Source organism: Natrinema salifodinae (assembly GCF_900110455.1).
GTDB lineage: Archaea > Halobacteriota > Halobacteria > Halobacteriales > Natrialbaceae > Natrinema > Natrinema salifodinae.
In genome coordinates, this window is sequence record NZ_FOIS01000002.1 from 279,930 (window position 1) to 336,697 (window position 56,768).

Here is a 56,768-nt window from a genome sequence, read left to right on the forward strand (position 1 = left end):
GTCAACCACGCCGCCGACGTTACCTTCTTGGCCACCCAAGAGCGCATGGCGAACGTCGGCTACTTCCTGACGATGGTGTTGTTCCTGGTCACCGGCACCTTCCACGGTGTCAACGGCGTCTACAACGCCCTGCTCAACCAGGGACTCGAGGGCACCCAGAAGAAGGTCGTGCTGGCGGTGCTGGTCATCGCCGGCCTCGCACTCATCGCACAGGGAACCTACGTCGCACTCACCATGAACGGGATGATCTGATATGAGCACGCAACAAGCCGAACCCGAGAGCCAGGAAGCACCGAAAGACCCGGAGATGCGAGGCGCGGAGTCGCCGGTCGACGAAAAGGAAAAAGAAGGCGGCATGATCGACCAGACGGCCGCCGACGAGTCGGAACTCGAGGGGGAGACGGTTCACATCAAAGTGTTCCGCTACGACCCCGAAGTCGAGGGCAAGCAGGAACCCCGCTTCGACGACTTCCACGTCCCCTTCGAGAAGGGGATGACCGTCCTCGACGCGGTCATGTACGCCCGCGACGAGTACGACTCCTCGCTGACCTTCCGTCACTCCTGTCGTCAGGCCGTCTGTGGCTCCGACGCCTTCTTCGTCAACGGCAAGCAGCGACTGGGCTGTAAGACCCAGATCGCCGACTTAGAGCAGCCGGTCCGCATCGAGCCGCTGCCCCACCAGGAGGTCGTCAAGGACCTGGTCGTCGATATGGACCACTTCTACGACCAGATGCACACGGTCGAGCCGTACTTCCAGGACGAGGACACGCCCGCCGCGGACGACCTAGAAGAGCAGCGCCAGAGCCCCGAGAACCGCGAGAAGATCAAGATGTCCTCGCGGTGTATCTGGTGTGGCGCCTGCATGTCCTCGTGTAACATCGCGGCCGGGGACAACGAGTACCTCGGCCCGGCGGCCATCAACAAGGCCTACAAGTTCGCGATGGACGACCGCGAGGGCGAGGAGATCAAGGAGCACCGACTCCGCATCTTGGAGCAGGAACACGGCGTCTGGCGGTGCCAGACCCAGTTCTCTTGTACCGAGGTGTGCCCGAAGGACATTCCGCTGACCGAGCACATTCAGGAGCTCAAGCGGGAAGCAGTCAAGAAGAACCTGAAGTTCTGGTAAGTATCCATGTACGAACACGACGTCATCGTGGTCGGCGCCGGCGGCGCCGGCCTCCGGGCCGCAATCGCAGCGCACGAGGCGGGCGCCGACACGGCGATCGTCTCGAAGCTCCACCCAGTCCGCAGCCACACCGGCGCGGCCGAGGGCGGCATCAACGCCGCCCTCCAGGAAGGCGACGACTGGGAGCTCCACGCCTACGACACCATGAAGGGGTCGGACTACCTCGGCGACGCGCCGGCGGTCGAGACCCTCGCCAAGAACGCCCCCGAGGAGACGATGAACCTCGAACACTGGGGGATGCCGTTCTCTCGCGAGGAGGACGGCCGCGTCTCCCAGCGGCCGTTCGGCGGCCTCTCGTACCCGCGGACCACCTACGCGGGCGCCGAGACGGGCCACCACCTGCTGCACACGATGTACGAGCAGGTCGTCAAGCGCGGCATCCAGGTCTACGACGAGTGGTACGTCATGGACCTGGCGACGACCGACGAATCCGACCCCAAGGACCGCGAGTGCCATGGAATCGTCGCCTACGACGTCCAGTCCGGCAAGGTTGAAGGCTTCAAGGCGAACAACGGCGTCGTCCTCGCGACCGGCGGCCCCGGCCAGGCCTTCGACCACACGACCAACGCCGTCTCCTGTACCGGCGACGGGCACGCGATGGCATATCGTGCAGGCGCGCCGCTGGAGGACATGGAGTTTATCCAGTTCCATCCGACCTCCCTCCCCTCGACCGGCGTCCTCATCTCTGAGGGCGTCCGCGGCGAGGGCGGCATCCTCTACAACAGCGAGGGCGAGCGGTTCATGTTCGAGCACGGCTACGCGAACAACTCCGGCGAGCTCGCCTCCCGCGACGTCGTCGCCCGTGCCGAACTGACCGAGGTTCAGGAAGGACGCGGCGTCGACGACGAGTACGTCCACCTCGACATGCGCCACTTAGGCGAGGAGCGCATCATGGACCGCCTCGAGAACATCCTCCACCTCGCCGAGGACTTCGAGGGCGTCGACGGCCTGGTCGAACCGATGCCGGTCAAGCCCGGTCAGCACTACGCCATGGGCGGCATCGAGGTCGACGAGGACGGACAGACCTGCGTCAGCGGCCTCTACGCGGCTGGTGAGTGCGCTTGCGTCTCCGTCCACGGCGGCAACCGTCTCGGCGGGAACGCGCTGCCCGAACTGATCGTCTTCGGCAAGCGCGCCGGTCGCCACGCCGCCGGCGAGGACCTCGGCGAGCCCGAGATCCGGACCGGCTACGGCGACGACGTCGAGGACGAGACCGAAACCGAGCTTCCGGTCCAGCCTGGCGAAGCCGGACTGGACACGACCGGCGGGGTCGCGGCGGACGGCGGCGTCACCGCCGACGCCGAGGGCCTCCTCGAGCGCGCCGTCGAACAGCAACGCGAGCGCGTCGACACGCTGATGGACCGGGACAGCGGCGTCCAGCACGCCGAGATCCGCCAGAAGCTCCAGAACGCGATGACCGACTACGTGAACGTCTTCCGGACGGAAGACGGCGTCAAGAAGGCCCTGGAGATCATCCGCGAGTGTCGCGAGGAGTACCAGAACGTCTACGTCGACGATCCGTCGCGGACGTTCAACACCGACCTCCAACAAACCATCGAGACGCGTAACCTGATCGACGTCGCCGAGTCGATCGCGCTCGGCGCGCTCGTCCGCGACGAGTTCCGCGGCGCCCACTGGCGTCAGGAACATCAGGAACGCAAGGACGAGGAGTGGCTCAAGCACACGCTGATCTCCTGGAACAACGGTGATCCGGATATCTTCTACCGTCCGGTCATCCTCGAGGGCGAGAACAAGACCTACGAGCCGAAAGAGCGCAGTTACTAACGCCGTTCGTCGGTTTTTTCGGCAGTATCGATACCGTTCACCACCGAACGAGTGGCGACGGTTTCGTATAGCACATCTATTCGGAGTTGCCAATCATCGGCCTTCTGAGCTATGAACACGGGCCACCAATCGCCGTCCACGTCGCAGCGATGATTTTTGTCCCCGGTATCTTTCAAGCGGAGCCCGGACAAGCAGTCAGCGATCGCGATACTACAGCCCGAGCGCGTCGAAGAGATCGATGCTGACGCCGGCGTACCCGATTACCTTGTAGCCGATGTAGATCCCGATAATCCCCATGATACCGGGGAGTTCGGGCGGCGCGGGAATCGGAATATTGAGAAACCGGAACAGAGCGCCAGTCAGCAACCCGGTCAACAACGCGAGAACGGTGATTGGCGTCGACATTCGTCCGGTAGCATTCTCGAGCGGGGTCACAAAAGCGACACGCATGGGGTAGCGCCGCCTCGTCGATCCGCTCCCCAACAGCCCTTGAGACAGTCACGACGATCGACTATATCGGAAAATCGGTTGCTCACCGGCGCGAGTGGCGACCACGTTTTGATTTCGACGATCGACGCGGTCGCCTTCGACACCTGAAACGCCCGCTTCGTCCCGTGGTTTTCGACGATTGTTGTAGCTGAGATTTATTATCGTCGAAATATTGTAGATCGAGTATGACCGCATCTGCGACGACGGATCTCGACGTGTCGATGCCGACCGATCTCGACTCCGCGCGAGCGAAGTTGGTCTACCTCTATCTCGCCGCCGGCGGCGGTGCGACCGCCGACGATCTCTGCGCCGACCTGGCGATCAAGAAGGGAACGGTCCTCTCGATTACCGGCACGCTCCGTGATCGCGGCCTCCTGAAGCGCCGTGACGGGCGGTACGAACTCGCGTAACGCTTGCAGTGTGCGAAACTGCGGGCTCTTACCCGTCAACGAGCGTATTTTCGGTCCGAGTCTCGCGTCCGTCGACGGCCGCGGCGTTCCGCGGCGAAGTCACCGGCACGACAGTCCACACACGAGCCGGCGATCGATCAGAGTTCGATCCGCTCGACCAGCTGTTCGCGGGTTTCGTTGGTGTTGACCGCGACGATTCGGATCTCGTCTTCGAGCCCGGAGCCCTCGAGCTTCGCTTTCAGTAAGTTATCGACCTGGTAGACGCCGGCGGCGTTCGTCATAGCGATTTCGACCAAGACGGGGCTGCTGTCGCCCTGCTGGAGCGAGACGCGACTGATCGCCTGGCTCGAGAGCGTGTTGATGCCGCGACCGCCGTGCTCGTAGGGGATCCGCGAGCGCCCGCTCTCCATGTCGAGGGCGTCGGCGACGCGGATGACGCCGGCTTCGGTCGTCAGCGGCGTCTCGGACCGGTGGTGACAGAGGATCGCGTGGAGAATCTCGCCTTTCATCCGGACGGATTCGGCGACGTCGTAGAACTCGGGGAGGATCCGATCGAGGATGTCGGCGGCCAGCGGGATCGAGTAGTAGGCGTGTTGATCGCGGTGGACGACGTGGCCGACGTCGTGCAGGGTCGCGGCGAGCGCGATGATAACCGATTCGTCCGCCTCGTCCAAGCCCTGTTGGCGCGCGCCGTTGAAGTCGACGTTGCCGGCCTTCAGCAGGTCGTAGAGACACAGCGCCCGGTTGCGGACGATTTCGATGTGTTTCGAGCCGTGATCGTTGTACCGCATCCGATCGACCGCGTTGATGTTCTGGGCCTCGAGATAGGTGGTGATCTCCTCGTCCTCATCGATAAAGGCAAGAACGCGGTTCAGTTTCTCGTCGGGAAAGCTATGTTCCTCGTCGGGAGAGTAGACGCGGCGGGTCTCCTCTTCGGCGGCAGAATCGCTCATACTGGAACGTCGATGGCGGACTAAAAAAGCCCTGTGGCGACGGGGTTGGTCAGTCGGACGACGATCCGAGCGGTGGTCGACGCCGACTGCGATTGCGCGTCCGATCGCGATTCAAGCGAGTTCTTCGACGGCGGCCTCGACCTCGTCGTACTCGGGTTCGACGCCCGGGTCGTCGCTGACCCACGAGTAGGCGATCTCGCCGTCGCCGTCGACGACGAACACCGACCGCTTGGCGACGCCGTAGACGCCCAGATCGTCGAAGTCCATCTCGATGTCGTAGTCCTCGATGAGTTCCTTGTTGAGGTCGCTGATGAGACCGAACTCGAGGTCGTTCTGCGCGCGGAACTCGTTGAGCGTGAACGGCGAGTCGCGGCTGACGCCGTAGACCGTGGCGTCGAGGTCGTCGAAGGCGGCCAGGCGATCCTGGAACGTGCACATCTCTTCCGTACAGACGCTGGTGAACGCGCCCGGGAAGAAGGCGAGGACGACCGGCGCCTCGTCGTCGAGGCGTTCCGAGAGGGTGAACTCCTCGATGTCGCCGTTTGCGAGCGGTGCGGTGAAGTCGGGTGCGGCGTCTCCGGTAGCTGCCATCGTCGAAGCCTTACGTGCAAGCCGGAAAGACAGTTTCGTTCGCGGACGGAATTGGCGTGCGACTCCTCGCGAGCACTGCGTCCCCGAGTATTCCCCGAGTTCTCGGACGAATTACGTCGACCGGACGGTGAAATACCCCGGAATTTCGTGACGAATTTCGTTCTCAAACGGACTGTCGCGGCCGCTTGGTTACCTAAGTGGTCCAAAAAGGTTATAATTGCCAGCGGGTAAGCCACGCATAGAGATGGCAATCGAAACCGCACCGCTGTTCATCCCCGGCGGCATGGGGCCACCGGAGCTCGCGATTATCCTCATCATCGCGATTTTGCTCTTCGGAGCCAATAAGATCCCGAAGCTGGCTCGCTCGACCGGCGAGGCGATGGGTGAATTCCAGAAGGGGCGCGAAAAGGTCGAATCGGAACTCGAAGAGATGCGCGAATCCGGCGACTACGAGGGCGAAGAGGAGTTCAGTGAGGACGAGGACTTCGTCGACACGGAACCCGTCACCAATGAGGAGGACACGACCGCCGAAGCCGGCGCCGAAACCGAGACGGAAACCAACTGACATTCTTTTACGCCGGGGCGTGTGGCCTAGCGGATAGGGCAGGAGGTTCCTAACCTTCTGATCGCGGGTTCGAATCCCGCCACGCCCGCTCGCGACGAACGGACGTGAGGAGCGAGCGGGCCCGGAGATTCGAAGTAGAGAAGACGCGCACAGCGGAGCGAGCACGTCTTCGCGTGGTTCGAATCCCGCCACGCCCATGTGGGAGATCCTAACCGACGTGCGACATCAACCCCCTACTTGACCGTCGACACGCCGCACCAACATGTTGGGGAAATACGTACGATAGTGAGACACGTCGGCTGAACCATGAACGGTAGAGACGGTCTCCCAGTTGACACTGGACGTGAATCGTTCGTTCACGAACTGACGGTGCTACCGCGGGAACTCCAGCGCAGAAATCCGATTCTGTTCTGGACTGCGACAGGACATGCCGTCCTGTTACTGGGTTTTCTCGTCGGTCTCGCAGCGGATCCGAGAATCGTTAGTGGGGATCCTGTGTGGCTTAAGCCAGCGAAGTTCGCCGCCTCGATCGGACTGTTTACCGGAGTACTCGCGTGGCTTACGCCTCACTTATCGGTTTCGAGGAAGTTCCGTCGGCTGATTTCGTGGGGGATTGCGATCGCTGCTGTCATCGAGATCACGGCGATCGCCGGGCAAGCCGCTCGTGGCACTAGATCGCATTTCAACTACTCGACAACCTTCGACACGGCCGTCTATCTGACGATGGGCCTGGTGATCATTACGATGACGCTATTAGTTGCGTGGCTGTTCATTCGCGCGGCCCGAAACGGGTTCGACGTGCACCCGGCGTTCGCACTCGGAATCACGCTCGGTGGTGGATTATTCGTCACCGGCGCATTCGAAGGCGGGGTGATGATCGCGCTGAATACGAATACCGTCGGCACCGGATACACGCTACCGGTGGTGGGCTGGACGCTTGTCGGCGACTTCCGGGTGGCACACTTCGTCGGTCTTCACGCGTTGCAGGTGCTTCCGTTGGCTGGCTACCTGGCGGCGATCGCCGAGCAGCGGGGCCAAATCACCGATCCGAAACGGCTCGTTCGGCTCGTCGGGTGCATCTATGGAGGGACCTTGTTCGTGGCGTTCTTCCTCGCAATTGCGCCATTGGTCGCGTGATAGCGGGACACCCCCTGATTCAGCACCAATAGTCGGTTCCGAGAATAAATCCAGCGGACTGATGGCAGATACCGTCGGTGTGACGTTGCTATTGCAGGGCACTCGTATTCAGCGGTAGAACCGTACTGTGGGGATAACTCCGCCGAGAGTGCGGTAGTTATTGTGTCCCGAGGCGTTCAAGAAGGGATCGTGATAGCGAGGCCTCCGAATGATTAGCGCGAAGTTGCGGATACAACTCCCAGAAGGCCTCTGGGTCTCCCAGATTTCCAGAACGTTCCCTCGGGCGACGTTCAGACTCCTGTCAGGGTACCGGGTTGAGGACACGGCGCTGGAGCTCGGTGAAACGATCACCGATCAGCCGAAAGACGTTGTCACGGAGATATACGATCACCCCTCGATAGAAACCTACGAACTGCTGGAATCGGACGAGCGGCGCGCGCTCGTGAAATACGAGACGACGGATACTGCCCTGTACGACTTCGTTGAGACGTTATCGGTAACCATCGAGTTCCCGATTATCGTGCGTGACGGCTGGTACGAATTTGACCTGACGGGTACACGTGAAGAACTTGATCGACTCCAAGAGTTGCTGGACGCCTCACCGCTATCCTACGAACTCCTCTCACTCGTTCGGTCGCAGGAAGCGGACAACCTATTGACCGACCGCCAGCGGGAAGTCCTCGAAACGGCGGTTCGAGCGGGATATTTCGAGATTCCTCGGGAATGTACACTCTCGGAACTGGCCGACTCGCTCGAGATCGACAAATCGACAGCGAGCACCATCCTTCGTCGAGGTGAAGCACGGCTCATCAAGTCGTTCGTCAGCGGTCCCGACTGACCAGGTGACGTACGGCCCACCGCTTGGAACGTGTCGACTTGGCAGCGGTAAACCGATCGCTCTATCTCATACGGTAGTTGCATCATCCATATCGGGGACCGAACCTACGTGTGCAGGCAAAACGAGCGAGGGCCGACCCGGATCGACCCGGATCGACCCGGCTCGCGAACCGCGGTATCGCGTTATCGAGCCGTCCAGCCGCCGTCCGCCGCGAGCACCGACCCGGTCACGTAGCTGGCAGCCTCGCTCGCCAGGAAGACGACGGGACCGGCGATTTCCTCGGGATCGGCGAACCGTTCTAACGGCGTGCGGTCGATGATCGACTGACGGAGCCGGTCGTTGGTCTCGAGGTCTTCGGTCAGCTCCGTCGAGACGTAGCCGGGCGCGACGGCGTTGACCCGGACCTCGGGCGCCCAGTCCAGAGACATGCTCTTGGTGAGTCCGACCAGGCCGTGCTTCGAGGCGACGTAGGGGTGTTGGCGCGGCAAGCCGACCAGGCCGCCGACGCTCGCGACGTTGACGACGGCGCCGCCGTCGCTCTCGCGGAGGTGGCCCGCCGCGGTCCGTGTGACCTCGTACGCGCCGTTCAGGTTGACGTCGAGCACGCGGTCGAGGCTCTCGGTGTCAACATCTTCCGGCCGGCCGAGCGCGTCGTCGGGGTTGAATCCGGCGTTGTTGACGACGACGTCGACGCCGCCGAACTCGTCGGCGGCGCGGTCGATGACGTCGCTGACGGCGTCGGCGTTCGTCACGTCCGCGGGGACGGCGAGGGCATCGCCGCCCGCGTCTTCGACTGTTTCGGCGACGGCGTCGATTTCGTCCGTCGAGCGGGCGCTCGGGACGACCGCGGCGCCGGCGGCCGCCAGTTCGACGGCGATCGCGCGGCCGATCCCGCGGCCGCCGCCGGTGACCACTGCGACTCGGCCGTCAAGGTCGAACAGGTCGCTCATCGGTCCCCCGTTTCGACGTCGATCACGTCAAGCTTTTCGCGCAGTCCCTGCTTGTCGAACTTTCCGGTCGCCGTCTTCGGAATCCGCTCGACGACTCTAATCTCGTCGGGGAGCCACCAATCGGGCTGGTCGAGCGTCTTCTGCAGGTGATCCCGCAACTCCGCCTCGCCGGGATCGCCGTCCTCGGCGGTGACGACGGTCGCGAGGGGACGCTCCTGCCACTTCTCGTGGGGAACGGCGATCACGGCTGCCTCGACGACCTCGTCGTGGGCCATCAGGGCGTTCTCGAGCGCGATCGAGGAGATCCACTCGCCGCCGCTCTTAATGACGTCCTTCGCGCGGTCGACGATCTCGACGTAGCCGTCCTCGTCGACGGTGACGATGTCGCCGGTCTTGAGCCACTCCCCCTTGAAGTCCTCCTCGTTGGCCTCCGGCCGATTGTAGTACTCCGTGGCGACCGAGGGGCCGCGGACCCATAGCTCGCCGGCGGCGTCGCCGTCCCAGGGCACTTCTTCACCGGAATCGTCGACGACGCGCATCTCGAGTCCCGGCGAGAGCAGCCCCTGTTTCCGGCGCTTCTCGTACCTGCGGCTCCGGTCTCGGTCGGTCATCCGGGCCTTCGGTCGGGAGACCGAACCGATACTCATCGTCTCGGTCATCCCCCAGGCATGCTCGACGGTGACGTCGAACTCGTCCTCGTAGCGGCGCATCATCTTTTCGGGCGCGGCGCTGCCACCGACGACGATACGCTCGAGGCTCGAGAGGTCGCCGCCGTGCTCGTCGACGTGTTCGAGCAGGTCGATCCAGACCGTTGGGACGCCGGCGGTGAGGGTGACGTCCTCCCGCTCGATCAGTTCGAGCAGATCGGCCGCGTCCGGCGCGGGACCGGGATAGACCTGGGTCGCGCCGGCCATCGTCGCCGCGTAGGGGAACTCCCAGGAGTTGACGTGGAACATCGGTACGACCGGCATGACCACGTCGCGTTCGCTGATATCGAGGCCGGCAGGGGTCATCACCATCATCGCGTGAGCGTAGATCATCTTGTGGGTGTACTCGACGCCCTTCGGCCGGCCGGTGGTCCCCGACGTGTAGCACATCCCGGCGGGGTAGTCCTCCTCGAGTTCGGGTAGGTCGTCCTCCGCTATCGGATCGTACTCGGCGACGAGGGCCTCGTACGCCACCGCGTCGACCTCGGTCTCGGGGACCGTCTCGTCCATCACGACGACCTCCTCGACGGGCAGATCCGCCCATAGCCGCTCGATCGTCTCGAACGGCGCGCCGGGGTCGACGAACAGCACGTCGTCGTCGGCATCCTCAACGATGTAGACCACGTCGTTATCGCCCAGTTGGACGTTGATCGTGTGCAACTGCGCGCCCGACAGCGGCGCGGCGTAGTACGTCTCAAGGTGCCGATGGTGGTTCCAGCCGAAGGTCCCGATCCGATCGCCAGGCCCGAAGCCGCGGTCGGCCAGTGCGGCGATCAGCGACCGAACTCGCTCACCGAACTCGGCGTACGAGGAATCGACGATCCCGTCGTGCGTCCGCGAGACCAGGCGCGTCTCCGGGAAAAGGTTCGTCGGCCGCCAGAAGAACGGCCGGATCGTCAGGCCCGTCATCTCAGGCCACCTCCTCGGGAGAGACGGCGAGGTACTGTTCGAGCAAGTCCTCCCGCTCTCGGATTTCCTCGATCGATCCCTCGAACACGATCGATCCCGTGTCGATGACGTAGCCCCGCGTCGCCAGGTCGAACGCGAAGGTGACGTTCTGCTCGGAGAGCAGGACGGTCACGTCCTGCTCGACGACGTCCTGGAGCATGGTCCGGAGGTCGTCGACGATGACGGGTGCCAGCCCTTCGGTCGGTTCGTCCAGCAACAGCAGCGACGGTCGCTGGACGAGCGCGCGGGCGACGGCGAGCATCTGTTGCTCGCCGCCGCTGAGGTTCTGCGCGTTGCTCCGCCGCAAGCCGTCGAGTACGGGAAACAGCTCGTACATCTCCTCGACCGGTCGCGGATCGGCCGCGAGTTTGTGCGCGAGGACGATGTTTTCGTGGACGGTCAGCGTCGGGAATACCCGGCGATCCTCCGGAACCAGGTTGATCCCGCGCTCGTTGATCTCGTTCGGGGCCTTCCCGACGATGTCCTCGCCGCGGTAAGTGATCTCGCCCCGTCTCGGGGGTGTCACGCCCATAATCGAGCGCATGGTCGTCGTCTTGCCGGCGCCGTTGCGGCCCAGCAGGGCGACGACCTCTCCCTCCGCGAGCGTCAGCGAGACGTCGTGGAGGACGTGGCTGTTCCCGTAGTAGGTGTCGATGCCGTCGATGTCGAGTACGGTCATACGGTCTCACTTCCGAGGTAGGCTTCGGTGACTCGTTCGTCGCGCAGTACCGTCTGGGGGTCGCCGTCGGCCAGCACCGCGCCCTCCGCGAGCACAACGATCCGATCGGAGATTCCGGTGACGACGTCCATGTCGTGCTCCGTGACGACGAACGTCGCGTCGATGTCCTCGTTCAGCTGCCGGATGAGCGAGACGATCTCTTCCGTCTCGGTCGGGTTCATCCCCGCGGTCGGCTCGTCCAGCAAGAACACCGTCGGTTCGATCGCCAGCGCGAGCGCGATCTCGACGTTGCGCTTCTCGCCGTGGCTCAGCTCGTCGCAGGGCGTCTCGGCGATGGCCGTCAGGTTGGTGAGTTCGAGTAGTTCGTCGATGGCCGCGTTGAGTTCCTCGTCCGCTTCCGGGCGCGACCGCATGTCGAACGTTCGTCCCTCGTGGATAATCCGGGCGACCTGCAGGTTTTCGCGGACGGTCAACCTCTCGAATATATTCGTTATCTGGTAGGATCGCGAGAGGCCGCTGCGCGCGACCTTGTGGGGCGGCGCGTCGGTGATCTCTCGCAGTTCATCGTCCCTGCGGAGCCAGATCTCGCCGCCGGTCGGCTCCAGCACGCCCGTCAGCAGGTTGTAGAACGTGGTCTTGCCGGCCCCGTTGGGACCGATGATGCTGGTGATCTGCTCGTCGTCGAACGCGAGCGAGACGCCGCCGACGGCGACCAGGTCTCCGAACTGCTTGCGCAGGTCCTCGGTGCGGAGGACGGTCGTCATCGGTCGACACCCCCGTCGTCGGACCCGCCGGTCGGGGCGAGCCCGTTCGCGGCGGCGGTGACTTTCTCACCGATCGACTCGCGGACGAACGCCGCGGCGGCGCTCGCCCCGCCGCGGTCGTAGGCCGCCCGCACGTCTCGCAGCCACGCGCCCAGCATGACCAGGCCGCCGGCGGCCCCCCGTTTGAAGTAGAGAACAACGACGATGAGCATGATCCCGAAGAACAGCTCCCAGTACGCCTCGAGCGCCGGGAAGCGGCTGATCAGCCAGCGGACGTAGTGGTAGACGAACGCGCCGACGATCGGCCCGCCGAAGTAAGTCGCGCCGCCGATGACGGTCGCGACGACCGGCGTCGCGCTCATCGTCCAGTGGGCTTCGTTCGGGGTGGCGACGCTCGCGAAGCCGGCGATCAACACGCCGGCGACGCCGACGAACAGCGCCGAGACGACGAAGGTCATCCAACGGTGGACGGTGACGTTGACGCCCAGCGCCGTCGCGCGGTCCGGGCTTTCGCGGATCGCCTTGCAGACGGTGCCGAACGGCGAGTTGACGATCCGCCAGATGGCGTAGATAGACGCCACGACGACCGCCGCCGTCAGGTAGTAGTACGTCCGCCGCTCGCCCAGCCTGAACTCCGCCCCGCCGAGCTCGACGGTTCCGAGCAGGATGAAGATCCCGTCGGTCCCGTCGGTGAGCCCGTACGGGTCCTGGATCAGCAGCGAGTAGAACAGCATCCCGAACGCGAGAGTGATCAGCGCGAAGTAGATCTCCTCGAGTCGGACGCTGAGGTAGCCGACGGGAACGGCGAGGACGAGCGCCAGGAGGAGGCCGGCGAGCCCGCCGACGACGAACGTGGCCAGCGGTGCCAGGCCGCTGCCGACGGCGTCGCCGATCGCCGCCTGGTAGTCCCGCATCACGATCGCGAGCCCGTACGCGCCCGCGCCGAAGAACATCGCGTGACCGAACGATAGCAACCCGGTGTAGCCGTACAGCAGGTTGAACGCGACGGCGAACAGCGCGATGATCAGGAACTCAGTGAACAGGTACACCTGGAACCGCGGTGCAAACGAGACCAGCACCAGCACCACCAGACTCACCAGGACGAACCGCTCTCTGGTCCAGCCGTCGGCCGCCTGACGGCCGAACGCGCCGATCCGATCGACGAGTCCGTCGCGCTGCGTGCTCATTCGCCGATCCCCCCGAACAGCCCCTCCGGTTTGACCAGTAACACGACGACCATCGCGAGGAACGGCACGGCGATGCTGCCGGCCTCGACGAACTGGGTGGCGACGCTCTGCATCAGTCCGACGAACATCGCTCCGACGAACGCGCCGGACAGCGAGCCGAGCCCGCCGATGACGACGATGATGAACGCGTCGATGATGACCGACTCGCCCAAGCTGGGACCGATCGACTGCATCGGGGCCGCGAGGGCGCCGCCCAGCCCGGCAAGGACGCTCCCCGCGAAGAACACCGCGGTGTACAGCCGCGGGACGTCGACGCCGAGCATCGACGCCATCTCCCGATCGGACGAGGTCCCCCGGACGAGCGAACCGAAGTAGGTCTTCCTGATGAACAGCCACAGACTGATCATGACGACGACCGCCGCGACGATGACGAACAGCCGATAGGCGGTGAACCGACTGCCCGCGATCGACACGGAGAAATTGAGGAGCTCCGGGACGGGCGTCGGATAGGGCTGGGAGCCCCAGACGGACCGAACGGCCTCGTGAATTACGAGGACGAACCCGAACGTGACGATCAGCTGATCGAGTTCGCTCTCCGGCCGCTCGTACAGCGGGCGGATCGTCGCCATCTCGATCGCCGCACCCACGACTCCGACCGCGAGCGCGCCGACAACGACGGAGAGCCAGAAATTACCGACCAGGTTCGTCGAGAGGGTCAGGGCGAAGTACGCGCCGAGCATGTAGAACGCGCCGTGGGCGAAGTTGAGTACGCCGAGCACGCCGAAGATCAGGCTCAGCCCGACCGCGATCAGGAACAGCCGGCTCCCGAGGCTCAGTCCGATGACGACGTCCCCGAACCCGACGAATTGAAACACGTTTATCAGATTCATGATGGTGATAGTGACGGTCAGGCTCAGATCCCGGCAGGGAGGTCGGATCCCTCCAGCGCGCCCCGGACATCCTCGGGCGCGGCGTCGAACCGGTCGACCGGTTCGAGTACGTTGCTCTCCCACTCGTCGGAGTAACTGACCTCGCCCCAGATGGACGCGACCGTCGCCTGGTTGGTCTCCTCGTTGAACGCGTACTCGCCGACCGGGCCCGAGTGGTCCATCCCGGTGAACTCGTCGACGAGGTCATCGGCGTCGGTGCCGCCGGTCGACTCGATGGCCTCCTTGTAGAGGTAGACCGCGCGGTAAGCGCCCTCGGCGTTGTACGTCGGCAACGTGTCGTACTCCTCGACGTAGGTCTCACGGAAGGTGGTGTTCTCCTCGCTGTCGGGAACGAACGGATCGTAGCGGGTGGAGGCCCGCGCGCCCTCCGGAATCGGATCGCCGTCGGCCGGCAGGTCGGTCCCCATCCCGACGCTGATCAGCGTGTGATCGATCTGGTCGAACCAGCCGGCGTTCTCCGCCTGACCGAGGAACGTCGTCAGGTCGGAGCCCCACAGCGGCGTGACCACGGCGTCGGGCTCGGCGTCGAGGATCGAACTGATGTACGGCGCGTAGTCGTTCGTCTCGAGGGCGGGGAACTGCTCGGCCGTGAACTCGGCGTCGACGCCCAACCCCTCGGCGAACGCCTGGAAGTAGTCCCAGGTCTCATAGCCGAACGCGTAGTCTGGACCGATCGTCGCCCACTCGGTCGCGTCGAGTTCCGACGCCACCCGCGCGGCGCCGTACATGTCGTGGGCGACGGTGTTCGAACAGCGGAAGACGTAATCGTTCCCGACCGACTCCTCGTGTTCGCCCTCCGGCGACGTGACGAACGGCGTCGCCGCGTGCGTGATCATCAGCGGCAACTGGTACTGGGCGACCCGGGGCGCGACGTTCTTCGCGATCCCGCTGCTGTCGAGTCCGAACAGACCGTCCACGTTTTCCTCCTCGACCAGGCTCGTCATCTGCTGCATCGCCGTGTTGGAGTCGGCCTCCGTGTCGCGGACGATGATCTCGACGTCGTCGCCGTCGATCCCGCCGTTGTCGTTGATCTCGTCGACGGCGAGTTCGAATCCTCGTTCGGCCTCCTCGCCGTACAGCGAGGCGAATCCGGACCGAATGTACATCGCGCCCAGAGTGACGCCATCGCCGCCCCCACCGCCGAGACAGCCGGCGATCGACGCCAGGCCGGCGCCGGCGGTCGCCGTCTTCAGGAACGTTCGTCGATCGTAGTCGCGTCCGCGGTCCGCGTTGATACCGCTCGACCTTCCCTCTGCGTTATTGTCAACCACAGTCAACCACGGGCAGTACTGTGTAATGCGAATTTATAAACATGATGTATAAATTCCGATATATATCTGGCTGACTAACTCGGTGTCGTCCTGATACCGACCTGAAGTCACGGAACGTAGCTATTGCGGATACGCCTGCCCAAAGTCCCGTTCTAGCTCGGAATTTCCGCGCGGACGGCGAGAGCCGTTCCGACGTTTCGATCGCGGTCCGATGGGGTAGCCCGGTAGAAACGGCGACGAAGGCTGTCAGATAACCAATCGGAATCCGGGAGAGATAGCGTCGGAACCGACCGGTTTCGGACGGTCTATGAATTATCAGAAATGGTAATCGGCGGATGAATTTTTTGAGGGGTGAGAGTCAGGGTGAGTGCAATGGCTATTGACGAGGCCGACCAGTCGGATGCCGGGGACTTCTCTGAGGGGGAGGCATCCGACGCTGCGTCGGAGGACGAGCGGTCCCACGAGTCGGGCGCGGACCCGGGTCCGGTATTGAACGCCGGCGCCCGCGTCGGCGAGTACACGTGGGAGGAGTTCATGGACGAGTACGGGCACGGGGACGAAGTGTCCGTCCTCTACCCCGACGAGGAACGCACCGACGCGGACGACCAGCTCGGACTCGACACCGACGAAGATGTCGGTCCGACGGTCCCGAGCGGCGACGACTGGGACCGGGTCGAGTTCGATCCGGAAGCGTATCTCGGCCACCACCCGGACGATCTCACGGAGGACGTGCTGCCGACCGCCGGCGACAACGCCGAGACGCTCTGGGACACCTTCCTCGAGTACGTCGACCCCGAGACGACCCCGGTCGTCAAGGACACCTGGACCTGGGAGCACTACAAGTGGGAATACTACTACGAGGACGACGGCAGCCGCCCGCGCGATTCTGACGGCGAGATCGTCCGCCACGACGAGGAGGAGGCGCTGGGGTTCGATCCCGACACGCTCGAACAGCGGCTCGCGGCGGGCAACGACGCGGCCCTCGAACTCGACGAGATCGTCGAGGAACGAACCGTCAATGTCCAGGACGACATCGACGAGGACGAGTTCTTCTCGACGGCCGCCGGAAACACCACCGTCTCCAACCGCTACGACCTCGAGAAAGCAGTGCCCCTCGAGAAGAAGACCCACTTCCGCGAGGTCGAGCGCTACTGGGTCAACAAGCCCTACGCCTACGTCGTCATCTTCCACTCCGAGAAGGAAAACGAGAAGAAGTACTACCTGATCGAGCCCTACCAGAACGAGATCGAGACGGAACTTCAGGAGTTCCTCTCGGGGAAACTCAGGACCGCGATCAAGTACTCCGAGGACGGCATCAAGGAGAAAGCGACCGAGGACGGCCGACGGTCGGTCATCGAAGACGAGACCCGCAAGCTACTCCGACGGTACGATCTCTTCGAGGCGACCGCCGCCGACGAATCCGAGAGCATCGTCGAACGCCTCCGGGGACTCCTCGACGACGAGGACGTCGACCTCGAGGACGCCGGCCCGAGTCAACTCGAGGGGATCGAGGTCCGTCCGGAACCGGCTATCCTCGAAGACGATCCGGACACGCTGAGCGAGTATCAGGTCGAGAAGCTCCTCTATGCGCTCAAACGCAACTTCATCGGCTACGAGCGTATCGACGGCATCAAACACGACATCAACGTCGAGGACATCTCCTGTGACGGGTACAACTCGCCGGTCTTCGTCTACCACTCCGAGTACGAACAGATCATCTCGAACGTCTACCACGGCGAGGACGAACTCGACGACTTCGTCGTCAAACTCGCCCAGCGCTCCGGGAAAGGGATCAGTAAACGGCTCCCGCAGGTCGACGCGACGCTGCCCGACGGCTCGCGCGCACAGCTCACCCTCGGCGAGGAAGTCTCCGACCACGGGACCAACTACACGATCCGCCAGTTCAAGGACGTCCCCTTCACCCCGATCGACCTCATCAACTGGAACACCTTCAGCCTGGACGAGATGGCGTTCCTCTGGCTCGCCATCGAGAACCACAAGAGCCTGATCTTCGCCGGGGGTACCGCGTCCGGGAAGACGACCTCGCTGAACGCCGTCTCGCTGTTCATCCCCTCGAGCGCGAAGATCGTCTCGATCGAGGACACCCGCGAGGTCGAACTCCCCCAGCGCAACTGGATCGCCAGCGTTACGCGCCCCTCGTTCTCCGACGACGAACAGGGCGACGTCGACGAGTTCGACCTGCTCGAGGCCGCGCTCCGCCAGCGACCCGACTACATCGTGATGGGCGAGATCCGCGGCGAGGAAGGTCGGACGCTGTTCCAGGTCATGTCGACCGGTCACACTACCTACACGACCTTCCACGCCGACTCCGTCGACGAGGTTCTCAAACGGTTCACCACGGACCCGATCAATGTCTCGAAGACGATGTTCACGGCGCTGGACCTGGTCTCGATCCAGACCCAGACGCGGGTTCAGGGCCGGAAGGTCCGCCGGAACAAGTCCCTGACCGAAATCAACCACTACGAGGCCGAACACGACGAGATCAACGTTCAGGACGTCTACCAGTGGCAGGCCGAGACCGACGAGTACCTCAAGATGGGGGACTCGAACACCTTAGAGGAGATCCAGTTCGACCGCGGGTGGAGCAAGGAGAAGCTCGAAGAGGAGCTGTTCAAGCGCGAGGTCATCCTCGCCTACCTCATTAAGAACGGGCTGAACACGTACACCCAGGTCGCCGCGACGATCCAGGCCTTCATCAACGACCCCGACACCATCCTTACGCTCATCGCGAACGGACAGCTCGAGGACAGCCTCGAGGACCTCCGCGAGATGGAGAGCGTCCTGATCGATGTCGATCAGGAGAAAGAGGAACTCGTCCCCCGCCCCGAGGCGACCGACGAGACGTACAACCTCTCGATGGACCTCTTGGAGCGGGCCGAGGAGTCGCTGTTCGAGGAGTACCGCGGCAAGGTTCCCAGCGGCCTGGCGAGCGTGCTCAGCGGCGTCGAAGAAGCGACGAACAAAATCGAAGTCGACGGCACGGACGCCGAGGAGTTCGACTTCGCCGGCGATCTCGACCAGGCGGTCGAGGAGACGGAGTGGGAACTCGGCGACGGCGCGACCGAGTTCGCGGCCGACGACGGGTCCGGAGCCGCCGGTGACGACGCGGAACCGGCGTGGCTCAACGACGACACCGGGTTCGATATCGATGGCGATAACGCGGACACCGCCGACGCGGCGACCGCGGAGGCCGGCTCCGGAGCGAGCGCCGAGACGGCCGCGTCCCCGGACGCGGATTCGGAGCTTCCGGTAGCCGTCGACTCGGATGCTGACGCCGCGGACGCCGCGAACGCCGCGAACTCCAATTCCGCTGACGGCGGGAGTGGTGTGTCGTCGACCACGAGTACGGAGTCGAGCGAGAGCCGGTCCGTCGACGCAGAGGACGAGAGTGAGAGCCCTGAACGGTCCGCACAGTCTACACGGTCCGCGGATTCGACCGCGACCGCAGCCGGGTCCGAATCCGAACCAACCGGATCGACGGTCTTCCCCGGCGACGACACCGAGGACGAGGATCTGGGTGGCCTGTTCGACGATATGGGCGAGACGATCGACGAGCTCGAGGAGCCGACCCAGCCCGACCAGGCGGACGGCGACGGGGCGGCGACCGATTCCGATCCCGACGCGGTGTTCGCGCAGGACGATCTCGATTCGATCTTCGACCCGGATTCCGACGGGTCCGAGTCCGCGGCCGATTCCGGTGACGAAGTCGACGACGGCGAGTCGACGACCGTAAGCGAGCGGGACCAGGCGCCGACGATCGAACTCGACGACGAGTCGGTGTCGGAGTCGACGGCTGCAGCCGCGGAGTCGACCGCGGACGCCGACGAGCCGGAATCGGGTGCGGACGAGCCGGAGTCGAGCGCTGACGTGGACGAGTCCGAGACGGACGCGACTGCGGAAACCGGAGCCGGTCGGTCGGAGAAGACGATCAGTATCGACGTCCCGGACGTCGAAAACGAGAGCGAGGACGCGGACGTGGACGGCGACCAGGCGACGGGCGAGACGACGACGGAACCGACGGAGAACACCGACGACGACCCTGAATCCCCCACGATCGAACTCGACAACGGTGCCGGTTCGACGGATCCGCCGGACGCTTCCGACGGCGGATCAGCGGCTGGGAGCGAGTCTCCGAGCGGTAACGAACCAACACCCGAAGCGTCGTCGACGGCCGACGAGGACGAGACCGAACTCGAGACCGACGATTCGATATTCGGCGACGAATCGGGGACGGTCTTCAGCGACGATGACGAAGACGATGCGGCCGACGATGATGGGTCGCTGTTCGACGAGCGTGACGCGGACGACGAGGAATCGATCTTCAGAGACGACGGTGACGCCGAACGAACGGACGGCAACACCGGCATCTTCGACACCGACGGGGACGACGAGGGCGACGACGCATGAGCCTGCAAACTGACGACGGCGGTTCGGGAATGTCGGCCAGCTCCGATGCGCTGGGCGACCGATTCTATCCCCTATACGATCGGCTGTTCAGTGAGGACAGCGAGTTCGTCGCCGACGTCGAGACCAAGCTCGCCCAGGGTCGGATGACCGACACGGTCGAACTCTACCTCTCCCGGGCGATCGGTGTCGGCTTCATCAGCGGGCTGTGTCTCTGGCTGCTCGGATTGATGCTCGGGTACGGGCTCTTCGCGCTCGGCATCCTCGAGAACGACACGTTGATCGGCATCCCGGTCGGCCACGGGTTGCTTCTCGAGATCGTCGAACTGCTGCGCGTTCCGGCGATCGTTCTCTTCACCGGACTCATATTCGGTTCGATCGGCTTCGCGATCGGCTTCGGCTCGCTGGTCGCGATTCCCTACTCGCGCGCGTCCACCCGCAAGCGTGAGATCAACATGCTGTTGACCGACTCGGTCTCGTTCATGTACGCCCTGTCGGTCGGCGGCCTGAACCAACTCGAGATCATCGAGGCGATGGCCCAGGCCGACGATACCTACGGCGAGGTGGCCAAGGAGTTCCAGAGCATCGTCAAGGAGACCGAGTACTTCGACATCGACTACCGGACGGCTATCCGAAAACAAGCTCTCGAGACGCCCAGCGACGACCTCTCGCAGTTTCTGACCGACATGCTCTCGATCGTTAACAGCGGCGGTGACATGGAGAGTTTCCTCGAGGATAAGAAGGAAAAGCACATGCGGACTGCGAAGCAGGAACAGGAACTCACCCTCGAGACGCTCGAGTTGTTCGGCGAGATGTACATGACGCTGTCGCTGTTCCCCCTGCTTTTGATCATCATCATGGTCATCATGCAGATGATTCCGAACGCCGGCGTCGATGACCAGATGCTCTACATGACCGTCTACGCGCTGATCCCGATGATCGGCGTGGGCTTCATCGTGATGGTCTCGACGGTCAAGCACGACGAACCGGGCGACGGCTATCTTTCGATGGGCGATGGCGACGGTGACGAGCGCCAGAGCGGAAACAGCCAGAAACAGGGACTACTGAGTCTCGGTCTCGTCGAGCAGTTCACCGGCGATCGAAGCGTCTTCGACCGAATCAAAAAGCGCGAGGGGACCTACGAGACGGTACAGGTACTAACGAAGCCGCACATCTTCTTCCGTGATCACCCGCTGATCACGTTCGCGGTGACGGTCCCCCTGGCACTGGTCATCGTCGTAACGGCCATGGTCAACGGCGCGGCCCCAACGTCGTGGGACCAACTCCTCGACCGGCCGATCTGGGGGACGTTCGTCTACGTCTACCTCCCGCTGTACGTCACGGGGATCCCCCTGTCCATCTTCCGCGAGTGGAACGTCCGCCACAGGAACGCCGTGCTCAACAACCTCTCGGAGAACCTGCGCAAACTTTCGAGTTCGAACGATACTGGGCTGACGCTGCTCGAATCGCTTAAAGCGGTGTCCGATACTACGAACGGGACGTTACCGCGCGAATTCGAGATGATGTACACGAAGGTCAACTACGGGATGAGCCTGAAGGAGGCGCTCATCGAGTTTAATAACAAGTACCATATTCCGCGACTCGCCCGGACGACGCGCCTGATCACGGAGGCCCAGGAGGCCTCGAACCAGATCTCGAGCGTGCTGCGGACGGCCGCTCACGCCAGCGAGAATCACGACGACATCGAGCGCGAACGCAAGTCCCGAACCCGAATGCAGATCGTGATCATCATCATGACCTTCATGACGGTCCTGGCGGTGATTGCGATCCTCAAGACGCAGTTCATCGATACGATGGCCGGCCTCGAGACCAGCGGTGGCTCCAAGGCCGGCGGTGGCGGCGCCGGCGGCGGTGGCGCAGGCGGTCTCGACGGTGCCAACCTCAGCGAGAACATCGACGTCGACATGCTGTCGGTGTTGTTCTTCCACGCGGTGACGCTGCAGGGGATCATCTCCGGATTCATCTGCGGCTACATCCGCGACGCCGACCTGTTGAGCGGGTTGAAGTACGCGGTCGGACTGGCCTCGGTCGCGCTTATCGGCTGGACGCTGGTGGCCTGACATGACCCGACAACGCACCGACGACGGAAGGCGAGTCGGAACCGGAACGCGCGCTCAGCGACCGCGGACGATCTCCGTCTCGCTGCGCGACCGGGGACAGACCACTCAGGACTTCGCCGTTGGCATCGGCGTCTTCCTGCTGGCGATCGCCTTCGTCTTCTCGTTTCTCCCGTCGCTCATCACACCGTTCGATTCCTCGGTCGGCGGAGCCGAGACGGCCCAGGCGGATCGGATCGCAGACCGGGTCGTTCACGATCTCGAGACCGAGACGCAAAACGAGGTCAGCGTCAGCCGATTTGAAGACAACTACGTCAACGCTTCGGACTCGGACCTGATCGAACGGCTCGGTATTCGCGGCGATATCGACGAGGAACTCACATACGACCGTGTCAACGTTCGGATCGAGTCGATCAACGGCTCGGATACTGTCGCGAAGACCGACGGTCAAAAATTGGCTGCGGGATCCGAGTACGACAATCAATCGGCAGCGAGCGCGGCTCGTATCGTCACGCTCGACGATAAAAGCGATCTCGAGCCCGATGACCGGCCCGCATATCGGCTCGTAGTGAGGGCCTGGTGAGACCATGAAAGGAAATAAAGACCGCGGCCAGGCCTACACGCTCGAGGGTTTCATCGGGGCGATGGTCGTTCTGATGGCCGTCCTGTTCGCGTTGCAGTCGGTCGTGATCACGCCGACGACGGGTGGCCTGGCCGACCGAACAGTGCAGACGCAGATCCAACAGGAAGCACAGGACGCGCTGATCGTTTCGAACCAAGCGAACGGAAACCTCTCCAAAACGCTCCGGAACTGGAACGAGAGCACCGGATTCGAGGGCGCGGACCAACCGCCGGCACCCGATGAGGGGAACGACGAGGAGAATCAAACCTACTCCGTGGACCGGTTTGCGAACGAATCCAAACTCGGATACGTCCTGAAGGAGCGGTTCGCTGAAAACGGATGGAGCTACAACGTCGAACTCCACCCGGAAAAGGGTGAGAACCGAACGCTCGTCTATCAGGGTAGCCCGCCGTCGAGCGCGTTGACGGCGAGTTATACCGTTACGCTGTACGACAATCAGACGGTGACATCGGAGTGGTCAGATGAGCAGATCCAGAACGTGAGTGAGGAAAACCAGGCTATTCCCCGCGGATATGAGGATGAAACAGAGACACCACTGTACAACGTCGTTGAGGTTCGGGTGATCGTATGGTAGCTGATCGCAGCGAGCGCGGCCAGGTGATCCTCATCGGTGCGATTGCACTCGCGTTCCTCATCCTCGGCGTCGTCGTCGTCTTCAACGGAGCCCTGTATACCGAGACGCTGGCGTCCGGTAGCACGAGCCAGAGCGCGAGTTCAGCGGATGTCGTGGAAAACGAGGTCGAGCAGAGCATCGGCTGTTTGCTCGAACAGATCAATCGTGAAACCGACGACAGTAACGCCGCGGGGTACGCCGCGGACAATATCTCGGTGTTCGACGATGCGTATCGAAATACGACGGCACAGTCGGCGCCTGTCGTCGTAACCATCACTGAAACCGATACAGAAGTGAACGAGGAGTCGAACATAACGCACTCTAACGTCACGATCACGTACGACTCGACCGAGCTCAGCTACGAGCAAACCCGAACCATCGAACCCGAACCGGGGTGTCCCTGACAGTGTCGCCGATCGGACGACATGATCAACGGGATCGCGCGGTGTCGATTTCGATCACGCACGTCCTGACCATCGGGATCACGACGATCCTCATCGCGATGGTGTTGACGAGCGCCGGAACCATGGTGGACACGGAGACCGATCGCAGCGCGGAATCGTCCCTCGAGACGGTCGGCGAGCGCCTGGCCGATGAGATCGGAAACGTCGATCAAATCGCAACCGGGACGACCGACGACGTTACCGTCGTGGCCGAGCATCCGCAGACGGTCGCGAGTACGCGGTACACGGTCGAGTTGACCGAGGATTGTGGGCCGCTGATCGCCGATTCGACTGCGTGTCTGAAATTGACGGCACACGACGCCGATGCGATCGCGTACGTTCCGGTCAAGACCGATGCGGGGATCGACGAGAGTTCGGCGAGCGGCGGGACGATCGAGATCAGCTACGATGGAGCTGTGGACGAAATTTCGATCACGGAGGGACGCCGATGAGACGATCACGACCCTGGAAGACGACGCGAGCGCGGAGCGACGACCGCGCAGTCTCCGACGTGCTCGCGTTCATCCTCGTGTTCGCGATCATCCTCGGGTCGGTCGCACTGTTATCGACGACCGGCTTTCAGGCGATGAACGACTATCAGGAGGGGGAACAGCTTCGAAACGCCGAGCGAGCGATGGAGGCTCTCGCTGTAAACTTCAACGACGTCATTCGGTACAACGGCGTCGAACAGCGCTACGGTGAGCTCTCACTTCGGGACGGAACGGTCTCGACCGGCGATACCGGAACGGAGCTAAATATTACGATCACCGATAGTGGGACGTCAGAGACCATCGGTATCACCGACGATCGGTTCACTGGCTACGGTGACGAAACGACGGCCGATCTCGGCGAATTCACGTACACGACGAACGGAAATCGAATCGCGTACGAAGGCGGTGGCCTCGCGCGGGGAGACGAGTCGGAATCCTGGAGTACCGCCCTCAAACGGCCACAAATTCGCTGTGGTGACGACGTAGCGGTCATCTCGCTCGTAACGATCTCCGCGGATGACCGCTCGATACAGAGCAGCGGCGGACTCGGGGTTACGATGACCGTCGAAAATCGCAGTAGCAAGGTGTACACCGGCGCTGATGACGTTTCGATAACGGTCGAGAACTCCACGTACGAGGATGCCTGGAACGCGACGCTCGAAAGCGGCACCTGGGGGAGCGACACTCCGGGAACGTGTGAATTCGAGCACGACTCTGGACGAGTCGTCGTGACCCTCGTCGACGCCGATCTCGAGTACTGATCGGCAACTCGCTTCCCCTATATCGTTTTCCAGTCCCCAGTAAGCATTGCTCGCAGCCCGGCCCGATCAGCCAGGGCCTCGACGCGAGCGGCCTGGTCGTCCACGTCACCGGCAGTTTCGAGAGCCAGCCCGTTCGAGAGCCGTTTCGGCGCGTCCATCGGTGAGCCGTCCGCGCGGGTCGGCTCGTCGTTCAGGACCGTTCGGTCGGCGTCATCCGGACTCCAGGGGACGGAGACGCCGGCGAGCCCGCGTCCGAGCAGGTATTCGGCGGTCCCGACCAGCGCCCCCTCGGGCGTCGAGTGGCCGATCGCCCCGATCGATCCCCGCTCGTTGAAGAACCGGACGACGTATTCGCCACTTCCGGTCGGATCCGTTTCGGCGCCGCCGGAGTCGTCGCGCGCGTCCCCGTCGGTCGCCTGGTCCGCCGCGCTCGCCGTTGGATTCGTGCTGGTCCCGGTCCCGTTCTCAGACCCGGTCTCGGTTTCGGTTTCGGTGGTCTCGTCCTCTCGCCCGATACTGCTCGACTCGGATCCAGCAGCCGAGGACGCTGAAGCGGAGGGATCAGTGGACGATAACCGATCGCGTCCGTCGTCCGTGATCGCCGATTCGCTGAATCGGACCGAGACGTCCTCCGCGATGTCGGTATCGGCACCTGGCCGAACGGAGTCGCCGTCGGCGAAGGCGACGAGCAGCCGATCGAGGAACCGGTCGGTCGCGGACGCGAACTCGTCGGCGTAGACTTCGCCCTGGACCGTGGCCTCAGTGAGCCGATCGACGATGTCGTCGACCAGGCGCGACCGCTCGACGGCGAGTTGGCGGGCGATGTGGGGCCGCGAGTGTTGTTCGAGGCGGCGACCGACGGCGTCGCGCGAGTAGGTCGCGATCGCCGCCTCCTCGTTCGGCAGGTCGGAGAGTTCGAACGCGCGGTATTCAATGTCCGTTCGGCCGGCCAGGAAGAGGTAGGCACGACCGTTCGTGTAGATCGCGCGGTCGACGCCCGTCCAGGCCATCGCCTGGCGGAGGTCGTTCGCCCGCGATTCGTCGAGCGACTCGTCGGAGGGTTCGACGGCGACGAACAGGGCCGGAACCGAGTCGATCGTCGGGACGTACTCGAGGCGTGTCTCGTCGACGGCACGGTCCGTCACGCACGAGGCGTCTCGGAGGTCCCAGCCGAGGGTCTCGAGGAAGGGTTCGACGAGCCAGCGACGAGTTTCCCGGAGAGTCGTCGGCGGCGAGGCGTCGACCAGCGCCGCGGTGCGGGCGACGAACGAGCGGAGGTCGAGCGAAGGCATCTGTCGAGGATATTCGGTAGACCGTCATGTAACGTCCGGTCGCCTTCCAGCCCGCGAAGAAGTCGCTAGAACACGCAGCGGTCGTCAGATTTCGGAACCCGAGTTCGCGCGGCGGTCGGGCTGCCCGACGTTCGTGTCGCCCGCTTCCCGCTGGTAGATGCGCAGACGAGCCTCGCGGACGGCGAAGGCCGACTGAAGGGTGGGCGGGATCGTCTCGGCCTTGCCGATGACGAGGTAACCGTCCGGACGCATCGACTGGGCGATCGTCCCCAGCATCGACTGTTTGTGCGCGTTGTCGATGTAGATAAAGAGATTGCGACAGACGACGAGATCGAAGCCGGCCTTCGGCTCGTCGTTGATCAGGTCGTGGCGCTGAAACGTAACGGCCCGCTGAATCTCGTTTCGGATTCGGTAGGTCCGGCCGTCCACGTCGACGTAGCGGCGGTAGTCGTCGAGAAAGGACAGCTGGTCGTCTAAGTCGACGGTTCGGGATTCCTCGTAGACCCCTTTTCGGGCCGTCTCGAGCGCCGGGGTACTGATGTCGGTCCCGAGGACGTGGATTGTCGACTCGTCGATCTGGGGATCGTCGTGAGCAAGCATCGCCAGCGAGTACGGCTCCCGGCCGTCGGCACAGGCGGTGCTCCAGATGCGAACGGTGTCGGTGTTCGCGGAGAGTCGCCGGAGAACCGTCCGGATCCCCGACCAGACATCGGGGTTGCGGAAGAAACCCGTGACGTTGATACTCAACGCTTCGAGCAGCGCCTTCTGCTCGTCCGGATCGGCGCGCAGCTTCTCGAAGTACGCGCCATACGTCTCGTTTTGGGTCCGGCGCATCCGCGAGGAGACGCGCCGGTCGAGGTAGCTATCGTTGTAGTGGCTCGTCGCGAAAGCCAGTTCGTCCTCGACGAACGCAAGGAGGTCGGCGAACGCCTCGTCCCCGTCGGCGTTATCGTCACCGTTCCTGCCGTCGTTGTTCGAGCCGCTGTCGCTCGTCCTGTCGTTTCCGATCACAGTTCTTTCACTTCGTTGTCTCCGTTCGAGGTCTTCACGACGAGCGTTCCGGAACCGGGCGTGAACTCGACGGTCCGTCCGTGCTCGCCGCCGACGTCCTCGGCCTCGAGCGGCACGCCGAGTTTCTCGAGTTCCTCCTTCGCGGCGGCGATGTTTCGCTGACCGACGCCATCGCCGAAGCTCTCGAACTCGAACATGTCGCTGCCGCCGGCGATCTTCGCTTCGACGTCCGTGTAGCTGGCTCCCTGCTCGACCATCCGGCGCAACAGCGCGCGGATCGCCGTGTCGGCGTACTTCCCGGGTTTGCGGTCGCTGTTGTCCGCGGTGTCGCCGTCGGGTAACATGACGTGTGCCAATCCGCCGATCTCCGTCTGGGAATCGTACAGCGCGATGGCCAAACACGATCCAAGCCCGTAGGATTTGAGCGTGTCGTCACCGTCGCTGACGATCAGTTCGGAGATGCCGACCTGGACCGGCGTCGGTGCGCCTGGTTCGGTCCCGTAGGTCTTCATGCGTTATCGACTTCCTGGAACTCCGCCGTCGTCGGTGCCTCCTCGATCCGATCGACGTCGAGGTTGTTCAGCGCCCGTTCGAGGTCCGATTCGTCGGGGATGGTGTACACCTCGCAGTCGAATTCGCGGCCGTCGGCGACGACGACCGTGTCGAAGACGAACGCGAAGTCTTGGTTCTCTCCGAGCTGGATGATGACGGGATCGACGGCCGCGGCGCCGATGTCGTGGATGAACTCCGGCGTCGAGTGGTCGATCGTCGTGTCGAGGACGTTAGCCCAGCCGTCCAGAAATCCGCTGGCCATGATGTTGCCCAGTTCCTTGATAGCGCTCGTGCCCATCTCGCCGAAGCCGTCTTCTTCGACCTCCATAGGGACCATCGCGTCGACGACCTCGTGGGCCGACTCCTCGTCGAACAGGAAAAGGAGGTAGCCACTGGGCATGCCGTCGAACTCGAATGCGACGCCGACGAGCTTCTCGTTGGCCACCTGTTCAGGGATCGCCTCGAGCGAGACGAAGTTTAGTCGGCGGATCTCGACGCTGGTGTCGATTCCGGTCAGTGTGGTTGCGGTCTCGGCGACTTCCTCCGCGCCGCGTTCGGCCATCCGGTCGAACCCGTCTAACTTGTCGTACGCGATTCCCTCGCTGGCGCGCAACCGTTCGAGGAGCTTCGCCATCGACTCCCGTTTCGGGAAGAGATAGTGGCTGAATCCGACCTCGGTACCGACGGTCTCGATCCGACTCTGAAAGAGCAAGGCGAGGTCGTCGTCGGCCGGCGCTTCGTCGATCTCACCGAAGAACGGATCGGCGGACTGGCCCTCGACGAGCTCGGGTGTCGAGACGTCGATGACCGCCTCGAGGACGTCGGCCCAGCCGTCGATGAAGCCGCTGTTCATGATGTGGCCGACCTCGGTCGCGGCACTCTCGGTCATCGCATCGAACTCGTCGGGATCGCTCACGTCGGTGTCGATATCCGCGTCAGGACCGGCCTCCGCGAGCAGTGTTTCGACGATCTGGAAGGCGTTCTCGCGCTCGAAGACGACGACCGAGTAGCCCTCGATCGCGCCGGTCAGCTTGACGCGAACGCCGACCTTCTCCGTCGAGTTCTCGAAGTCGCGCTGGATCTCGCGGCCGCGCATGAAGTTGAGTTTCGTCACGCCCACCTGGGTCTCGACGCCCATCATGTGGGTCAGCCGGCCCGCCGCGAGCCCGGCGCCTTCGCGAGCCATCTCGTAGAACGTACCGAGTGCGTTGACGTCGAGTTTCATGCAGTCTGGACTTCGATACCGTTGACCATTTCCACGAACTCCGCTAAGTCTGGGAAGGCGTAGATCTCGGCCTCGATCTGGTAGCTCGGCACGGCCAGATCCGAATCGAAGAACAACGCGAGGTCGTCACCGCCGAGGTTGGCCGTCCGGGTGACGATGTCTCCGGTCGGCGCGTAGACGAGTTGGGGCGCGGCGATGTCGATCGCGCGTCCGAGCACGTCGGCCCAGCCGTCGATGAAGCCGCTGGCCATCATGTTGCCCATCTCTTCGACGGCGCTACGGGCCATCTTGCCCGAGACGTCGCCCATGTCGTCGACGACGTCGCGGAGCATGATCGCCGTGATTTTCTTCGCGCTCGCCTCGGGGAAGAGGATGAGGATGTGCCCGTGGGGTTCGTCCAGCAGTCGGACGCGGACGCCGACCCGCTTCCCGCCGTCGACCTGCGACTCGATGTCGTCGACGTCGATGAAGTTGGTCTTGGTCACCTCCATCTGGGCGTCCTCGCCGGTCAGTTTGCCCATGTTGTCGGCGACGCCGTTCGTCCCGACCTTCGCCATCTCGTTTATGAAACTCAGCTTCCGAATATCAACCATCATCGTCATAGGTTTCTCCGTAGGATTGGGTGTTCGCGTTCGTTCATAGTGTCGTCACGTCCAGAATGTTGACTACCTCTCCCCGTCCTCGAACCGTCGCACCGCTGAGTCCCGGAATACCGCTCATGAAGCCCTCGAAGGGCTTGACAACGACTTCCTGCTGCCCGCGGACGTGATCGCAGCGGAGGGCGACCTCGCGAACCTCGTCACGGATGCGGACGACCATTCCGTTGTCGTCGGCGGCGGGGGCCGGCGTCTCGAGGACGTCGGCCAGCGAGATTACGGGGTAGTCGCCGTCCTCGCTCGGGAGGACGGACTCGCCGTCGACCGTCTCGATCGCGTCCGCGGACTCGACGTCGAGGATGGCTTTCGTCGGTAGGCCGAACTCCTCGCCGCCGCACTCGACGAACAGGATCTCGTCGATCGCGACCGTCACGGGGAGTTCCATCGTGACGGTCGTTCCCTCGTCCGGGTCGCTGTCGATCGCGACCGTTCCGTCTAAGTCCTCGATCGTCCGCTTGACGACGTCCATCCCGACGCCGCGACCGCTGACGTCGGTCACCTCCTCGGCCGTCGAGAACCCGGGGTGGAAGATGAGTTCGTACGCCTCCTCGTCGGCCAGCGCGGCCGCCTCGTCCTCGTCGAGGACGTCGGCCGCGACCGCCTCGGACCGGAGCTGATCGGCGTCGAGTCCGTTCCCGTCGTCTTCGACCGTGATCGTCACGCGGTCGCGCGAGCGGTCGGCGCGGACCTCGACGGCCCCCTCGCGGGGCTTGCCGGCCGCCTCGCGCGCGTCCGGCGATTCGATCCCGTGGTCGACCGCGTTCCGGACCAAGTGAATCAGCGGATCGCCGATCCGATCGAGGATACTCCGGTCGAGTTCGACGTCCTCGCCGGTCATCTCGAAGGCGACCTCCTTGTCCTGATCGCGGGCGATGTCGCGGACGACCCGCGGTAGGCGGTTGGTCACCGTCTGGAGCGGCACCAGGCGGATGTCCATGACCGTCTCCTGGAGGTCGGTCGTCAGGTCCGACAGCGCGTCGATCTCCTCGTCGAGGGCCGACCCGGTTCCGTCGTCGTCGGCCGCGTGGCGGAGCCGAACGCGGCTCGTCACCAGGCCCTCAACGAGGGTCAGCAGCGAGTCGATCTGTTCGACGTCGACACGGACCGACTGGATCTCATCGGTCTCGGCGTCGGCGTCCGGCTGATCGGGCGTTGCTGGGATGGTGGCGTCGGGAATCTCGAAGTCGGGTTCGTCGACGATCCGGACGACGTCGGCGTCCGTCTCCGACGCCGACCCGGCTGACTCGTCGTCGAACGACGCTGCAGACGACATCTCCGAGTCTGGATCGGTCGCGTCGGCGACCGCGTCCGTCTCGGCAGACGTATCGAAGCCGGCATCGGCGGTATCGAACTCGGCCGTATCGGCGAACGCCTCGTCGTCGAGGCCGTAGTCCGAGTCGTTGAACTCGTCCTCGTCGGTCACATCTGCGTCGAGATCCGTCGTGACGTCATCGAACGACGTCTCGTCGAACTGCTCGTCGAACGGGTCCTCGTCGTCGGCCGATCCGAGGTCGTCGTCGAACGACGCCGTCGAATCGAAGTCGGCCGCGACGTCCTCGCCGAACGAGTCGTCGTCGACGTCGTCGGCCTGGTCCGGTGACTCGGACTCGGTTAGCTCGTCGGTTTCATCGCGGTTGTCCGGGTCATCAGACTCGTCCGGTTCGTCGGCTTCAACGCGGTCGTCCGGTTCGTCGGATTCGGACGGTTCGTCTGTCTCAACGTCGTCGCCTGGTTCGTCGGGCTCGGCCGGTTCGTCGGCTTCAACGCGGCCGTCTGATTCATCAGATTCGTCCAGTTGGTCGGTCTCGACGGGTTCGTCGGCTTCAACGCGGTTATCCGGTTCGCCGGACTCGTCCGGTTCGTCGGCGTCACCAGGCTGGTCAGCTTCGCGGGCCGTCTCCGCATCGTCAGCGGTATCGATCCCAGTCTCGGCGTCATCGGATGCAGTATCGCTCGCTGCGCTCGCGGACGTGTCGTCGATTGCGTCCGCGTCAGCGGCGTCGGCGACTGCTCCGTCAGTGGACGCCTCGTCTCCGGCGGGAGTCGTACCGACGGAATCGTCATTCGGCGCTGTAGACGACGCGTCGACCGGGGTCGCGTCGGGTTCCGGTCCGTCCTCGTCGGTCGAGATAGTGTCGTCCCCGTCCTCGTCGATCGAAGCGGTATCGTCCCCGTTCGAGTGATCGGCGGCGGCTGCGTCTCCGGTCGCCTGGTCCCGATCCTGTTCCTGGGCACGGTCCGCATCCGTATCGGACTCCGAGTCTGAGTCCGCGTCGACCAGCATGTCGTCGATCTCGTCGTCGGACGGGTCCTCGCTTTCGAGGAACGACTCGTCCGCGAACTCCTCGGCGTCGTCGCCGAGGAGTTCGTCCATTCCGACTTCCTCCTCGTCGTCGAACTCGTCGAACTCGAGTTCCGCCAGTTCGTCCTGGAGCTCGTCGAAGCCGACCATTTCGACCTCGTCTTTGAGCTCGTTGAAGACCGCACTGGCGTCGTCGACCTCGTCCTCGTCGCTCGACTGAGGGCCGTCCGTATCGGCGTCCGTCGGCTCGCTCGCGGCCGCCTGGTCGTCGTCGAGGGCGTCGGAATCGAGCGGCGGTTCGCCGGGATCGTCCTGAAGTTCGGCGACGTCGTCCTCGTCCAACAGGTCGTCGAACGAGCCGGCCTCGCCCATGTCCTCGAAGGCGCCGAGTTCGTCGTCCTCGACGTCCTCGACCATCTCGTCTAAGTCGTCGAACTCGTCGAACTCGTCGAGCAGTTCGTCGACCTCGAGGTCCTGTGCCTCTTCGGACGAGATGTCGTCGGCGGGTTCGGCCGCGGCCGCCGGGGCCGCGTGCGTCTCGTCGGTCTCGAACCGATCGGAGACGTTGACGATCTCGAAGTCGGCCACCTCTTCGACCGGTTCGAGGCCGGAGGCGATCGCGGCTTCGCCGACCGCGGTGGCGAAGACGGCGTCGAACTGCCCGTCGTAGTCAGCGGCGTCGATACGGTCTTGGGACGGGACGGTGCCGATCAGATCGAACGCGTCGATCAACGCGTCGACGACCAGCGTCCCGTTGTTGACGCCCGCTTCGTCGGCGATCGCGAGCCGCGTGAGATAGGCGTCGTGGCCCTCGTCGGCCGGCGGGTCGAACTGCGAACAGATCGCGTCGATCTCGTCCGCCGTGGGCGCGTCGATACCGGCCGACGCGGTCTCGGCGCGGTCCAGATAGTTTTGGAGCGCGTCGATAGTCGCCGACGGATCGGTCTCGATGTCACCGGTCGCGGCGACCTCGTCGACCATCGTCTCGAGTTCGTCGACGGCGTCGAAGACGATGTCCATCAACTCCGGGGTCACGTCGATGTCGCCCGAACGGACGGCGTCGAGGAGTCCCTCGATCGCGTGGGCGAGGTCGCTGGCGGAGTCCAGCCCCATCGCCCCGCAGTTGCCCTTGAGGGTGTGCGCGATCCGGAAGATGTTCTCCATCGCGTCCTCGTCGTCCGGATCGCGCTCGAGCGTGAGCAAGGCGTTGTTCAGTTCCGTAATCCGTTCTTCGCTCTCCTGAACGAAGTCTGTCAGATAATCAGTCATCGGTCTCACCGTCCGTCGTGAACGCGTCGACGATCGCGTCGGCGATGCCGGTCGCCGACGCGATCGTATCGACGCGGCCCGTCTGGATCGCCTGACAGGGGATGCCAAAGACCGGACTCGTCGCTTCGTCCTGGGCGATCGTGTGACCGCCCGCGTCCTTGATCGCCTCGATTCCGGCCGCTCCGTCGCGGCCCATACCGGTCAAGACGACGCCACAGAGCGCGTCGGAGACCCGGTCGGCGGCGCTTTGCATCGTCACGTCGATCGCCGGTCGCACGCCGTGAACCCGTTCGCCGTCGTCGAGTTCCAGCCGGAGTCGGCCGTTGACGTTGCTCACCACCTCGAGGTGAGCGTCGCCTGGCGCGACCGCGGCCTGGCCGGGCACGAGGCGATCGCGGTCCGCGGCCTCGCTGACGTCGTACGCGCTGCGCGCGTCGAGTCGATCGGCGAACCGCGCCGTAAAGCCCGACGGCATGTGCTGGACGACCAGCACCTTCGCACCGAGGGCGAGCGGAAGCCGTTCGAACAGGCGCTCGACGATCTTCGGTCCGCCGGTCGACGCGCCGAGGACGATCGTCGGCGCGTCGGCGCGCTCGCCGTCGACGGTTGGCGGAGACGCCTTCTCGTCGAATTCGACGTCGGCACCGGCGCCGATCTCCGGCGTGTTCGGCCCGGTCGTTCCGCGGTCGACGGATACTTGGGTCCGAACGTCGGAGCCGCCGGCGACGGCGTTCCCGGCGGCGGTTCCGCGTTCCGGGTTGGAGGCAGAAGCAGCGGCGGAGACAGCGGACGATCGCGTCGCGTAGGCCGTCGCAGCGGCACGTGCAAGCGCCACCGATGACACCTCGGCCTCGGCGAGTTCGTCGACCTTCGCGACCACCTCGTCGGTGAGGTGAGCGATGTTCCGCGAGTCGGAGCCGTCGGGCTTGTGGATGAAGTCCACTGCCCCTCGCTCGATGGCGTCGAGCGTCGCCTCCGCGCCGCGCTCGGTATGAACGCTGAGCATAAGAATCGCGGTCGGATTCGTCGTCATGATTCGCTCGACGGCGTCGATTCCGCCCAGTTCGGGCATCTCGACGTCCATCGTCACGACGTCCGGCTCGAACGTGCCGGCGAGTTCAACGCCCTTCGTGCCGTTCGCGGCGGTTTCGACGTCGTAGCCGGCGTCAGTGAGCGCGTTGCCGAGGACTGTCCGCATAAACTGCGAGTCGTCGACAACGAGTACCCGCGTCATGCCGCGACGACGTCTGAGAGGGCCTTTCTGACGCTGGGTTCTTCGAACGGTTTGGTAACGTAGCCGTCCGCACCAGCCTTCACGGCGAGTTTCATTTTCTCACGCTGCCCGACGCTCGTACACATGATGACGCTGGCGTCCGGATCGATCTTTTTGATCGCTGCGGTCGCCTTGATGCCGTTGCATTTCGGCATCACGATGTCCATCATAACGATATCGGGTTCGAATTCTTTGTACAGTTTCACGGCTTCAGCGCCGTTGGACGCCTCTCCGAGGATGCGGTAATCTTGTTCCAGAATTTGACGTAGGAGATTCCGCATAAAATGAGAGTCGTCCACGATGAGCACCCCTGTCGACATTCACTAGTACACCAAATTCCCGTAGCGATACAACTACCATAAATGCTGTCTCCCGGTTATCAGACGTGATAACCGTTGCAGCCGCGCCGAACCCCGAATAATCTGTGACCGGTCGCAGCGATCGTCAGGCCTGGCCGACGGCCAGCAGGAGCCGGTCGACGTCGACCACCGCGGTCGCATCGACGACGAGTTCCGTCGGCGAGTCGTCGGTCTCCGTCTCGTCCGGTTGGGCATCGTCGTCCTCGATCGGTTCGATCTCGAACGCTTCGCCAATCGAATCGCCGCTGGAGCCGGCCGCACCGCCCGCGCCGCGCGTCGACGACAGCCCTGCGGAGCCGCGCGTCCCGGCACCGAACTCGCCTCCGGTCACCGAATTCGACTCCGGCTCGTCCGTCACAACGCTGTCGGCGTCTGCACGGGGATCCCGTCCCTGCTTCCGTTTCCGCTCTTGCGTGACGAGCGCGGCGACGAGCGGGTGGTCGAGGGCGTCCCCGGAGAGGTCGTCGTGGTCGGACGCGTCGTCGATGACGTTCCGTTCCGGAACTGTCTCGACGCTGAGCACGGTGTCGACTCGGATCGCGGCCGACTGCTGATCGTTCGGCCGATCGAGGACGAGGAGTCGCTCGCGTTTCGATCGCGATTCCGACACCGGAAAGTGGACGCTGGGATCGATGACTGCGGTGATCTCCCCTCGGAGGTCCATCAGCCCCTCGATGGCGGACGGCGCACGCGGCACGCGTGTTAGTTCGTCCGCCGGTTCGGTGATCGTCCTGACCGCGTCGACCGGGAGGGCGAGCCGGTGTTCGCCAACTGCGGCGAAGACGAACCGAACGAGGTCTTCCTGTTTTCCTTCCTCGCCGCCCGAATTGCGATTTCGGTCGGGGTCGTCGGTATCGATTCCGAGGAGCTTCTCCGAGAGGTCCGGGGCCATGGTCTCGTTCGTGTATCTGGTTCCTCCAATAAAACGTTGACTCCACCGTGTCTATCAGCGTGTCGAACAGGTTCGAAATCCAATAGATACCGCATTCGGTGTCCGTCCAGCGACTACTATTCGCCGATCCGGAACGTTTATTTTCCGACTGGTCGTCCGTCAGACGGAATGGGACCGGCCTCGAACGACTCCGGTACCGACGAGCGCGTCACCGTGCTCACGTTCGACCTCGAGGAGCAGCGGTACTGCGTCAGGGCCGAGTCGGTCGCCTCCGTCCTCTCGCTCACGGACGACGCCCCGCTTGCCGATGCCAGCGATCCGTGGGACGCGGGCACGACCGCCGTCGCCGGCGAACGGGTCCGGATCGTCGATCTCCCACGGGCGTTCGGCTCGACGCTCCGGACGGCGGCCCGCGTCGACGAACCGAAACTCCTCGTCTTCGACGCCACCGACGACGACGGCCGCTACTACGCCTGGCTGGTCGACGACGTCGACGTGACCAGAACCGTCAGGACGGCCGTCCTCGAACCGCCGACCGTCCGGACGACGTACGTCAAGGGAGAACTCGAACTCGACGGGGCGGCGGTCGTCTGGCTCGACGAACGGACGATCCACGAGTCGTAACGCCCGTAATCGTCGTCGTCACCCTCGCGTCTCACGTTCGAAAAATCGGGAGCGACGACTCCGTCGCGGAGTCCGGTCCGGGCGGTCGGCTACCGGAGGCCTGGCGGGGGACCGCCGTCCGAATCGTCGTCCACGTCGACGTCGACGCCGAACTCCTCGCGTTGCTCTCGGAGTCGCTTGACCTGCCGATAGTAGTAGGCGACTCCGACCCCGCCGAGCAGGAAGACTGTCCCGACGAGCCCGAGGAACAGCGGGATGTCCCGCGTGAGGTAGTACCGCAGCGAGATCGTGTCGTCGGTGTCGAGGTCGTCCCAGCGGAGTCGCTCCTGCCCGTCGACGACCTCGCGCTCGTACCCGTTCGGCGAGACGTCTCCGAACAGGAAGTTCGATGTCCGATGGCCTTCGGGGATCGTCACCTCGTGGGATCCCTGAACGTAGACCGGCAGACGGAACGTCTTGCGGCCGGTTTCGCCCGAAAACGCGAGCGTGCCGTTCTCGTCGGGAACGTGCACGGTTGTCTCGGAGCGGCCCTGTTCGATGTCGAGTTCCGACCCCGTCATCTCGGTCCCGTTGGGATACCAGTAGCGGACGCTGTAGATCTCTAAGGGTTCGTCGCGATAGATCGTCGATCGATACAGCGAGAGTTCCTGCGTGCCGTCGAGGTCGTAGACTGCTCGGTACTCGCCGCCGTCGATCAGGCTGCCGTCCTCGACGTCGATGGCGACGTCGGCCTCGCTGTCGCGCAGGTCGTCGTACTCCTGCTCGCGGTCGAGTTGCTCGTCGGAGATACCGCCGAAAAACGCCGTACAACCCGCTACCGTCGCGAGTAGCGCAATCGCGATCGTCGCGAGAACGAGCCGCCGGTTCATGTTAGGGAACGACACAGCGGAGTTCGGCCGGGAGGTACTCGCCGACGCTGGCGAGCAGTCCCGGCGGATCGGTGCCCTCGGTACAGATGACGCTCTGTTCGAGCAGGCCGAGTCGCTCGACGGTGACGTAGTCCTGGGCGTGGCCCGCGCGGTTGAGCGTCGCCCGGACCTCCGCCCGGGTTGCGCTGTTGACGTTGAGCCGGCCGGCACCGCGGGTCCACTCGTAGAGGCGGTCGCGCTCGTCGTCGGCGAGTCGGGACGGCTCCTCGCCGTCACCGTCGCCGCCGTACACGAACCGCAACGGCACGTGCTGGACCAGGCCGTACCGCTCGCGGATCTGCGTTGGCGATCCGGGTCCGAGACCGAGTTCGTCGGCCGGAATTCGGACTTGCTGGCCGGCGTCGAGGACGACCCCCTCGGCGTCCCACGACTCGAGCGTGCCGACGTAGGTTTCGCCCGGTTCGAGGTCGGGGACGATCTCGCCGAACTCCTCGCGGAGGACGTTGCGCGCGACGGTGGCGTCGTCGCCCTCGATCGTCACTGACGGGAAGTCGTCGTGGCGGACGCCGAGTTCGAACGCGACGTCCAGGTCGCCGATCTCGTTGTCGACCAGCGAGCGCAGCGAATCGAGCGCCCGCTCGCGGGCGTCACCGTCGACGTAAAGCTTGGTTGCGAGTACGACCATTAGGCGTCCGCGTCGATGTTGAGTTCGTCCTCGAGTGCGTCGAGGCGGTCGTCCATCGCGTTGACCAGGCGGTCGTTGTCCATCGATTCCAGCGGCGAGCCGCACTCGGGACACTCGAAGCCGAAGTCCATGGCTTCGCCGAACTCGAATCGGATGGAGCAGATCTCACAGAGGTAGAACTCGTGGTTTCGTTCGTACTCCTGGCGGTCCTCGAGGGCGTCGTAGAGGCGGTACATCTCCTCTTCTAGGTTCTCCGGGATGTTGTCGTACTCGAAGGTCCAGAGGTAGGTCAGCCACCCTGAGTCCTCGTCGCGCAGCCGGCGGTAGCTGGCGAGGTCGTTCTCGTAGAGAATGAACAGCGCCCGCCGGACGTCGTTCAACTCGAGGTCGAGCTCCTCCGCGAGTTCCTCGTCGGTCACTTCCCCGTCCGGCGGCGCCGCCGCGACGGGCATCCCCTTGGGACCGACCAGCTCGTGCAAATATTTCTGGATCACCGGGTCCTCGAGCAGGTCCTCAAAAGCCATTACCTACGTGTAACGGCATGCCGCCATTAAGTCTTTTGAGACGCCGAACGCGGCAGTGCTCGACCGCCGACGGCGGCAGTACAAAGCGGTCGCGCCGGTCCGCAGACGCGACGTTTATGTCGGTCGATAGCACGTATCGGGACGATGACGACCGACCCCGCTTGCGGAACCGTTCCAGACGACCGCGCTCGCTCGCGGATCCACCGCCTCGAGTTCGACGTCTCCTGGCCGCCGAAACACGCCGCCGCCTACCTCATCGAAGGGCCGGAGCCGATCCTGGTCGACGCGGGCGCGCCGGCCGACGCGGGCCGGACGGAACTCCGCGAGGGACTCGCGGCGGTCGGCTACGAGCCGGCCGATATCGCTCACGTGATCATCACGCACGTCCACAGCGACCACGTCGGCCAACTGCCGACTCTCCGGGAGGCCGGTGCGACGGTCCACGTTTCGAGCGCGGCGCTGCCGCGCCTCGAACGCGATCCCGACGCGGTCGAACCCGAAGTCAGGAAGACGGCGAAGTCGGCGGGCTACCGCGGCGACGATCTCGAGGCGGTCGTCGCCGCCGAACTCGACTCACTGGCGCGAGACCGTCGCCTGGTCGATCCCGAGAGCGTCCGGCCCATCGATCCCGCAGCGCCGTTCACCGTCGGCGGTCGGGAGTTCCGAGCCGTCGAGACGCCCGGCCACGAGATCGATCACCTGTGTTTCGAGACGACGATCGAGGGGACGACGGTGCTCTTCGCGGGCGACGCGCTCATCGAGCCGTTTCGGGCCGGGGCCTTCCAGGTCGGATTCGAGCCCGGCGCCTACCGGGCCGTCGACGAGTACTATCGAGCTATGGACCGCCTGGCGGAAACGACAGCGACGTACGTCTGTCCCGGACACGGCCCCGAATTCGAAGATCCCCGCGGGGTCGTGGAGACGACGCGGGACCGTCTGGACGCGCTGCTCGCGGAGACGTGGACGGCGCTGGAAGCGATCGAACCCGCGACGCCCCTCCAAATCGCCGAACAGCGGGTCGGGGAGGTCCGGTATCACGCGCCGGTGCTCGACACGCTGGGTGCGCTCGGGACGCTCGAAAACCGGGGGATGGTCGCCATCGAGACCGAGACTGGGTCCGGAGTCCGATACTACGAAACGACGTGACGACGATCACGCGTCGTCTCCTTCGAGTTTGTACTTCTGGACCTTCCCCGAGGTCGTCCGCGGGAGTTCGTCGACGAACTCGATCTCCCGGGGGTGTTTGTACTCGGCGACCTCGGCCAGGCAGAACTCCGTGAGCTCCGTCGTCGTAACGTCGCTCCCGGGTTCGACGTCCGCGGCCGGAACCGCGTAGGCTTTCGGCACCTCGTTGCGCCGCTCGTCCGGAATCCCGACGACGGCGGCGTCCGCGACGGCCTCGTGGTCGCGCAGCAGTTCCTCGAGTTCGCTGGGATAGACGTTGTACCCGGCGCTCACGATGACGTGTTTCTTCCGATCGACGATCTCGTAGTAGTTGCGCTCGTCACGACGGGCGATATCACCGGTCCGGAAGTAGCCGTTTTCGGTGAACACCGCGTCGGTGGCGTCCGGCATCCCGTGGTAGCCCGCCATCACCTGGGGACCCCGGACGAGCAGTTCGCCCGTCTCGCCAGGCGGGACCTCCTCGCCGGAGTCGTCGACGATCTTGCAGTCGGTCATCCGGAGCGGCTGGCCGATCGTGCCGTGTCGCAGCCCGAAGGTGGAGCCGCTCTGGGTGTGGGTCGCGCCGTGGGTTTCGGTGAGGCCGTACCCCTCCGAGATGTCGACGCCGGCGGTCTCCTCGAACCGCTCTTGGACGGCCCGTGAGAGCTTCGCGCCGCCCTCGGTGGCCGACTCGAGGCTGGTGAGGTCGTACTCGCCGAAGTCGTCGGCGTCGACCATGTCCGCGTACATCGTCGTCACGCCGACGAAGTGGGTGATTTCCTCCTCCTCGACGAGTCGCAGACACTCCCCGGCGTCCCACTCGAGCGCGCTGCGGAAGTAGAGTCGGCCGCCGCCGACCAGCGGCTGGAGAGCGGTGTGAGTGAAGCCGGTGATGTGGTACAGCGGGAGCCAGATGAGGCTGCGGATCTCCTCGGGTTCGACGTCGACGTTCGACGCGGTCAGCGCCCACAGCAGTTGCGCCCGCGTATTGCGGTGGGTGAGCCGGACCCCCTTCGGATCGCCGGTCGTCCCCGAGGTGTAGGGCAATAGCGCCACGTCGTCGTCCGCGCGGTCGACCAGCGTCGGCGCGCCCCGCAGGTCCTCGAACGCCAACTCGTCCCGATCCCGGTCCTCGCTTCCGACGGTGATCACCGCGGGATCCATGTCGGCGTCTTCGCACGCCTGGTCGACGACCTCGCGGAGCGCCGGGTGGGTGACGACCGCGCTCGCGTCCGTGTCTTCGAGCTGGTAGGCCACCTCGCGGCGCTTGTACTGGGGATTCACCGGCGAGATCACGACGCCGGCCTTGAACGCGCCGATCGAGGCGATCAGGAACTGCGGACAGTTCGGCAGAAAGAGCAGCATGCGATCGCCCGGTTCGAGCCCGAGATCGTGGAGACCACCGGCGACGGCCGCCGTCCAGTCGCGTACCTCCGCGTGGGTCCAGCCGGTTCCGTAGTGCTCCATCGCTCGGGCGTCCCCGTGCTCAGCTGCCGCCTGGTCGAACAGTTTCGCGACGTTCCCGGTCCGTGCGGACGGATCGATCGCTTCCAAGTCCATGAGTCACGATAACAACAAACTCTCTTAAAGTGTTTCCGCGCGATTACCTCGCCCGTAAATCGTCTCGAAAACGTTTGTTCGTCGGCCGACGGGTGACGACGTTTACTTCGCGTCCGAATCGGCATCGGCGTCCGCGTCGGCCGCGTCGGCTGACTCGGCCGATTCGACGCGCTTGCCGGTCTCCATGGGGATCACCGTCCGATCGGCGTCGTCCCACTCCCGCTCGAGTTCGCGGCCCTCGAAGAGTCGATCCAGAAAGACCGCGAGCCCGGCGACCTCGGAGTGGGGCTGGTTGGTGACGCCGACGTTCCAGTCGGCTTCCTCGTAGACGTCGAAGGAGACCTTCTCGGAGCCGACGACGAGCAGGAGCGGCTCACCATCTTCGTCCCCATCTCCGTCCGTCGAGCGGGCGGCTCGGATCTCGCCTTCTACGTCCTGAACGCGTTCGCCGTACATGGTCAAGTGGACGACTCGCCCCTCCCAGTTCCGGATGACCGCGTGGGGGGAGTCGGTGAGTTCGGCTTCGAAGGGGCCGCCGAATCGGTCGGTGATGTCCGAAACGGTCTCGAGGGACTGAGCGGCGTTGTCGGGAAAGAGGACGCGGTCGGCACCCAGAGCCCGCGCCGTCAGGCCGACGTGGGTCGTCATCCGGTCGTCCCGCCCGGGTCGGTGGCCGAGCCGGAGAACGGCGACCTCGGGTTCGTCGTGCATACGGAACGCCACTCCCGGACGAGGTTAGGGGGTTTCGTTTTCGGGCGAGCGCCGGCGGCGACCGGCCCCGATCGGGTCGTCCGACGCTATTTATCGGGGTGGGTGGTACTAGGTCGCATGGAGAAAGTCAACGAAACCGCCGTCGACTGGCGGGAGTACGATCGCGGGGAAACGGCGTTCCGCCGCAAGGAACTCTCGAACGCCGTCGGCGCCGCCGACCTGGGCTGTAGCCTCTACGAACTGCCGCCAGGCATGCGATCGTGGCCCTATCACTACCACACCGCCAACGAGGAGGCGCTGTACGTGCTGGCCGGCGACGGCCAACTCCGGACCGAGGACGGCCCCGAGCCGCTGACGGCAGGCGACTACGTCTCCCTGCCGGCCGACGCCAGCGGCGGCCACCGGGTCGTCAACGACGGCGAGGACCCGCTCCGGTACCTCGCGATCTCGACGATGAACGACCCAGACGTCACGATCTACCCGGAGATGGGCACGTTCGGCGTCTTCGTCGGCGCGCCGCCAGGCGGGCGCGACGAGCGATCGTTCCACGGCTACTACCGAATCGACGACGAGACCGGTTACTGGAACGAGTGAGGGGACGGGCGAGCGCCGATAGGCTTTTTCCCGGTCCTGCGAAAGATTCGCACGATGATCGAGGCAGACGCCGAGCACGGGCGGGTGATCGCGCGATGACGGGGGTTTGCGAGTGGCTCGAGACCGCTCGCGAGGAGCGGTGGGGGATCCTAACCGACCTGGCGTTCGCGGTCGTCTGGGTGACGCTCGTCGAACTCATCTTCGGCCTGTTCGGCGGACCGACCTGGGCGTACTACATGTTCATGCTCGCCGGGATCGCCGCCTACTTCGGGTTCTTCGCGAGCCTGAAGCTGGCGGAGTCACAGCGGTAGGGGCAGGCGCGAGAGCGCTTGTGCGGCCGACGCCGACGGGCGGTCGTCAAAGTGAAGCGCCTGGCTGATCGCGCGGTCGATCGGTCGGCGAACGGCGGAGAAGAACGGAGCAGAGCGGATCGTATCGCGGGCACGAATCGGCGTCCGTTAGTCGGACTCGTCCGCCTCGACGACGAGGACCGGCACGTGGGTCGACCGGAGCGTCCGTTCGGTGACGCTGCCGAGCAGCGCCCGTTTGACGCCCGAGCGGCCGTGGGATCCCATGACGACGAGATCGATCCCGTTGTCCTCGACGTAGGTGGCGATCTGGGAGTGGGGTTTCCCGGCCGAGACGTATTCGACCACCTCGAGTCCCCGTTCGGCCGCGCGATCGGCCACGTAGCTGGTCGCGCGATCGGCACGGTCCCGCACCTCGTCCATCTCGTCGTAGTGGCCCTGTTCGATACGGTCGACCTGTTCGGCACCGAGGCTGAGGCTCATCGAGTCGGTATCGACCACGTACAGGGTGTGGACGTCGGCCCCGTATTGCTCGGCGAGATCGATCGCGTGTTCGACTGCTAGCTCGGCTGTTTCGCTACCGTCCGTGGGAACGAGTATTCGTTCGTACATGGATCAGTCGTCCGCGGGGGTCTCGCCCCCGTCGGTCACGACGTCCTCCGCGGTCTGTTGCTGCCCCATCGGTTCGGGGCTGTGACACTGCCGAACGACCCGCTTCGTCTCCACCGGCGGCTCGTCGGTCGCGACCGAGACGACGATCGTGACGGCGAACACGATCGGGACGGCGACCAGTGCCGATCCGATGGCCGGCACCCACTGCGCCAGCGCGGGCGAAAGGGTCCCCTCGATGGAACTCACGTACGTCGGGAGCACCTCGTTGATCATCGGGATCGTCCAGATCGTCAGGCCGGTGAGCATGCCGGCGAGCGCGCCTTCGCGGTTCGTGTTCTCCCACCAGAGCCCGAGGAAGAACATCGGGAACAGCACCGCACCGGCGAGCGAGAACGCGTAGGACACCAGCGCGGCGATCGGTGCGGCCGGGTCGAGCGCGGCCAGCGTCGTCAGCACGCCGAGCGCGACGATACTTAGCCGGCCGACGAGCACCTGCTGTCGCTGGGTCGCGGCCGGATTGATGAGGTTCGTGTAGATGTCGTGGGAAATCGCCGAGGAGCCGGCGATGAACAGGCCGGCGGTCGTCGCGATCGCGGCGGCGATCCCGCCCGCGGCGACCAGGCCGACGAACCACTGCGGTAGGTTCGCGAGCTGGGCCGCCAGCACGACCAGCACGTCGGCGGTCGCCTCGGACATCCCGGGGTCGCCGTACGTCGCGCCGATGTTCGTATCGTAGAGGCGCGTCCCGAACGCCGTGTACGCCGGCGCGCCGAGGTAGAGCAGGCAGATGAAGAACAGGCCCCACACGGTCGACCAGCGAGCGGTCCGCTCGTTCTCGACCGTGTAGAACCGCACCAGCACGTGGGGAAGCCCGCAGGTCCCGACGACCAGCGAGAAACACGTCGCGATCCACAGGTACGGCCCGGCGGTCGCGAAGGGCTCGGTGAACTCGTTGCCGAGTTCGCTGAGGAGCGTCCCGTACTCGAGTTGCGGGAGCAGGGTCGAGTACCCCTGCGTGAAGCCGACGACGTACATCCCGGCCAGGAACGCGACGATGAGGATGATGTACTGCACGGCCATGTTCTTCGTCGCGCCCAGCATTCCCGAAAGCGTCAGGTAGCCGACCGTGATGGCCATCATGACCATGACCATCGCCTGGTAGCCGCTCAGTCCCGGGATGCCGAGGTTACCGAAGATGTACAGCCCGACGAGGCCCATCCCTCGGGCCTGGCCGATCGCGTAGACGAATCCGATCAGGAACGTCGTGATTGCCGCGATCGCGCGAGCGGCGTCGGAGTTGAAGCGGTCGCCGACGAAGTCCGGGGCGGTGTACTTCCCGAACCGGCGCATCTGCGCGGCCATGAAGATGAGCAGGATGAAGTACCCCGTCGTCCAGCCGACGACGAAGGCCAGGCCGTAAAACCCCGACAGCGCGATCAGCGCCGCCATCCCGAGATAGGACGCGGCCGACATCCAGTTGGCGCCGATCGCCATCCCGTTCTCGATGTTCCCGATCGACCGGCCGGCGACCCACATGTCCTCGGTGTCGGCCACGCGGAACACGTATCCGATCGCGAGGAACACGGTGAGCATCGCTAACACGAGGATGGCCGGGACGACCTTGAACGACACGTCGAGCCCCCGTGGCAGGAGCTCGGACTGGAGAACGATCCCCGACTCCGGCAGCATCATTCTGAGACACCTCCGTCAGCCGCCGTGGCGTCCTCGCCGCCCCCGGCCGATCCCGCGCCGGCCGTGTGATCGATGCCGTACTTCGCGTCCAGCTGGTCGCGTTTGCGAGCGTACCACGCCGAGAGGACCAGTGCGCCGCCCGGCGCCACGATGGCGACCAGGAAGTAGTGGAGCGGGAATCCGATGACCGGAATCTGGGTGGTCATCACGCCCGGTGCCGCAGCCGTCAAGAGCACGGGACCGAACACGATGATCGCCCAGGAGATGAACCCGGTCCAGACCACACGGAGGTGGTCGCGCATGAACGGCGTACTCGGATTGAGGAGGTTTACCTCCGCGTTGAGGTAGTCGGTGTTTCGGTGGGCCTGGCCGGGTTGTCCGGCCATCCCCCCGTCCGTTTCGGCTCGTCTGTCGGACGAATCGTGACTGGTATTATCTGGCATATTCTTTCGAAGTATGATTGCTGCTATCGTTTGCTCTCGAAAATCGAATGGCGGTCGGCTAGTCGCTCGACACCTGGTCGGCGATCTCGTCGACGATCTCGGGGTTACGTAGCGTCGAGGTGTTCCCGAGCTCGTTGCCGCTCGCGATGTCCTCGAGCAGGCGGCGCATAATCTTGCCCGACCGGGTCTTCGGCAGTTCGGGCGTGAAGATGATCTCCTCGGGCCGAGCGATCGGACCGATGGAGTCGAGGATCGCCTCTTCGGACTTCTCAATCAGTTCTTCTTCCTGATCCTCGTAGCCGTCCTCGGGGATGGCGTAGACGTAGACGGCCTCGCCCTTGACGTCGTGGTCGCCGCCGACGACGGCGGCCTCGGCAACTCCCTCGACACCGACGACGGCCGACTCGATCTCCATGGTGCCCAGCCGGTGGCCGGAGACGTTGATCACGTCGTCGACCCGGCCGAGGATGGTGATGTAGTCGTCGTCGTCGATCTTCGCGCCGTCCTCGGGGAAGTAGACCCACTCGTCCACGTCGGCGTCGGAGTACTCCTCCCAGTACTCCTCGATGAACCGCTCGTCGTTGTCGTACAGCGTACGGAGCATCCCCGGCCACGGGTTGTTGACCGTGACGTAGCCCGCCTGGCCGGCGTCGACCTCCTCGCCCTGGGCGTCGACGACCCGGGCGTCGATGCCCGGCAGCGGCGGCCCGGCGGAGCCGGGTTTCATGGTGTTGATCCCGGGCAGCGTCGTGATCATCATACCGCCGGTCTCGGTTTGCCACCAGGTGTCGACGATGGGGCACTCCTCGCCGCCGATGTGCTTGTAGTACCACTTCCACGCGCGCGGGTTGATCGGTTCCCCGACCGTCCCGAGCAGGCGCAGCGAGGAGAGGTCGTGCTGTTCGGGGTACTGGGAGCCCCACTTCATGAACGCGCGGATCGCCGTCGGCGCGGTGTAGAAGATGTCGACCTCGTTCTGCTCGACGATCTCCCACATCCGGTCCTTGTCGGGGTAGTCCGGCGTCCCCTCGTACATGACCGTCGTCGTCCCGAGCGCCATCGGCCCGTAGACGATGTAGGAGTGGCCGGTGATCCAGCCGATGTCGGCCGAACACCAGTAGGTGTCGTCGGCTTCGATGTCGAGGACGGTGTGGCTCGTCCAGGCGGTGTACGCGAGGTAGCCGCCGGTGGTGTGCTTGACGCCCTTCGGCTTGCCGGTGGTCCCCGAGGTGTACATCAGGAACAGCATGTCCTCGGCGTCCCGCGAGACCGGTTCGACGGAGGCGCCTTCGTGCTCGGCCACCAGTTCGTCGTAGTCGTGTTGGTTGTCCGCGAGGTCGTGTTCGAGGTCGTCGCCCAGACGGTCGACGACCACGACGTCGGAGACCTCGTGCTCGACGCCTTCGAGGCCCTCGTTGGTCTTCGAAATGTGATCGAGCGCGTCGCCGCGGCGGTAGTACCCGTCGGCGGTGACGAGATACTCGCTGTCGGCCGAGTTCATCCGGGTCGCCAGAGCGTCGGCCGAGAAGCCGGCGAAGACGACGCTGTGGGGCGCGCCGATGCGGGCGCAGGCGAGCATCGCGATCGGCAGCTCCGGAACCATCGGCATGTAGAGGGTGACGATGTCGTCCTCCTCGACGCCGAGGTCCCGGAGCGTCGCGGCGAAGGCCTCGACTTCGTCCAAGAGTTCCTCGTAGGTGTAGCTGCGCGTCTCGCCGAGTTCGCCCTCCCACTCGATGGCCGTGTTATCCGCGCGGCCCTCCGCTACATGGCGGTCGAGACAGTTATACGATGCGTTGAGCTTCCCGCCGGTGAACCACTCGTAGAACGGGGCGTCACCGTCCTCTAAGACGGCGTCGTACTCCTCGTCCCACGAGAGGAGATCGGCCGCACGCTCCCAACATTCCGGCCAATTCTCCTCGAATTCCTCGTAGATCCCCGGATCGGTGACGTTCGCCTGGTCGACGAACGACTCGGGAGGCTCGAACTCCGCTTGCTCCTCGAGTCGCGCCTCGAGACTGGCGTCCTCCTGTGACATGGTACAGACACTCAATCGACTACCGTCATAGTAAAGGCGGCCTCTAGTTGTGCAAAATCGACCCGATTCTTCCCGTGACACCTAGCATATATTGATGATATTAATGCATGATAACTGTTCGTCGCGGGTCGAACGCGGGAGAATCGAGCGGTGGGACGACCGACTGGCCGCGGATCACGGGTCTTGCGCTCTCGATCACCGTCGGAACGCACGGCGGCTCTAGAGACCTAGTGTCGAGCGCAGCGGTCGGACCGCAAGTCTAGGATACGTAACCGCTCGCGCCGACTCACCGCGATCACCCCTCCGGTTCGTCGAAGAACGTCCGGAGCAGCTCCTGTTGGCCCTTCCGCAAGTGGTTGTGCAACGTCGGCGAGGAGACTCCCATCGCGTCGGCGACCTCCTCGGCCGTGCTCTCCCGAGGCCAGTCGTAGTAGCCGCCGAAATAGGCCGCCCGGAGCGCGGCCTCCTGACGGTCCGTCAGCCGATCCTCGATCCCCTCCCGGAACTCGCGGGCGGTCTGGACGGTCCGCTCGGCCTCGCGCTTTCCAACCAGTTCCGACTCGGGGAACGCCGATCGAAGTCCGTCGAGGACCGTCCGTAGGTCGGCGTCGGCCGCGCACTCGCCGGTGATCGTCGCCGAGCCGCCCTCGAAGACCGCCTCGTGGACGGTGACGCCGTACTCGGTCAGCGTGACGATCGGACAGGAGGCCTCGATGACGAACTCGACGCGCCACCCCTCCTCGCCGGTCTCGACCAGGCGACAGTCGTCGATCCCGTCGTCGGCCTCGGCTAGCTCGAAGACGTCGGCCGGCGAGGCCCCCTCGAGCCGGACGTAGTAGAGCTGAGTCGACTCCCCGATCGGGACCAGCGAGTCGAGTTCGAACCGGCAGTCCAGCCGCCGCGAGGCGTCGACGAAGAACGACCGGGCGTCCCGACAGGCGACCTCGAGTTCGATCACGCGGTCGGACAGCAGGAGGTTCCGCCGGCGGATGGCGGCGATGGCGTAGCCGACCTGGCGGCCGAGCGTGGCGAGCCAGGCGCGCTCATCGTCGCCGAAGGCGTCCGGGCGCTCGGTCGCGACGGAGAGCATCCCGTAGACGGTGTCGCCGTAGGCCAGGGGGACTCGTGCGACGGCGCCCTCGAACGCGTCGCCGTCGAGTGTCGCCGTGACGTCGTCCGCGACGACCGTCTCGCCCCGCGAGCCGGAATCGGGTCCGGGTTCGGTACTGGGACCGGAGCCGGCGTCGGTATCGGTTCCCGAATCGGAGAACTCGAGGTCGGGTTCCGGCTCGTCCGTGCCCGCTGTCCCGTCCCCGCCGTCCGCGCGCCACTCGTCGGGATCCAGCCGGTCGACCGCGTCAGGGTCGATCCCGCTGGACGCGCGCCACTCCCGGCGGCGATCCGAGAACGTCTCCCGGTCGATCCAGGCGGCGTCGTAGGCGCGGCCGTCGGTGAGAGCGGTACAGGTCGCCGTCTCGGCCTCCTCGTGGTCGGTCGACTCGAGCAGCGCGTCGGTCACCGCTCGGTGGCGGCGTGCGACCGCGTACAGCCGGTCGAATTCGTCCCGCTGCTCGCGGGCGGCCTCGAGCTTCTCGTGGGTGGCCGTGACGTCGCGGACGAAGATGGCAAATCCGCGATGACGGCCCTGATCGTCCCGTAACGGGGAGACGACCTCGGTCGCGCGGAACTGCGAGCCGTCCTTGTGGACGCGCCAGCCGTCGGTTTCGTGACCCGACTCCTCAAGAGCCGTCGAGAGTGTCCGTTCGGGGACGCCGTCCTCGACCGCCTCGTCTGGATAGAACGTCGAGACGTGCGTGCCGGCGATCTCGCCCGCTCGGTAGCCAAACATCGCGGCCGCGCTGCGGTTCCAGCGCTCGACGTAGCCGTCCGCGTCGAGTCGGAGCAGCGCGTACCGCTCGCTCGCAGCCAACAGCAGGCGAATGACGCTGTCGTCGCCGACCACCGGACCGGACTTCGCCCCCGACCGCGTGCGGCCGGGACCCGAGGCCCGTTCGACGGCGTCGAAAGCGTCGACGATCTCGGCGTCGGTCGGCTCCGGCAGGTACGACTCGAGGGCCTCGAAGCTCCGCCAGCCGCCGGCGGTCTTGACGACGCGGGGGTTGACGTCGTGGTCGATCAGGGCCGTCTGGGCGAAATACCGCCGGAGGTCGCTCGTGGAGACGTCGGTCAGGCCGGGCTCGTCGAACAGTTCGCTCGCTCGGTCGGCGACGTCCGAGACCAGCATCTGGAGGCGCCGCGGCGTGACCGAGAAGATCCGGTCTTCGGGCGAGAGATCGTTGCTGCGGGCGTACCGCCGGAGTTCGCGCTCGACGCGGGTCGGCAGGTAGGTGGTTCGATCCCGCCGGCCGTCGTCGCCGGGGACCCGCACCAGGTATCGCGGCGGGTCGATTCGAACCTGCTCGACGTCGGCGATCGTGAGCCGCGTCAGCTCCGCCGGTCTGAGTCCCACGTCGCCACAGAGCCGGATCACCAGCGCCTCGCGGTAGGTCTCCGCGGCGTCGAGCAACGTTTCGTACTCCCGCCGCGTGAGTACCACCCCCGAACTCCCCTGGAGACTCATGGTTCGCCCATTCCGGCGACGCGAACATAATTGTACCGCCCATCGGCATCGATTTCGACGGCTACGCGATTCTGCCGAGAAGAATTCCGCCCGATTCGTTTCTCGATATTAGAATTCCCGAAACGCTATCGGTTCCGCTCGCTCGCTTCGCCCTCGTCGCCGATCTCGGCCTGGATCTCGCCGACGATCTCCGGGTTGCGGAGCGCGCTCGTGTCGCCGAGTTCCTCGCCGTTGGCGACGTCCTCGAGTAGCCGGCGCATGATCTTGCCCGATCTGGTCTTCGGCAGCTCCGGGGTGAAGATCACCTCCGCGGGCCTGGCGATCGGCCCGATCGCGGACTCGATGCTGGCGACGATCGCTCGCCGGACGGTCGCGTCCGATTCGCGGTTGCGCTCGGTGCTGACGTACGCGTAAATCTCGGTGTCGCCGGTCCCGTTCGTGCGGCCGACGACCGCGGCCTCGGCGACGCCGTCGACGTCGGCGATCGCGCTTTCGATCTCCATGGTGCCCAGCCGGTGGCCGGAGACGTTGATCACGTCGTCGACCCGGCCGAGGACCGTGATGTAGCCGTCCTCGTCGATTCGGGCCGTGTCGCCGCTGAAGTACCGCCACTCGTCGGCCTCGGGATCCGAAAATCGCCGCCAGTACTCCGAGACGAACCGCTCGTCGCCGTCGTACAGCGTCCTGGCCATCCCCGGCCACGGCCGGCCGATCGTGAGATAGCCGGCCTGGCCAGACTCGACCTCGTCGCCGGCCTGGTCGACGATCTGTGCGTCGATTCCCGGCAGCGCCGGGCCGGCCGACCCCGGTTTCATCTCGTCGACGCCCGGCAGCGTCGAGATCGTCACCGCGCCGGTCTCGGTCTGCCACCAGGTGTCGACGATCGGGCAGTCGCCGCCGCCGACGTGTTCGCGATACCAGTTCCAGGGACGGGGGCTGATCGGCTCGCCAACGGTGCCGAGCAGGCGCAGGCTCGAGAGGTCGTGTTGGGCCGGGTACTCGTGGCCCCACTTCATGAACGCCCGAATCGCCGTCGGTGCGGTGTAGAAGATGTCGACGGCGTTGCGGTCGACGATCTCCCAGAGCCGGTCCCGGTCGGGATAGTCGGGGGTGCCCTCGTACATGACCGTCGTCGTTCCGAGCGCGAGTGGGCCATAGACGATGTAGGAGTGGCCGGTGATCCAGCCGATGTCGGCCGCACACCAGTAGGTGTCCGCGGGCTTGACGTCCAGTACGGCGTGGCTCGTCCAGGCGACGTGAGCGAGGTAGCCGCCCGTCGAGTGGACGACGCCCTTCGGCTCGCCGGTCGTGCCCGAGGTGTACATGAGAAATAGCATGTCCTCGGGGTCCCGGGAGACCGGCTCGACGGTTTCCCCGGCGAACTCGTCGCGAAGGTCGTGGTAGTCCCACTCGTCGTCGCCGAGGACGTGGGGCAGGTCCTCGCCCAGGCGATCGACGACGACCGTCCGGACGGCCTGCTCGAGGCCGATGCGGGCGTTGTCGGCCTTACTCTTCTGGTTGAAAGCGTCGCCGCGCCGGTAGTAGCCGTCGCAGGTGACCAGGTACTCGCTGTCGGCGGCGTCCATCCGCGTGGCGAGCGCGTCCGCGGAGAGCCCGGCGAAGACGACGCTGTGTGGCGCGCCGATGCGAGCGCAGGCCAGCATCGCGATCGGCAACTCGGGGATCATCGGGAGATAGATCGTCACGACGTCGTCCTCCTCGACGCCGAGATCGCGCAGGGCCGCCGCGAACTCGTTGACCTCGACGTACAGGTCCCGGTAGGTGTAAGTCCGGCGCTCGCCCTGTTTGCCCTCCCAGCGGATCGCGGCGTGGTTCTTCCGCCCCGACTCGAGGTGCCGGTCCAAGCAGTTGGCGGCGGCGTTCAGCTTCCCGTCCGGGAACCACCGGTAGAAGGGCGCGTTCGCGTCGTCGAGGACGGTCTCGTAGGACTCGTCCCACGCGAGGAGGTCGGCCGCCCGCTCCCAGCACTCGGGCCAGTGCTCTTCGAAGGTCTCGTGGATCGCCGGCTCCGCGACGTTCGCCTGGTCGACGAACGACTCGGGAGGGCTGTCGGTGGTGCCGGTCGATGCCGACGCGTCGCGGCCCCACCCGTTCCGATCGACCATATGTCCGAAACGTGGTCGGTCAGGGGAATAAACGTTCCTCCGAAAGGCGGTCAGCGGGCGACTCAGAGGCCGTCCTGGGTCGAGTCGATGTCGGCGATCTCCTCGGGATCGATCTCGTGATCGGGCGCGCGAACGACGTAGACGTCGTAGCGGTGGTCGCTCGCGACCGGGCTGCCGACGCTCGATTGGGGCGCGATGACGGAGCCGGCGTTCTCCGACCCGATGAAGACGACCGACGCCTCGATCTCGGCGGCGACGCGCCGGATTTCGCGGACGACGTTCGTCGTCGACGTCGCGGTCGGTTCGTCGGAGCTGACTCGTTCGGTCCGAAACGTGGCCTCCGGCGCGACTTCTTGGGCGCGGGTCTGCATTCCCGCGGCGATCGCCTCCGTGTTGAACGGCTCACCGTGTGTGATCCAGCCGCGCTCGCGCGCGTACTCGGCGTCGTCGGGAACCACCGTCAGGACGACGACTTCTTCGTCCAGCAGGTCGCCGAACGCCGACGCGCGCTCGAGCGCCTGCATTGCCAACTCCGAGCCGTCGAACGGAACGAGCAGTGTCATAGCGCTACGTCACACGACAACCGTGGTAAATGTTCTCCCTCCCAGACCCGGGTTACTGGCCGCTGCTGGCGTCGCCCGACGACCGGCCCGCCGTCTCCTCGGCGGACTCGCCTGTCCCGCCGACGACCAACACCGGTCGATCCGCGGCCCTGACGACTCGCTCGACGGTGCTGCCAAGCAGCGCCCCCTTGAACGACGAACGGCCGCGAGCGCCGACGACGATCGCACCGGCGTCGCACTCTGCTGCGTAGTCGATGATCTCCTCGTGGGGAACGCCCGATCGGACCGTCGTCTCGACGGAAACGGCCGGATCCGTTGCCGCCGCTGTCGCCTCCAACTCCTCGAGCCAGGCCGTCGCGCGCTCCCGTCGGTGGCGCTCGGCCTCTTCGGGATCGACGATTCCGGAGTCGTAGGCGGTCCGCTCGTCGACGACGGCGATTCCGTACAGTTGCGCGTCGAATCGGCCCGCGAGCGCAGTCGCGTGCTCGACCGCAGTCGTCGCGGCCTCGCTCCCGTCGGTCGCGACCAGAATCGAGTCGTACATGCGACCCGGTACGACCCGCCGCGAGAAAGCGTTGTTCGTGGTTCGCACCGGGCGGTTCGGCCCGGGCCGATTACCCGCCGTTTGATTCCGTCACGACACCGCGGGCCGCCGTCGCCTTCACCGACGCGACGATCGATCGGCCCGGATCGAGGTCGAGCGCCTCGACGCTGCGGCGGGTGACGAGTGCCATGAGTTCGGTGGTCTCGTCCTCGCCATCGTCTCCGTCCTCGCCGCCCTCACGGTTCGCGGCCTCGAGTGCGACTCCGACGCGGACGACGGCGTCACCGGCCTCGAGCCACGAGACGGTCCCCGGAAAGCGGTTCCGGACGCTCGTCGCCTCGGCGCGGGGCGTGTCGCTTGGCGCGTGCAGGCTGACCGCGTCGGAGCGGATCGTTACCGAAGCGGCCTCCGCGTCGTCCGGGACGACCGCCAGAATCTTGCCCGCCTCGGTCGCGACGGTCCCGAGTTCGCCGTCGCGATCGACCACCGGCCCGGAGAACACCGTCTCGTCGACGCGGGCGACCCCCTCGTAGGCGGCGACCAGGCGATCGAACCGCGCCAGCAGGTCCCTGGCGGCGTCGGTCAGGGAACTGCCGCCGCCGTCGGCCCCGCCGCGGGTGCGCTCGACCAGCGGGCCGATCGCCTCCTCCAGGGCGACTACCCGCTGCTGGAGGCGGGAATAGGAACGGTCGAGGGCCTCGGCCGCGCCCGACAGCGAGCCCTGCTCCTCGATCGCGCGAAGCATCTCGACGTCGCTGCGGTCGACGGCGACGTCCTCGATCTGTAGGAACGGGTCGAAATCCTTCTCGATGGTCATGACTTCGATCGGCCAGGCGTCCGGTTTCGACGCGACCGGAGACCTTACTGACTCCTGGTTCGCGGTCAGGCGGGAAGTTCGTTTTCATCGTACAGGAGATCGCCGCGGACGAACCGCGCGGTCCGCTCGTCGCGCGAGTTCTCGAAGATCCGCTCGGGCGGGCCGACCTCGACCAGTTCCCCCTCGAGCATGAAGGCCACGCGGTCCGAGATCCGCTCGGCCTGGTGCATGTCGTGGGTCGCGAGCAAGACACCGTGGTCGCGCTCGCGCACCCGGTCGATCGCACGCTCGAGGATGGCCATGTTCCGCGGGTCGAGATCGGAGGTGGGTTCGTCAAGCACGAGCAGGTCCGGCTCCGCGGCGAGCGCGCGGGCGAACGACACTCGTTGGGCCTCGCCGCCCGACAGTGAGCCGGCGTCGCGGTCCCACGCGTCCCGGAGGCCGACGAGTTCGAGCGCCTCGAGCGTCCGCTCGTCGACCGACCGCGAGTTCCGGAGCCAGCGGGCCGCGAGGCGGTCGACGAAGTCCCGGACCCGCCGGGACCACGGCCGGCGAACCCGCCGGCCGATGTCGACGTTGCGCGCGACCGGCGCGTCGAACAGGCTCGCCTGCTGGAAGACCATGCCGATCCGCCGCCGGAGGGCGAGGCGCTCGTCTCTCGACAGCGCCCACGGGTCCGTCCTGTCGCAGCGGACGGTCCCCTCGGTCGGGCGCTCGAACAGGGCGGCCAGGCGCAACAGCGTCGTCTTGCCGGCGCCGGAGGGGCCGATCACCGTCACGACGTCGCCGGCGTCGACCGTCAGCGAGACGTCGTCCAAGATTTGGGTCTCGTCGACGCCGTACGAGACGCTTGCAAGTTCGAGGTTCACGGTTCGATCACCGCCATCGAATCACCGTCACCGTTGCGGAAGTCGTTGCGTTCACGGACATCGTTAGCGCCCCCCGAGTCGCAGCACGATCCCGTTGACGAGCAAGACGAGGACGAGCAACACGGCGCCCAACACGAGCGCGATCTCGAACTCGCCCTTTCGCACCTCGAACTGGATCGCCGTCGTGATCGTACGGGTCTTCGAGGTGCCGTCGGCGTAGGCGATGTTGCCGCCGACGATTAGGACGGAACCGACCTCGCTGATCGCCCGGCCGAAGCCGGCGAGGATGCCGGTGATAACGCCGTAACGCGCCTCCTTGAGGGTGATCAGTGCCACGTCCGCTCGGGTGCCGCCGACGCCGTAGGCCGCGTCCCGAACGGTGTCGTCGACGCTCTCGACGGCCGACAGCGCGACGCCGGTGATCACCGGCGCGGCGAGGATACACTGCGAGACGATCATCGCCTCGGGCGTGTAGATGAGGTTCAGCGTCCCCAGCGGTCCCTGATTCGAGAGGACGTACCAGACCAGCAGCCCGACGACGACGCTGGGAAAGCCCATCCCGGTGTTGATCGCGGCCGTGACCAGGCGCTTGCCGCGGAAGTCCGCGAACCCGACGGCGAAGGCGACCGGCAGGCTCAGGACGGTGCTCAGCAGGACGGCGATCAGGCTGACCGTCAGCGAGATCCGGACGATGCTCCGGAGATAGACCGGATCGGAAATCGTTTCGAATACCATCTATAGGTGACGTGTCGCGAGCGATCGCGGGTGGTTACTCGTCCGACGATTCCGACTGCCACCCCTCCGGAACGTACTGCTGGAACTGCGGATCCTCCGACAGCGCTTCGGGGTAGAACAACTGCTCGCCTTCCGAGGTATACCCTTCGATGAGTTCCTGCCCTTCGGGACTCGTGAAGAAGCCGATGTAGGCCATCGCGAGCTGATAGTTGACGTTCGAGTGGACCTCCGGATTAACCGCCATGATCCCGTAGGGGTTGGCGAGCAGCTCCGGTCCGCCCTCGATCGGCCCCTGTAGGTGGATCTCGAGGTCGACGTTGTCCCGCATCGAGAGGAATGTCCCCCGATCGGCGAGCGTATACGCCCCTGCCTCGCTGGCGTGGTTCAACGTGTCGCCCATTCCCTGACCGAGCTCCTGGTACCACTCGTCACCGGGTTCGGCGCCGGCCTCTGCCCAGATCGCCTCCTCCTTCGAGTGCGTCCCGGAGTCGTCGCCCCGGGAGACGAACGTCGCTTCCGCGTTCGCGACGGTGTCGAAGGCGGCGGTCGCCTGGTCGGCGTCGCTTACGCCAGCCGGGTCGTCGCTCGGACCGACGACGACGAAGTCGTTGAACATCAGGCCCCGCCGGTTGACGCCGTAGCCGTCTCGCATGAACTCGTCTTCCTGCGATCGGGCGTGGACCAGAATGACGTCGGCGTTCCCGTTGCGCGCGGACTCGATCGCCTGGCCCGTCCCCTGTGCGTTGGGCGCGACAGGCGTGCCGAAGCGCTCCTGAAAGGCCGCGTTGATTTCGTCGAGCAGCCCCGTATCGTACGTGCTCGTCGTCGTCGCGAGCGCGAGTTCCTCGCCGACGACCGAGGCTTCACCGTCGTTTTCCCCCCGACCGAGACAGCCTGCAACCGCGGTGGCGACTCCGGCCGCACCCGCCCGAAGTACCGTTCGACGTCGATATTCCATATACGGAATAACGTTGGAATAGACTCTCATAAACGTACCGCTCTGGATAGCCTCGT

Annotated in this window: 54 protein-coding genes and 1 tRNA gene (1 of these 55 only partly in view); 19 read left to right on the forward strand and 36 right to left on the reverse strand. The window is 65.1% G+C overall.

Features of this window, described 5'->3' with window-relative positions; translation table 11 throughout:
* The 3 genes in view from BMY29_RS06805 to BMY29_RS06815 are tightly spaced (at most 6 nt apart) and all read left to right on the forward strand, a layout consistent with a single transcriptional unit that may run on beyond the window.
* A protein-coding gene (locus tag BMY29_RS06805; protein WP_049988448.1) for a succinate dehydrogenase hydrophobic membrane anchor subunit crosses the window boundary here: on the forward strand, positions 1-252 show its 3' portion. It extends 114 nt beyond the left edge of the window; 252 of the gene's 366 nt are visible here — the last part of the coding sequence; its start codon lies off the left edge, out of view; it ends in the stop codon at positions 250-252.
* A gap of 1 nt (position 253) precedes the next feature.
* Positions 254-1,126 carry a succinate dehydrogenase/fumarate reductase iron-sulfur subunit gene (locus BMY29_RS06810; protein WP_049988449.1) on the forward strand — a complete coding sequence of 291 codons (873 nt, stop codon included), beginning with the start codon at positions 254-256 and terminating at the stop codon, positions 1,124-1,126.
* A gap of 6 nt (positions 1,127-1,132) precedes the next feature.
* Positions 1,133-2,971 carry an FAD-binding protein gene (locus BMY29_RS06815; RefSeq protein ID WP_049988450.1) on the forward strand — a complete coding sequence of 613 codons (1,839 nt, stop codon included), beginning with the start codon at positions 1,133-1,135 and terminating at the stop codon, positions 2,969-2,971.
* 210 nt (positions 2,972-3,181) lie between these two features.
* On the opposite strand, the gene BMY29_RS06820 is transcribed toward BMY29_RS06815, so the two are convergent.
* On the reverse strand, positions 3,182-3,376 hold the full coding sequence (locus BMY29_RS06820; protein WP_049988451.1) for a XapX domain-containing protein: 195 nt from the start codon (positions 3,374-3,376) through the stop codon (positions 3,182-3,184).
* Positions 3,377-3,645: 269 nt separating this feature from the next.
* Between BMY29_RS06820 and BMY29_RS06825 the strand changes: the two genes are divergently transcribed.
* Complete coding sequence (locus BMY29_RS06825) at positions 3,646-3,870, forward strand: helix-turn-helix domain-containing protein (RefSeq protein WP_049988452.1); 225 nt, start codon at positions 3,646-3,648, stop codon at positions 3,868-3,870.
* 137 nt (positions 3,871-4,007) lie between these two features.
* On the opposite strand, the gene BMY29_RS06830 is transcribed toward BMY29_RS06825, so the two are convergent.
* Positions 4,008-4,823 carry an HD domain-containing protein gene (locus BMY29_RS06830; protein WP_049988453.1) on the reverse strand — a complete coding sequence of 272 codons (816 nt, stop codon included), beginning with the start codon at positions 4,821-4,823 and terminating at the stop codon, positions 4,008-4,010.
* 111 nt (positions 4,824-4,934) lie between these two features.
* The gene (locus BMY29_RS06835; RefSeq protein WP_049988454.1) at positions 4,935-5,414 is read right to left on the reverse strand and encodes a redoxin domain-containing protein; all 480 of its coding nucleotides are present in this window, start codon (positions 5,412-5,414) and stop codon (positions 4,935-4,937) included.
* A gap of 244 nt (positions 5,415-5,658) precedes the next feature.
* Between BMY29_RS06835 and tatA the strand changes: the two genes are divergently transcribed.
* The 4 genes from tatA (at position 5,659) to BMY29_RS06855 (ending at position 7,954) form a co-directional block, all read left to right on the forward strand.
* Positions 5,659-5,979: a twin-arginine translocase TatA/TatE family subunit gene (tatA, locus tag BMY29_RS06840; RefSeq protein WP_049988455.1), complete on the forward strand. Its 321-nt coding sequence runs from the start codon at positions 5,659-5,661 to the stop codon at positions 5,977-5,979.
* 15 nt (positions 5,980-5,994) lie between these two features.
* Positions 5,995-6,067: transfer RNA gene (locus BMY29_RS06845), tRNA-Arg, on the forward strand.
* A gap of 218 nt (positions 6,068-6,285) precedes the next feature.
* Positions 6,286-7,116 carry a hypothetical protein gene (locus tag BMY29_RS06850; protein ID WP_049988456.1) on the forward strand — a complete coding sequence of 277 codons (831 nt, stop codon included), beginning with the start codon at positions 6,286-6,288 and terminating at the stop codon, positions 7,114-7,116.
* Between the two features lie 208 nt (positions 7,117-7,324).
* The gene (locus BMY29_RS06855) at positions 7,325-7,954 is read left to right on the forward strand and encodes a helix-turn-helix domain-containing protein (RefSeq protein WP_049988457.1); all 630 of its coding nucleotides are present in this window, start codon (positions 7,325-7,327) and stop codon (positions 7,952-7,954) included.
* A gap of 182 nt (positions 7,955-8,136) precedes the next feature.
* Here the strand turns inward: BMY29_RS06855 and BMY29_RS06860 are convergent, their stop codons facing one another.
* Genes BMY29_RS06860 through BMY29_RS06890 form a run of 7 tightly spaced genes read right to left on the reverse strand, consistent with a single transcriptional unit; the run spans position 8,137 to position 15,374 of the window.
* Complete coding sequence (locus BMY29_RS06860) at positions 8,137-8,904, reverse strand: SDR family NAD(P)-dependent oxidoreductase (protein ID WP_049988458.1); 768 nt, start codon at positions 8,902-8,904, stop codon at positions 8,137-8,139.
* On the reverse strand, positions 8,901-10,520 hold the full coding sequence (locus BMY29_RS06865) for a long-chain fatty acid--CoA ligase (protein ID WP_049988459.1): 1,620 nt from the start codon (positions 10,518-10,520) through the stop codon (positions 8,901-8,903). Before BMY29_RS06865 ends, BMY29_RS06860 begins: the two co-directional genes overlap by 4 nt.
* A gap of 1 nt (position 10,521) precedes the next feature.
* Complete coding sequence (locus BMY29_RS06870) at positions 10,522-11,238, reverse strand: ABC transporter ATP-binding protein (protein ID WP_049988460.1); 717 nt, start codon at positions 11,236-11,238, stop codon at positions 10,522-10,524.
* Positions 11,235-12,002: an ABC transporter ATP-binding protein gene (locus tag BMY29_RS06875; RefSeq protein WP_049988461.1), complete on the reverse strand. Its 768-nt coding sequence runs from the start codon at positions 12,000-12,002 to the stop codon at positions 11,235-11,237. The genes BMY29_RS06870 and BMY29_RS06875 overlap by 4 nt, the downstream gene beginning before the upstream one ends.
* Complete coding sequence (locus tag BMY29_RS06880; protein WP_049988462.1) at positions 11,999-13,189, reverse strand: branched-chain amino acid ABC transporter permease; 1,191 nt, start codon at positions 13,187-13,189, stop codon at positions 11,999-12,001. Before BMY29_RS06880 ends, BMY29_RS06875 begins: the two co-directional genes overlap by 4 nt.
* The gene (locus BMY29_RS06885) at positions 13,186-14,064 is read right to left on the reverse strand and encodes a branched-chain amino acid ABC transporter permease (RefSeq protein ID WP_241471227.1); all 879 of its coding nucleotides are present in this window, start codon (positions 14,062-14,064) and stop codon (positions 13,186-13,188) included. Before BMY29_RS06885 ends, BMY29_RS06880 begins: the two co-directional genes overlap by 4 nt.
* Before the next feature lie 38 nt (positions 14,065-14,102).
* A complete protein-coding gene (locus tag BMY29_RS06890; protein ID WP_081985405.1) occupies positions 14,103-15,374 on the reverse strand; it encodes an ABC transporter substrate-binding protein in 1,272 nt (423 codons plus the stop codon).
* A gap of 408 nt (positions 15,375-15,782) precedes the next feature.
* On the opposite strand from BMY29_RS06890, the gene BMY29_RS06895 reads away from it, so the two are divergent.
* Genes BMY29_RS06895 through BMY29_RS06925 form a run of 7 tightly spaced genes read left to right on the forward strand, consistent with a single transcriptional unit; the run spans position 15,783 to position 24,864 of the window.
* The gene (locus BMY29_RS06895; RefSeq protein ID WP_049988465.1) at positions 15,783-19,838 is read left to right on the forward strand and encodes an ATPase, T2SS/T4P/T4SS family; all 4,056 of its coding nucleotides are present in this window, start codon (positions 15,783-15,785) and stop codon (positions 19,836-19,838) included.
* On the forward strand, positions 19,835-21,916 hold the full coding sequence (locus BMY29_RS06900; protein WP_049988466.1) for a type II secretion system F family protein: 2,082 nt from the start codon (positions 19,835-19,837) through the stop codon (positions 21,914-21,916). The genes BMY29_RS06895 and BMY29_RS06900 overlap by 4 nt, the downstream gene beginning before the upstream one ends.
* A gap of 1 nt (position 21,917) precedes the next feature.
* Positions 21,918-22,496, forward strand: a complete 579-nt coding sequence (locus BMY29_RS06905; protein WP_049988467.1) for a DUF7287 family protein — start codon at positions 21,918-21,920, stop codon at positions 22,494-22,496.
* 4 nt (positions 22,497-22,500) lie between these two features.
* Complete coding sequence (locus tag BMY29_RS06910; protein ID WP_049988468.1) at positions 22,501-23,130, forward strand: DUF7288 family protein; 630 nt, start codon at positions 22,501-22,503, stop codon at positions 23,128-23,130.
* Positions 23,124-23,573, forward strand: a complete 450-nt coding sequence (locus BMY29_RS06915) for a hypothetical protein (RefSeq protein ID WP_049988469.1) — start codon at positions 23,124-23,126, stop codon at positions 23,571-23,573. The genes BMY29_RS06910 and BMY29_RS06915 overlap by 7 nt, the downstream gene beginning before the upstream one ends.
* Positions 23,574-23,614: 41 nt before the next feature.
* Positions 23,615-24,064: a DUF7266 family protein gene (locus BMY29_RS06920; RefSeq protein ID WP_241471229.1), complete on the forward strand. Its 450-nt coding sequence runs from the start codon at positions 23,615-23,617 to the stop codon at positions 24,062-24,064.
* Positions 24,061-24,864 carry a DUF7289 family protein gene (locus BMY29_RS06925; protein WP_049988470.1) on the forward strand — a complete coding sequence of 268 codons (804 nt, stop codon included), beginning with the start codon at positions 24,061-24,063 and terminating at the stop codon, positions 24,862-24,864. Before BMY29_RS06920 ends, BMY29_RS06925 begins: the two co-directional genes overlap by 4 nt.
* 17 nt (positions 24,865-24,881) lie before the next feature.
* Here the strand turns inward: BMY29_RS06925 and BMY29_RS06930 are convergent, their stop codons facing one another.
* The 9 genes from BMY29_RS06930 to BMY29_RS06970 form a co-directional block, all read right to left on the reverse strand.
* Entirely contained in the window at positions 24,882-26,156 is a 1,275-nt protein-coding gene (locus BMY29_RS06930; RefSeq protein WP_049988471.1) for a hypothetical protein, read from the reverse strand.
* 84 nt (positions 26,157-26,240) lie between these two features.
* The gene (locus BMY29_RS06935) at positions 26,241-27,167 is read right to left on the reverse strand and encodes a CheR family methyltransferase (protein ID WP_049988472.1); all 927 of its coding nucleotides are present in this window, start codon (positions 27,165-27,167) and stop codon (positions 26,241-26,243) included.
* Entirely contained in the window at positions 27,164-27,679 is a 516-nt protein-coding gene (locus tag BMY29_RS06940; protein ID WP_049988473.1) for a chemotaxis protein CheD, read from the reverse strand. The genes BMY29_RS06935 and BMY29_RS06940 overlap by 4 nt, the downstream gene beginning before the upstream one ends.
* Positions 27,676-28,944 carry a chemotaxis protein CheC gene (locus BMY29_RS06945; protein ID WP_049988474.1) on the reverse strand — a complete coding sequence of 423 codons (1,269 nt, stop codon included), beginning with the start codon at positions 28,942-28,944 and terminating at the stop codon, positions 27,676-27,678. The genes BMY29_RS06940 and BMY29_RS06945 overlap by 4 nt, the downstream gene beginning before the upstream one ends.
* Positions 28,941-29,546: a chemotaxis protein CheC gene (locus BMY29_RS06950; RefSeq protein WP_049988475.1), complete on the reverse strand. Its 606-nt coding sequence runs from the start codon at positions 29,544-29,546 to the stop codon at positions 28,941-28,943. Before BMY29_RS06950 ends, BMY29_RS06945 begins: the two co-directional genes overlap by 4 nt.
* A 34-nt stretch (positions 29,547-29,580) precedes the next feature.
* Entirely contained in the window at positions 29,581-33,171 is a 3,591-nt protein-coding gene (locus BMY29_RS06955; protein ID WP_049988476.1) for a chemotaxis protein CheA, read from the reverse strand.
* On the reverse strand, positions 33,164-34,405 hold the full coding sequence (cheB, locus tag BMY29_RS06960; RefSeq protein ID WP_049988477.1) for a chemotaxis-specific protein-glutamate methyltransferase CheB: 1,242 nt from the start codon (positions 34,403-34,405) through the stop codon (positions 33,164-33,166). The genes BMY29_RS06955 and cheB overlap by 8 nt, the downstream gene beginning before the upstream one ends.
* Complete coding sequence (gene cheY / locus BMY29_RS06965; protein WP_049988478.1) at positions 34,402-34,764, reverse strand: chemotaxis protein CheY; 363 nt, start codon at positions 34,762-34,764, stop codon at positions 34,402-34,404. The genes cheB and cheY overlap by 4 nt, the downstream gene beginning before the upstream one ends.
* A 124-nt stretch (positions 34,765-34,888) precedes the next feature.
* A complete protein-coding gene (locus tag BMY29_RS06970; protein ID WP_049988479.1) occupies positions 34,889-35,695 on the reverse strand; it encodes a chemotaxis protein CheW in 807 nt (268 codons plus the stop codon).
* Positions 35,696-35,863: 168 nt separating this feature from the next.
* Between BMY29_RS06970 and BMY29_RS06975 the strand changes: the two genes are divergently transcribed.
* Positions 35,864-36,319, forward strand: coding sequence for a chemotaxis protein CheW (locus BMY29_RS06975; protein ID WP_049988480.1), 456 nt, complete (start codon positions 35,864-35,866; stop codon positions 36,317-36,319).
* 89 nt (positions 36,320-36,408) lie between these two features.
* On the opposite strand, the gene BMY29_RS06980 is transcribed toward BMY29_RS06975, so the two are convergent.
* The 3 genes from BMY29_RS06980 to tfe are packed head-to-tail and all read right to left on the reverse strand — an operon-like array spanning position 36,409 to position 38,397.
* A complete protein-coding gene (locus BMY29_RS06980) occupies positions 36,409-37,188 on the reverse strand; it encodes a DUF5803 family protein (RefSeq protein ID WP_049988481.1) in 780 nt (259 codons plus the stop codon).
* Between the two features lies 1 nt (position 37,189).
* Entirely contained in the window at positions 37,190-37,873 is a 684-nt protein-coding gene (locus tag BMY29_RS06985; protein ID WP_049988482.1) for a DUF2110 family protein, read from the reverse strand.
* Positions 37,873-38,397 carry a transcription factor E gene (tfe, locus tag BMY29_RS06990; RefSeq protein WP_049988483.1) on the reverse strand — a complete coding sequence of 175 codons (525 nt, stop codon included), beginning with the start codon at positions 38,395-38,397 and terminating at the stop codon, positions 37,873-37,875. The genes BMY29_RS06985 and tfe overlap by 1 nt, the downstream gene beginning before the upstream one ends.
* 144 nt (positions 38,398-38,541) lie before the next feature.
* Here tfe and BMY29_RS06995 point away from each other — a divergent pair, with 144 nt between their 5' ends.
* Positions 38,542-39,543 (forward strand): MBL fold metallo-hydrolase, encoded by a 1,002-nt coding sequence (locus tag BMY29_RS06995; RefSeq protein ID WP_049988484.1) that lies wholly within the window; start codon positions 38,542-38,544, stop codon positions 39,541-39,543.
* 6 nt (positions 39,544-39,549) lie between these two features.
* Here BMY29_RS06995 and BMY29_RS07000 read toward each other — a convergent pair whose 3' ends face one another.
* Entirely contained in the window at positions 39,550-41,121 is a 1,572-nt protein-coding gene (locus tag BMY29_RS07000; protein ID WP_049988485.1) for a class I adenylate-forming enzyme family protein, read from the reverse strand.
* A 102-nt stretch (positions 41,122-41,223) separates the two neighbouring features.
* Entirely contained in the window at positions 41,224-41,832 is a 609-nt protein-coding gene (locus BMY29_RS07005) for a tRNA (cytidine(56)-2'-O)-methyltransferase (RefSeq protein ID WP_049988486.1), read from the reverse strand.
* Between the two features lie 117 nt (positions 41,833-41,949).
* Here BMY29_RS07005 and BMY29_RS07010 point away from each other — a divergent pair, with 117 nt between their 5' ends.
* Both BMY29_RS07010 and BMY29_RS07015 read left to right on the forward strand, forming a co-directional pair.
* Entirely contained in the window at positions 41,950-42,426 is a 477-nt protein-coding gene (locus BMY29_RS07010; RefSeq protein ID WP_049988487.1) for a cupin domain-containing protein, read from the forward strand.
* Between the two features lie 95 nt (positions 42,427-42,521).
* The gene (locus tag BMY29_RS07015; protein WP_049988488.1) at positions 42,522-42,737 is read left to right on the forward strand and encodes a DUF8119 family protein; all 216 of its coding nucleotides are present in this window, start codon (positions 42,522-42,524) and stop codon (positions 42,735-42,737) included.
* A gap of 147 nt (positions 42,738-42,884) precedes the next feature.
* On the opposite strand, the gene BMY29_RS07020 is transcribed toward BMY29_RS07015, so the two are convergent.
* The 12 genes from BMY29_RS07020 to BMY29_RS07075 all read right to left on the reverse strand — a co-directional run bounded on the left by BMY29_RS07020 (position 42,885) and on the right by BMY29_RS07075 (position 56,712).
* Positions 42,885-43,346: a universal stress protein gene (locus BMY29_RS07020; RefSeq protein WP_049988489.1), complete on the reverse strand. Its 462-nt coding sequence runs from the start codon at positions 43,344-43,346 to the stop codon at positions 42,885-42,887.
* Between the two features lie 3 nt (positions 43,347-43,349).
* Positions 43,350-45,035 (reverse strand): VC_2705 family sodium/solute symporter, encoded by a 1,686-nt coding sequence (locus BMY29_RS07025; protein WP_049988727.1) that lies wholly within the window; start codon positions 45,033-45,035, stop codon positions 43,350-43,352.
* Entirely contained in the window at positions 45,035-45,481 is a 447-nt protein-coding gene (locus tag BMY29_RS07030; RefSeq protein ID WP_173424857.1) for a DUF4212 domain-containing protein, read from the reverse strand. The genes BMY29_RS07025 and BMY29_RS07030 overlap by 1 nt, the downstream gene beginning before the upstream one ends.
* A 58-nt stretch (positions 45,482-45,539) precedes the next feature.
* On the reverse strand, positions 45,540-47,519 hold the full coding sequence (gene acs, locus BMY29_RS07035) for an acetate--CoA ligase (protein ID WP_049988491.1): 1,980 nt from the start codon (positions 47,517-47,519) through the stop codon (positions 45,540-45,542).
* Between the two features lie 295 nt (positions 47,520-47,814).
* Positions 47,815-50,100: a bacterio-opsin activator domain-containing protein gene (locus tag BMY29_RS07040; protein WP_049988492.1), complete on the reverse strand. Its 2,286-nt coding sequence runs from the start codon at positions 50,098-50,100 to the stop codon at positions 47,815-47,817.
* Between the two features lie 125 nt (positions 50,101-50,225).
* The gene (gene acs / locus BMY29_RS07045; RefSeq protein WP_049988493.1) at positions 50,226-52,226 is read right to left on the reverse strand and encodes an acetate--CoA ligase; all 2,001 of its coding nucleotides are present in this window, start codon (positions 52,224-52,226) and stop codon (positions 50,226-50,228) included.
* 62 nt (positions 52,227-52,288) lie between these two features.
* Positions 52,289-52,789, reverse strand: a complete 501-nt coding sequence (locus BMY29_RS07050; RefSeq protein ID WP_049988494.1) for a universal stress protein — start codon at positions 52,787-52,789, stop codon at positions 52,289-52,291.
* Between the two features lie 52 nt (positions 52,790-52,841).
* Positions 52,842-53,333: a universal stress protein gene (locus tag BMY29_RS07055; RefSeq protein WP_049988495.1), complete on the reverse strand. Its 492-nt coding sequence runs from the start codon at positions 53,331-53,333 to the stop codon at positions 52,842-52,844.
* Positions 53,334-53,403: 70 nt separating this feature from the next.
* Positions 53,404-54,144: a TOBE domain-containing protein gene (locus tag BMY29_RS07060; RefSeq protein WP_074854689.1), complete on the reverse strand. Its 741-nt coding sequence runs from the start codon at positions 54,142-54,144 to the stop codon at positions 53,404-53,406.
* Positions 54,145-54,215: 71 nt separating this feature from the next.
* Positions 54,216-55,019: an ATP-binding cassette domain-containing protein gene (locus BMY29_RS07065; RefSeq protein ID WP_049988497.1), complete on the reverse strand. Its 804-nt coding sequence runs from the start codon at positions 55,017-55,019 to the stop codon at positions 54,216-54,218.
* Between the two features lie 63 nt (positions 55,020-55,082).
* Positions 55,083-55,754 (reverse strand): ABC transporter permease, encoded by a 672-nt coding sequence (locus tag BMY29_RS07070; RefSeq protein ID WP_049988498.1) that lies wholly within the window; start codon positions 55,752-55,754, stop codon positions 55,083-55,085.
* 34 nt (positions 55,755-55,788) lie between these two features.
* Positions 55,789-56,712, reverse strand: coding sequence for an ABC transporter substrate-binding protein (locus BMY29_RS07075; protein WP_049988499.1), 924 nt, complete (start codon positions 56,710-56,712; stop codon positions 55,789-55,791).
* Positions 56,713-56,768 lie beyond the last annotated feature (56 nt).

Coding starts and splice junctions, on each gene's coding strand:
- BMY29_RS06835 (WP_049988454.1), bottom strand. CDS start 5,414: ATGGCAGCTACCGGAGACGCCGCACCCGACTTCACCGCACCGCTCGCA.
- BMY29_RS06995 (WP_049988484.1), top strand. CDS start 38,542: ATGACGACCGACCCCGCTTGCGGAACCGTTCCAGACGACCGCGCTCGC.
- BMY29_RS06930 (WP_049988471.1), bottom strand. CDS start 26,156: ATGCCTTCGCTCGACCTCCGCTCGTTCGTCGCCCGCACCGCGGCGCTG.
- BMY29_RS06905 (WP_049988467.1), top strand. CDS start 21,918: ATGACCCGACAACGCACCGACGACGGAAGGCGAGTCGGAACCGGAACG.
- BMY29_RS06915 (WP_049988469.1), top strand. CDS start 23,124: ATGGTAGCTGATCGCAGCGAGCGCGGCCAGGTGATCCTCATCGGTGCG.
- BMY29_RS06855 (WP_049988457.1), top strand. CDS start 7,325: ATGATTAGCGCGAAGTTGCGGATACAACTCCCAGAAGGCCTCTGGGTC.
- BMY29_RS07050 (WP_049988494.1), bottom strand. CDS start 52,789: ATGACACTGCTCGTTCCGTTCGACGGCTCGGAGTTGGCAATGCAGGCG.
- BMY29_RS07040 (WP_049988492.1), bottom strand. CDS start 50,100: ATGAGTCTCCAGGGGAGTTCGGGGGTGGTACTCACGCGGCGGGAGTAC.
- BMY29_RS06945 (WP_049988474.1), bottom strand. CDS start 28,944: ATGAAACTCGACGTCAACGCACTCGGTACGTTCTACGAGATGGCTCGC.
- BMY29_RS06900 (WP_049988466.1), top strand. CDS start 19,835: ATGAGCCTGCAAACTGACGACGGCGGTTCGGGAATGTCGGCCAGCTCC.
- BMY29_RS06870 (WP_049988460.1), bottom strand. CDS start 11,238: ATGACCGTACTCGACATCGACGGCATCGACACCTACTACGGGAACAGC.
- BMY29_RS07000 (WP_049988485.1), bottom strand. CDS start 41,121: ATGGACTTGGAAGCGATCGATCCGTCCGCACGGACCGGGAACGTCGCG.
- BMY29_RS06860 (WP_049988458.1), bottom strand. CDS start 8,904: ATGAGCGACCTGTTCGACCTTGACGGCCGAGTCGCAGTGGTCACCGGC.
- cheY (WP_049988478.1), bottom strand. CDS start 34,764: ATGTCGACAGGGGTGCTCATCGTGGACGACTCTCATTTTATGCGGAAT.
- BMY29_RS06950 (WP_049988475.1), bottom strand. CDS start 29,546: ATGACGATGATGGTTGATATTCGGAAGCTGAGTTTCATAAACGAGATG.
- BMY29_RS06985 (WP_049988482.1), bottom strand. CDS start 37,873: ATGGTCGTACTCGCAACCAAGCTTTACGTCGACGGTGACGCCCGCGAG.
- BMY29_RS06955 (WP_049988476.1), bottom strand. CDS start 33,171: ATGACTGATTATCTGACAGACTTCGTTCAGGAGAGCGAAGAACGGATT.
- acs (WP_049988493.1), bottom strand. CDS start 52,226: ATGGTCGATCGGAACGGGTGGGGCCGCGACGCGTCGGCATCGACCGGC.
- BMY29_RS07020 (WP_049988489.1), bottom strand. CDS start 43,346: ATGTACGAACGAATACTCGTTCCCACGGACGGTAGCGAAACAGCCGAG.
- BMY29_RS07030 (WP_173424857.1), bottom strand. CDS start 45,481: ATGCCAGATAATACCAGTCACGATTCGTCCGACAGACGAGCCGAAACG.
- BMY29_RS06850 (WP_049988456.1), top strand. CDS start 6,286: ATGAACGGTAGAGACGGTCTCCCAGTTGACACTGGACGTGAATCGTTC.
- BMY29_RS07075 (WP_049988499.1), bottom strand. CDS start 56,712: ATGGAATATCGACGTCGAACGGTACTTCGGGCGGGTGCGGCCGGAGTC.
- BMY29_RS06820 (WP_049988451.1), bottom strand. CDS start 3,376: ATGTCGACGCCAATCACCGTTCTCGCGTTGTTGACCGGGTTGCTGACT.
- BMY29_RS06810 (WP_049988449.1), top strand. CDS start 254: ATGAGCACGCAACAAGCCGAACCCGAGAGCCAGGAAGCACCGAAAGAC.
- BMY29_RS06910 (WP_049988468.1), top strand. CDS start 22,501: ATGAAAGGAAATAAAGACCGCGGCCAGGCCTACACGCTCGAGGGTTTC.
- BMY29_RS06875 (WP_049988461.1), bottom strand. CDS start 12,002: ATGACGACCGTCCTCCGCACCGAGGACCTGCGCAAGCAGTTCGGAGAC.
- BMY29_RS06815 (WP_049988450.1), top strand. CDS start 1,133: ATGTACGAACACGACGTCATCGTGGTCGGCGCCGGCGGCGCCGGCCTC.
- BMY29_RS06825 (WP_049988452.1), top strand. CDS start 3,646: ATGACCGCATCTGCGACGACGGATCTCGACGTGTCGATGCCGACCGAT.
- BMY29_RS06975 (WP_049988480.1), top strand. CDS start 35,864: ATGGGACCGGCCTCGAACGACTCCGGTACCGACGAGCGCGTCACCGTG.
- BMY29_RS07055 (WP_049988495.1), bottom strand. CDS start 53,333: ATGTACGACTCGATTCTGGTCGCGACCGACGGGAGCGAGGCCGCGACG.
- BMY29_RS06940 (WP_049988473.1), bottom strand. CDS start 27,679: ATGAAGACCTACGGGACCGAACCAGGCGCACCGACGCCGGTCCAGGTC.
- BMY29_RS06830 (WP_049988453.1), bottom strand. CDS start 4,823: ATGAGCGATTCTGCCGCCGAAGAGGAGACCCGCCGCGTCTACTCTCCC.
- BMY29_RS07005 (WP_049988486.1), bottom strand. CDS start 41,832: ATGCACGACGAACCCGAGGTCGCCGTTCTCCGGCTCGGCCACCGACCC.
- tfe (WP_049988483.1), bottom strand. CDS start 38,397: ATGGCTTTTGAGGACCTGCTCGAGGACCCGGTGATCCAGAAATATTTG.
- BMY29_RS07070 (WP_049988498.1), bottom strand. CDS start 55,754: ATGGTATTCGAAACGATTTCCGATCCGGTCTATCTCCGGAGCATCGTC.
- tatA (WP_049988455.1), top strand. CDS start 5,659: ATGGCAATCGAAACCGCACCGCTGTTCATCCCCGGCGGCATGGGGCCA.
- BMY29_RS06980 (WP_049988481.1), bottom strand. CDS start 37,188: ATGAACCGGCGGCTCGTTCTCGCGACGATCGCGATTGCGCTACTCGCG.
- BMY29_RS06925 (WP_049988470.1), top strand. CDS start 24,061: ATGAGACGATCACGACCCTGGAAGACGACGCGAGCGCGGAGCGACGAC.
- BMY29_RS06970 (WP_049988479.1), bottom strand. CDS start 35,695: ATGGCCCCGGACCTCTCGGAGAAGCTCCTCGGAATCGATACCGACGAC.
- BMY29_RS07025 (WP_049988727.1), bottom strand. CDS start 45,035: ATGCTGCCGGAGTCGGGGATCGTTCTCCAGTCCGAGCTCCTGCCACGG.
- acs (WP_049988491.1), bottom strand. CDS start 47,519: ATGTCACAGGAGGACGCCAGTCTCGAGGCGCGACTCGAGGAGCAAGCG.
- BMY29_RS07010 (WP_049988487.1), top strand. CDS start 41,950: ATGGAGAAAGTCAACGAAACCGCCGTCGACTGGCGGGAGTACGATCGC.
- BMY29_RS06880 (WP_049988462.1), bottom strand. CDS start 13,189: ATGAGCACGCAGCGCGACGGACTCGTCGATCGGATCGGCGCGTTCGGC.
- BMY29_RS06865 (WP_049988459.1), bottom strand. CDS start 10,520: ATGACGGGCCTGACGATCCGGCCGTTCTTCTGGCGGCCGACGAACCTT.
- cheB (WP_049988477.1), bottom strand. CDS start 34,405: ATGACGCGGGTACTCGTTGTCGACGACTCGCAGTTTATGCGGACAGTC.
- BMY29_RS07015 (WP_049988488.1), top strand. CDS start 42,522: ATGACGGGGGTTTGCGAGTGGCTCGAGACCGCTCGCGAGGAGCGGTGG.
- BMY29_RS06895 (WP_049988465.1), top strand. CDS start 15,783: ATGGCTATTGACGAGGCCGACCAGTCGGATGCCGGGGACTTCTCTGAG.